The sequence below is a fragment of the Streptomyces bullii genome (assembly GCF_042657145.1).
GTDB lineage: Bacteria > Actinomycetota > Actinomycetes > Streptomycetales > Streptomycetaceae > Streptomyces > Streptomyces bullii.
Genome location: NZ_JBHSNY010000003.1, coordinates 615009 through 672108, shown reverse-complemented (window position 1 = coordinate 672108; position 57100 = coordinate 615009). Strand labels below are relative to the sequence as shown.

Below are 57100 nucleotides of genomic sequence, written 5' to 3'. Positions count from 1 at the left end.
GGTGCGGCTGCACTTGATGCGCTGGACGGAGCGGCTGGTGTGCGCGGTGCGCGATCCCAGCCACGACAGCCCCGTCGCCCGGGACTCCGACGACTTCTCGGCCGAGTCGGGACGGGGACTGTTCCTCGTCGACTCGTTCAGCGACAGCTGGGGCTGGCATCCGCTGGTGGGCGCGCTCAGCGGCAAGGTGGTCTGGGCGCTGTTCCGGCTGCCGCGCAGCGCCGACTGAACCGGCGCGGCGCTTCTTGCCGCCCTGGTTCTACGCGCGTCACAGCATGTCACGCGCGCTCACTTGCGGTGATGTGCGCCGGTTGGCGTCGGCGGACATCAGCCCGCGATGAGGTGGTCGAACTCACCGTCCTTGATGCCCAGCAGCATCGCCTCGATCTCCGCGCGCGTGTAGACCAGCGCGGGCCCGTCGGGGAAGCGGGAGTTGCGCACGGCCACCTCTCCGCCGGGCAGACGGGCGAACTCCACGCAGGAGCCCTGGGAGTTGCTGTGCCGGCTCTTCTGCCAGGCGACGCCGTGCAGCTTCGTGGCCGCCATGCCGTTGTAGTACACGTCGTGGTCCACAGGTCGCTCCCCGGTGGTGCACTGGCTGATGTGGCCATTGATGCAGTGGTCAACTGACCGGGATCATAGCTGTGTTCAAGTGCGGATGCATGAGCAGATGCACGTGCACGCGGGGTGGTCCTGCGGTTACAGCTCTGGCGACCGCCGTGCCAAACCCTCTGCCTGTTGGACGGTCGGGCCGGTGAAGTCGTTCCGGGTTTTCGCGTGGAGTGTTGGGGGGTGTCTCGGGGGTGCCGTGTGTTTCCGCCGGCGTCTCGGGGGCGCCGTGTGTGTCCAACAGCCGCCGCGGGCGGACACACACAGCACCCCCACTCGTCCCCGTCCGCAGGGGTCAGCGGCTGGAGTACGGCAGCAGGGCCATCTCGCGGGCGTTCTTGATCGCCTTGGCCAGCTGCCGCTGCTGCTGGGACGTCACGCGGGTGACGCGGCGGCTGCGGATCTTGCCGCGGTCGGAGATGAACTTCCGCAGCAGGTCGGTGTCCTTGTAGTCGATGTACGTGATGCCTGCCTGGTCCAGCGGATTGGGACGGCTCTTGGCGGGCTTGCGCTCGGACTTGCGGGGCATGGGTGTTCAGACCTCCAGGAGGGTGTCGAAGGCGTGCGGCATCCGCTGCCAGGCGTCGCGCCCGGCGGCGTACTCGGCGTCGGTCAGCAGGCAGGACTCCAGGAGCTGTTCGAGTCCGTCGCGGTCGAGGCCGGGGGACGTGAAGACGAGGTGCTGGCAGCGGTCGCCGTGCTCGGGGTGCCAGTCCAGCGCGGCGGCGGCGCGGCGCACCGGCGGGACCATCTCCCAGGCCGCGTCCGGCAGGGAGGCGAGCCACGGCCCCGCGCTCTCCACGCACAGGGCGCCGCCGGCCGCGTCCCAGTGGAACAGCGTGTCGGGCTTGTCGGCGAGCCAGAACCGGCCACGGCTGCGGGCCGCGGCGCAGGTCAGGTCCTCCAGGGCGGCGTAGAGCCGTTCCGGGTGGAAGGGGCGTCGGCGGTGCCACACGAGGGTGGAGACGCCGTGCGCGTCGGCCTCCGCGGGCAGCAGCGCGCAGGCCGGGTGCTGTGCGGCATCCGCGGCCTCCGTGTCGAAGCCGGCGAACGCCGCCCGCACCAGGGGGGACGGTGCGCCCGCCGGGTCACCGTGGCCGATCGGGACCTGGCGGGCCGTCGGGTGCAGTTGCCTGAGCAGCTCGCGGTCCTCGTCGTCGGCCTCCTCGGAGTCGGCGACGGCGAGGACGGGGGCGTACTCCAGCTGGCGCGCGAAGGTGTCGGCGACCGTGCGCTGGTCGGTTGCGGCCGCGGCGAGGCCGCCCTCGGCGAGGTCGTCGCCGTTGCCGAGGCAGGGCAGGACGAGCGCCGGGTCGACGGCGGTGATCACGCCGGTGACGGTGAGGCCGCCGGAGGTGACGACCTCGGCCATGGCCTTGGGCTCGACCGAGTCCCACAGTTCGACGATCGCGAGCCGGGTGCCGCCCCCGTCCCGGATCCGGACGAGTTCCGGCACCAGGTCCTCGCGCAGCGCGCAGCAGGCGCAGTCGTTGACGAGGGGCGCCTCGCCGGCGTCGACGACGCCGGTGGCGTCCCGGATCGTCCGTACGACCGTGCCCGCGGCGGCCGTCGCCAGGTCGTGGTGGAGGACGACGCTGCCGGGCACCTCGGTGAGCAGCCGTGCGACGGCCGCCCTGCGGGCGTCGGCGTGCAGACCGCCGACGATCACGACGGAGAGACCGGAGAACTCGGCCACGGCGCTAGCTCCGCTTCCCGTAGCGGCGCTCGAAGCGCTCCACGCGGCCCGCGGTGTCCAGGACCCGGGCCGTGCCGGTGTAGAAGGGGTGGCTGACGTCGGAGATCTCCACGTCGACGACCGGGTAGGTGTTGCCGTCCTCCCACTCGATCGTCTTGTCGCTCGTCATGGTGGAGCGGGTGAGGAAGGCGTAGTTCGCGGCGCGGTCGCGGAAGACGACGGGGCCGTAGTCCGGGTGGATTCCCTTGCGCACGGCGGTCAGCGCTCCTCTCGGAAGTCGACGTGGCGGCCGACGACCGGGTCGTACTTGCGCAGGGTCATGCGGTCCGGGTCGTTGCGGCGGTTCTTGCGGGTGACGTACGTGTAGCCGGTTCCGGCGGTGGACCGGAGTTTGATGACCGGGCGGAGTTCGTTGCGTGCCATGCCGCTATGCTACTGAAAATGAATTCCATTTACACAACTGATCGAGAGAGGTGCATCACCCCGTGTCCGCGCACTGCATGCTGACCGGCGCCCAGCCCGGCTTCGGCAACACGATCTCCCACTCCCACCGGCGGACCTCCCGCCGCTTCGACCCCAACATCCAGACCAAGCGGTACTGGCTGCCGAGCGAAGGCCGGTACGTGCGGCTGAAGCTGAGCGCGAAGGGGATCAAGACCGTCGACGTGATCGGCGTCGAGGCGGCCGTGGCCCGGATCCGCGCCCGGGGGGTGAAGGTCTGATGGCGAAGAAGAGCAAGATCGCGAAGAACGAGAAGCGGCAGGAGATCGTCGCCCGGTACGCCGCGCGCCGGGCCGAGCTGAAGGAGATCATCCGCCGGCCGTCCTCGACGGACGCCGAACGGCTCGCCGCGCAGGCGGAGCTCCGCAGGCAGCCCCGCGACGCGAGCGCCACACGCGTACGCAACCGGGACCAGGTGGACGGCCGGCCGCGCGGGTACTTCCGGGCGTTCGGCCTGTCCCGCGTGAGCCTGCGGAAGCAGGCGCACGCGGGATATCTGCCGGGGGTGCGCAAGTCGTCCTGGTAGGCGGGGGTTGCCCCGGCCTGCCGGGACAGGGGGCCGCTCGCCCTCCGGCGGACCGCGAGCCCGGTGGGTGCGCTGTTGCGGCCCGTGAGCCCGCCTGCCGGCAGGCAGTGGGAGTGCCAGAGGGGTCGGGCCGCGGTGCCAGTGGGTCGCTCAGGCAGCCCTGGTAGCTTGCTGCGGTCCTTTCGGTCTGTCGGGCCGGTCGGCCGGTTACAGCTTGGGGGCTGCAGTGACTTCGGTGTTGAGCTCGGGTCCCTTTGGTCCCTCGCGTGCCTGGTGTGCCGCCGCGGTCGCCGTGGTGGGTGTGTTCGCGCTGGGGGCGTGCAGTGGTGACGGCGGTTCCGGTCGCCAGTCGGCTGCTCCCGGTGCGTCCGCCACCGCCGGTGCGGACACCGGCGGCGGGCCGGGCCGGTCCGGCACGTCCGGCGCTCACTCCGGCGCGCTGGAGGGCAACTGGCTCACCACCAGCAAGGGCAAGGCCGTGGCGCTCGTCGTCACGGGGGAGAAGGCGGGGCTCTTCGCGACCGGCGGCACGATGTGCGGCGGGACCGTCCGTGCGGAAGGCGGGATGCGGAGGATCCGCCTGACCTGCACGGACGGCGGCAAGGAGCGGACGACCGGCATGGTCGACTCCGTGAACGGGACCTCCCTGAAGGTGACTTGGGAGGGCCCGCTCGGCACTGAGACGTACACCAGGGCCGAGGGCGGCACGCTGCCGTCCGGCCTGCCGACGGCGCACCTCGGGTCGTAGTCCGCGCCCTCGTGCGTGATGATGATCCGCATGCGCTCCCTTCCCATCGCCGTCACCGCCTCCGTCGCCGCCTGCCTCGCCGCGACGCTCATGCTCACCGCCTGCGCCGACGGCGGCGGCAGCGAGAGCAAGGGCACGGACAAGGCGGCCGATTCGGCCTGTTCGATCGACGAGATGGGGGTGCGGGTCGCTGCTGCCGCCGCCCCCGCCGCCGGGGACACCGGCACCGTCACCGTCACCCTCACCAACCGCGGCGACCGGTGCACCCTGAAGGGCTTCCCCGCGGCCGAACTCGTCGCCGGTACCTCGTCGGCCACCGTGCCCTCCGACCCGGCCGCCGAGGCGCCCCGGCTGACTCTCGCCGAGAACGCGGTCACCGCCTTCACGATCACCTACGTCCGGGGCGGGGCGGGCGACGGCAAGAGCCTGGCCGTGAAGACGGTGAGGCTGGCCCTGCCCGGCACCGACGGCACCCACGAGTTCGGGTGGTCGTACGGCGGTGTCGCGCTCAAGGGCGGCGCGGGCGAGCCGGACGCCTCGGTGAGCGCCTTCCAGACCGCGGGCGACTGACGACGCGCCGGTCGAGCGCCGTCAGTCCAGCGGCGGGCGTGCCCTGACCTGGGCGCGGTCCGCCGCAGCCGCGCCCTGCGTCCAGCCCGCCGCGTCGCGCACGCCGCGCAGCCGGGTCGAGGTGGTCTGCGGGAACATGCGGTCCAGGCGGTCGGTGACGGCGACCTCGCGGGAGGCGAGGACCGGGAGCAGTTCGTCGCTCACCTGGGTCTCGGCGGCGGCCTGGAGGCGGGTGCCGATGCGGTGGGCGTAGGCCGCGAGGAAGGACTGCCGGAAGGCCTTGGTGCGCTTGCGGCCCCCGGCGCGCTGGGCCGCCTCCGCCTTCGTCATCGCCGTCGTGGCCTGCACGAGCAGCGAGGTGTAGAGGAGTTCGACCACCTCCAGGTCGGGCGCGAAGCCGACGACCGTGGAGAAGCCGAGGGGTTCGTTCCACACCGCGCGGCAGTGGTTGGCGGTGGCGACCGCGTCCAGCAGGACCGCCTTGGCCTGCTCGTACGGCGGTTCCACTCCGATCCGGCAGGCGCCCGGGGTCTCCGGTGCCGGGGCCTGGGCGGCGAGCAGCGCCTCGTCGACGCTGTGCCGGGCCATCAGCTCCTGCGCCTTGGCGCTGAGCGCCTCCGCCTCCTCCGGGAACCCGGTCGCCTCCGCCTTGGCGAGCAGGGCGCGGATACGGGTCAGCGTGCGGGACTCCGGCCGGGGCCCCGCCGCCGGCTCGTCGAGGGGTTCGAGGGCGGGCAGGCGCAGCAGCAGGCGGTACAGCTCCAGTACGGCGGTGGCACGGGAGAAGCGGTCGGTGGGCGGCGGCGGTTCGGTGGTCAGTTCGTCGAGCTGGGCCTGCCAGCGGCGGCCCCGGGGACGGGCGGGGCCGCCGCGCCCCGCCTGCGCGCGGATCAGCGCGGACACCACGCGCACGTGCACCTCGTCCAGTTCCCGGCGCACGATCCGTACGATGTCCGCCGGCTGCCAGCCCCGCCGCCAGGCCGCCGCCAGGAACTCCTCGCCGCGCCGGTCCAGTTCGGCGTCCGCCGCCGGGTCGGAGGCGAGAAGGGACGCGCCGGTGTCGAGGGCGGTTTCGGTGGTGTCGTACAGGGCGGCTTCGAAGGCGCGGTCGACGGTGGTGGACGTACTCACGGGCCGATGGTGTCATGCCGCCACGCGCGCGTACGCGGCACTGTGCCGCCGCGCTCGGCGGGCGGCCTGCTCTCGGGCGGCGGACCCTCGTGCTCACGCGCGCGGACCGGTGGCTCGATCTCGTCCCAGGGACGGTGCTCACGGGGGCTCGTGGCTCGTCTGGTCGTGGCCTCCTGCGACGGACGGGAAGTGTCAACCATCGGTTGACACCTCGGGAGCGCAACCTCCGGTTGACACATGACGACGAACTCGACCATCACGTCATCCGTGCGGCTCGACGACCTCATCGCGGCGATCAAGAAGGTCCACGCCGAGCCCCTCGAACAGCTCCAGGACGCGGTGATCGCCGGGGGCACCTGGGCGAGGTGGCCGACCACCTGATCGGCCACTTCGTGGACCAGGCCCGGCGTTCGGGCGCGTCCTGGACGGACATCGGCAAGAGCATGGGCGTCACCCGGCAGGCGGCGCAGAAGCGGTTCGTCGCGAAGGAGGGCGTCCGCCTCGACCCGAGCCAGGGCTTCAGCCGCTACACACCCCGCGCCCGCCACGCGGTGATAACCGCGCACAACGAGGCCAAGGCCGCGCGCAACACCGAGGGCGTGCCCGAGCACCTGGTCCTCGGACTGCTGGGCGACCCCGACGGCTTCGCCGCGAAGGCGATCGTCGCGCAGGACGCCTCCCTCGACGCGGTGCGCGAGGCGGCGACCGCCGCGCTGCCGCCCGCCGCCGAGGAGGTGCCCGAGCTGGTGCCGTACGGCCCGGCCGCCAAGAAGGTCCTGGAGCTCACCTTCCGCGAAGCCCTGCGCCTCGGCCACCACCACATCGGCACCGAGCACCTCCTGCTCGCGCTGCTGGAGCACGAGAACGGCACGGGCCTCCTCAGCGGCCTGGGCATCGACAAGACCAGGACCGAGGAGTACGTCGCCGAGGTGCTGGCGAAGTTCATCGAGAACCAGGACCAGCCGGAGCAGCAGGAGGGCTGACCGGCCCGGGGCGGGTCGCGGTCGGCCGGTCCGCGGGCGCTGTCAGACCCCCCTGGCACACTCGCAGCATGACCGACCGGTGGGCGCTCGCTCCGGCCGAGGACGGTGGCGTGGACGTCGCCCCCCTCGGTCCCGGCGGACTGCCCGCCGGGCCGGTGCGGCGGGAGGCGGATCCCGCCGAGGCCGTGCGGAGCCGGCCGGACGTCACGCGGTGGGTGTGGCGGTCCACCGCCGAGGTCTATCCGCGTCTGCTCGCCGCGGGGGTGCGAGTGGAGCGGTGCTACGACATCGAGGACGCCGAGACGCTCCTGCTCGGCCACGAGGGCCGGCACGGGGAACCCCGCTCGGCCGCCGCCGCCCTGGCCCGGCTGCGCGGCGGCCCCGTGCCGCCCGATCCGCCGCAGCGGGCCGCCGAACCCGGTTCGCAGTCCCCGCTGTTCGAGCCGCGGGGCGTCCCCCTGCCACTCGACGACCTGCTCGCGGTCTACGCCGAGCAGCAGCGGCGGCACGACCGCGCCGAACACCCGGACCGCATGCGCCTGCTGACGGCCGCCGAGTCGGCGGGCATGCTGGTGGCCGCCGAGATGAACGCGGCCGGGCTGCCGTGGAGCGCCGACGTGCACCGCGCGGTGCTGCACGACCTGCTCGGCGAGCGGTACGCGGGCGGCGGCGAGCCGCGCCGCCTGGCCGAGCTCGCCGACGAGGTCTCCGCCGCGTTCGGGCGCCGGGTGCGGCCCGATCTGCCGGCGGATGTCGTCAAGGCGTTCGCGCAGGCCGGGATCAAGGTGAAGTCCACGCGCCGGTGGGAGATCGAGTTGGTCGACCACCCGGCCGTGAAACCCCTCATCGAGTACAAGAAGCTGTACCGGATCTGGGTGGCGCACGGATGGTCCTGGCTGCAGGACTGGGTGCGCGACGGGCGGTTCCGGCCCGAGTTCCTCGCGGGCGGAACCGTGACCGGACGGTGGGTGACCAACGGCGGCGGCGCGCTCCAGATCCCCAAGGTGATCCGCCGTGCCGTGGTCGCCGACCCGGGCTGGCGGCTCGTCGTCGCCGACGCCGACCAGATGGAGCCGCGTGTCCTGGCGGCGATCTCACGCGACCCCGGGCTGATGGAGGTGGCCGGCCGGGAGAGCGACCTCTACCAGTCGGTGTCCGACCGCGCCTTCTCCGGCGACCGCGCCCAGGCCAAACTCGCCGTGCTCGGCGCCGTCTACGGGCAGACCTCCGGCGACGGCCTGAAGAACCTCGCCGCGCTCCGCCGCCGCTTCCCCAAGGCGGTGGCGTACGTCGACGATGCGGCCCGCGCGGGGGAGGAGGGCCGGCTCGTACGGACCTACCTGGGCCGCACCTGCCCACCCGCGGCCCGGACGACGGACGACGCCACGGAAGAGGCGGGCATCCCCGTCACGCCGGCGGAGGACGAGCCCGACGGCCGGCAGTGGGTCCCCGGCTACGCCTCCACCAACGCCCGCGCCCGTGGCCGCTTCGCCCGCAACTTCGTCGTCCAGGGCAGTGCCGCCGACTGGGCCCTGCTGCTGCTCGCGGCGCTGCGGAGGTCCCTGGCGGACATGGCGGCCGAGCTGGTCTTCTTCCAGCACGACGAGGTGATCGTGCACTGCCCCGCGCAGGAGGCGGAGGCGGTCGTCGCGGCGATCCGCCGGGCGGCGGACCTGGCCGGACGGCTTACCTTCGGGGAGACGCCGGTGCGGTTTCCGTTCACGACGGCGGTGGTGGAGTGCTATGCGGACGCCAAGTGAGCGCCGTAGACCCGGGGTCGGTGTGCGCCCCGTGTACCGCGTGCACCGCGTCGGGGTGACCGAGCGCCTTGGCGGCCCCCGCTTCCGTGCACCGCCTGCATCGCAGGCGCGCGTGTACCGAGCGACCGGGCGACGGATCCCCGGCGTCCGCCAGTGGTCCGGCCGCCTCCGCATCCGTCAGCCGGACAGCAGCTCCCGCAGTTCCGCCACCACCGCCTGCTCGTCGGTGCCGTCCAGCGCGGTGAGGGCCGAGCGCCACGCCTCGTACGCCTCCGGGCCACGGCCCTGTTCCCGCAGCAGGAGCCCGTGCTGGTGGCGGGCGAGAGCCCCTGCGTAACGGTCGGCGCGGGCGTCGGCGCGCCCGAGCAGCTCGGCGCACTCGCGTGCGGCGTGTTCGGTACGGCCCAGCAGGCGCAGCGCACGGACCAGGCCGAGCCGGGTCTGGGACTCGCCGTGCCAGTCGCCGTGACCGCCGAGGATGCGCAGGCTCTCCTCGAAGTGCGGCAGGGCGGCGGCCGGTTCGCCGAGCCGGAGGTGGGCGTAGCCGATGTTGCAGTGCGCGGAGTGCTGCACGATGACCGCGCCGATCTCCTCCCCGATGGCGAGCGAACGCCGGTGCTGCTCGATGGCGGCCCGCGGGTCGGTGTGCTCGTACAGGTTGCCCAGGTGGCTGTGGGTGACGGCCTCGCCGTAGGGGTCGTTCAGCTGCCGCGAGTACGCCAGGCTCTGCCGCAGCGCCTCACCGGACTCGGCGTGGCGGCCGAGGCCCTCCAGCAGCAGGCCGCGGTTGTTGAGGCAGCGGCGGATCCAGGAGAGGTGGTCCAGCCGCCGCCAGATGGCCAGGGCCTGGTCGTTGAGGGCGAGGGCGTCGGTGTGGCGGCCGGTCAGGAAGTGCAGCCCGGCCAGGTCGCCCAGCGCGTACGCCTCGGCGGCCGCGTCCCCGAGCCGCCGCGCCACACGGAGAGCGGCTCGGCCGAGCACCGCCATCTCGGCGAGGCGGCCGCTGCGGTGCAGGTAGGGGAAGAGGAGGCGGACGAGGACGGAGACGTGGACGTCGGTGTCCCCGGCGGGCCGTTCCACCAGCGCCACGACGTTCTCCACTTCCGTGTCGCCCCAGGCGAAGGCCTCCTCGGAGGTGCCGAAGCGCGGGACGGTGGCGACGTGGGCCGTGTGCTCGGGCGGCTGGGAGGCGGTGGGGCGGCGGCGGTCGTCCTGGTCGAGGCCGGGTTCGACGATCGCGGTCAGGGTGCGTTCGGCTACGGCGGCGTACCAGCGCAGGGCGGTCTCGACGGCGTCCGCGGTCTCGGCGGCGTGCGCGCTGTGGCCGTCCGCGGTGTGGCCGTCCGCGGTGTGGCCGTCCGCGTCCGCGAGTTCGCGGGCGAAGTCGCGGACCAGGTCGTGCGGGGCGTAGCGGCCGTACGCGGTCTCCTCCAGCAGGGCCACGTCGACGAGGCGGTCCAGGGCGGCCTCGGTCCGGCGCTCGTCGGTGCCGGCCAGGCGGGCCAGCAGGGGCGCACCGTACGTCGGCACGTCGAGTGCGCCGATGCGGCGCAGGACGAGGGCGGCGTCCCGGTCGGCCTCGCGGTCGGAGGCGGCGAGCGCGTCGTGCGCGACGGCCAGGGAGCGGCGCACGCTCAGGTCGTCGTATTCCAGGTGGTGCAACCGTCGCTCGGTCGCGGCCAGTTGACCGGCGAGGACGTCCGGCGTGAGGGCGCGGCGCGCGGCGAGCCGGGCCGCGACGACGCGCAGGGCGAGCGGCAGGCGGCCGGTGAGTTCGACCAGGGGGTGGGCGGCATCGAGGCCGTCGCGGTCGTCACGTCCGGAGACGGCGCGGAGCAGCGCGGCGCTCTCCTCGTCGGACAGCGGCGCGAGCGGGAAACGCGCCACTCCGTCGAGGGCGGTGAGCGGCGACCGACTGGTGACGATCACCGCGCAGCCGGTACCTGCCGGCAGCAGGGGCCGTACCTGCGCGGCGTTCCCGGCGTCGTCGAGGACCAGGAGCGTGCGCGTGGGCGCGAGCAGGGAGCGCAGCAACGCGGCCTGCGCGTCCGGGTGTTCGGGGACACGGCACGGCTCGGTGCCGAGGTCGCGCAGCAGTGCGGTGAGCGCCTGGCCGGGGGTGAGGGGGGTCATCCCGGGGGTGGCGCCGTGCAGGTTGATGTAGAGCTGTCCGTCCGGGAAACGTTCCGCCAGCTGGTGCGCCACATGCAGCGCCAGCGCGCTCTTGCCCACGCCGGCCATGCCGCTGAGCACGGCGACCGCCGGCGGCGCCGGGTGCGGGCCGGGCGCCAGGGCCCGGCGGAGATCGTCCTGTACGGCGGTGCGGCCGGTGAAGTGGGCTGGAGGGGGCGGCAGTTGGGCTGGGCGGGGTGGCTTGCGGGTGGCCGTGGCGGTGATCTCCGAGAGGTCGGGGGTGGGTGGCGGGGTCGCGTTGTGCGGGGCCGGGGTGTGGGGCGTCGAGGCGGGTGGGGCCGGGGCGCCTGGGACCTGCGCATGGGGGACCTGCGCATGGGGGACCGGGACGTCCTGAGCGACGCCGTCACCCGCCTTTCCCGCGGCCGGGTCAGGCGGGGCGGGGACGCGGGACCGGGCACCGCCCTGGCCGTCAGCCGCGGGGCCGTCGTGTGCGGGGCCGTGCGCTGGGCCGTCAGGCGGCGGGGCCTCCCGCCCAGGCCCCTTCAGCCGGGCGGTCCGTCGCGTGTCCGGGTCGGCGACGCCCCGGAGGACCTCCATGTGGGCCTCCCGCACTGCCCGGCCCGGTTCGATGCCCAGGTCCTCGACGAGGCGCGTGCGCAGGTCCTGGTGGACGGCCAGGGCCTCGGCCTGACGGCCGGTGCGGTGCAGGGCGAGCATGAGCTGGCGGTGGAACGCCTCCCGCAGTGGGTGCTCGGCGGCCAGCGCCGCCAACTCCGGTACCAGCCCGCCGAGTCGGGCCCCGCCGAGGGCCAGCTCGGCGTCGTACCGCCACTCCAGGAGAAGCAGCCGCGCCTCCCGCAGACGCTGCCCGAAGGCGTATCCGCCGGTCTCGGGCGGCAGCCCGGCGAGCGGCGCGCCCCGCCACAGCGCGAGCGCCGCCGCGCACTCGTGCACCACCCGCGCCCAGTCATGCCCGGCGTGCGCGGCGCGCGCCACGGTGACATGGGTATCGAAGACATGGACGTCCAGCTCGCCCTCGGCGACGCGCAGCAGGTACCCGGTGGGCATGGTCCGCAGCCGTTCGGGGTCGTCGAGCAGCCGCCGCAGCCGGGCCACGTGGTTGTGCAGCGAGGCGTGTGCGGAGGCGGGCGGAGCGCCGCCCCACAGCGCGTCCTTGAGCGACTCGACGGAGACGACCCGGCCGGCGTCGAGCAGCAGCGCGGCCAGCAGGGCCCGCACCTTCGGGCTGCGGACGGTGCGGACCACGCAGTCGCCGTACGCATCCCGCGGGACGCCGTACGCACCCTGCCTCACATGCCCCGTCAGCTCCTGCGAGCCGTCCGGGTCCGGGCAGTCGTACAGGACGGGCGGCCCCAGCAGCCCGAACCGCAGTGCGCACCGCTCCGTGCTGTCGGCGTAACTTGAGCAGGGAGGTGCCCCCATCGCCGCCCACTGCCTTCCCCGCGCGCCGCGACCCGGGCCCGCTCCCTGGCGGGATCCGCCGAGCGCCGTCTCTGACGGAATCCGTCCCCTGTACGGCGGTTTCCCGCCACTGTGTTCCGGTGGTCTCCGCCGGACAGCCACTGCCGTTCGGCCGTGCCCGTCACGACCTGGCGACTTCACGCCAATCGGCCGACGACGAACCGGAGAACCGTTGGCCACATGTTAGCGATGTGTTGGTGCGGCCTGATGTGATCACTCCATCGGAGCCGGCTCGGCGACGCGCGCGTCGGACGCGCAACTCGGGGGAGTGTCGCGGCCGGGTCCGGGACGCGAGGGGACCGGTCGGCGGAGGTGACCGACCGGGACTCTCGTACCGTCCTCGGGTTCACCCCCCATGTACGTCCGCAGTGAGATCGCTCTCCGCTCCGTCAGATGACCGGCGGCCGGCCCAGCCGCGTGAGCCGCCACACCGTCCGCCAGCGCATGGGCCGCCGCTCCCCCGCCGGGTCCCGCACGCCTTCCACGAATCCACCAAACCACGCGCGCAGCCCGGCGGCCGACCGGTTCCGTACGAGGGTGAGCAGCACCCACACCGCCAGGTGGACGGGCACGAGCGGCAGGGGCAACCGGCGGCGGGCCAGCCAGACCCGGTTGCGGGCGTTGACCCGGTAGTAGATGGCGTGCCGGGCGGGCGAGGTCTTCGGGTGCTGGAGGAGCAGTTCGGGCGCGTACAGGATCCGCCAGTCGGCATCGGCCGCACGCCAGGCCAGGTCGGTCTCCTCGTGCGCGAAAAAGAACTCGGCGGGCCAGTCGCCTATCCCGTCGAGCATGGCCATGCGCAGCGCGTGCCCGCCGCCGAGGAACCCGGTGACGTACCCGCCGCGGAGCGGGTCGGAGGCACCGACGCGGGGCACGTGCCGCCGCTGCGTCTCACCGTGCTCGTCGGCGATGCGGAAGCCGACGATGCCGAGCCGGTCGTCGGCGGCGAACAGCTCCTGGACGCGGCGCAGCACGTCCGGGTCGACGAGCAGACCGTCGTCGTCCAGCTCGACCACGACGTCCACGTCACCGAAGTCCCGCAGCCGCGCGATCGCGGCGTTCCGGCCGCCCGGGCAGCCGAGGTTCTCGTCGAGCTCGACCGGAGTCACCTCGCCCGGCAGCGAGAGCCGCTCGGCGAACTCGGGCAACGGGCATCCGTTGCCGACGATCACGATCCGCTCGGGCGGGACGTCCTGCTTGGCCACGGACTCCAGCAGCGCGTCGACCTCGGCGGGCCGGTTCCCCATGGTCACCACGGCGACCGCGATCCTCGGTGCCCCCACGCCCTCACCTCGTCCCGGTCGGCAACTGACCCGCGATGCTAGCCGTTCACCCTGAGGACGTGCCACGTACGCCTGTCCGCCCGGCGCCCGGCCGGCCCGTCTAGTCGAGGTAGCCGAGGACCGTGTCGGGCCGGCACTGCGGGCAGGGCTTGACCCCGTCGGCGAGGGCGCGCAGCGCCTGGTCGCGCGCCACGCCCTTGCTCCGCCGCCCGGCGTTCCAGCATCCGCCGACGTGGACGTACACACCGCTCTGCCCCGACAAGCCACGTTCGATGAGCCACTCCGGCGCGGGCGGACGCATCGCCTCGCCGCGCCGGCCCTCCGCCTGGCGGCGTTCCTCTTCGGCGATCCACCTGCGGGTACGTGCCAGGTCGCGCTCCTGTACGCGCTCCAGGAAGCGGAGCAGCACCAGGCGCGACTCTGGATCGTTCATGCGTTCGATTCTATGGCCGGCACACCGAGCCGCCACACCTGGCCCCACCGTGACATCGTGGGGCCATGAGCATCGAGGTGCGCCCGGCGGCGGTCTTCGAGGACGTCCGTGCCGTGCTCGGCCCCAAGTCGCCCGCGGCGAACGTCTGCTGGTGCCTGAGCTACCGGCTCCCGTCCAGACTCAACAACGAGCTCCGCGGTCCGGCCCGCGGCGAGTACGTCGCGCAGCTGTGCCGCGCCGACCCCCCTCCGGGAGTGCTCGCCTACGACGGGGACGAGCCGGCCGGATGGGCCGCCGTGGCACCGCGCTCGGACACCTCCTTCGCCCGCAACCGCAAGATCCCGCACGTCGACGACCTGCCGGTCTGGTCGCTGTGGTGCATCCGGGTACGCCCCGGCCACCGGAAGAAGGGCGTCTCGCACGCCCTGATCGCGGGAGCGGTCGAGTTCGCCCGCGCCCACGGCGCGCCGGCCGTCGAGGCGTACCCCCTCGACAACGGCGACGCCAAGGTCGACCTGACGATGGCGTACGCCGGCCTCCGCAAGAACTTCGAACGCGCCGGCTTCACCCATGCCGCCGACACCACCTCGGTCCTGGCCGGCCACCCTCGCGTCCTGATGCGCCTCGATCTGCGCTGACGCGCTCCCGCTTCGCTCCACCGCACGAAAGGACCCAGGCCAGACGCCTCTGACCTGGGGTGGGGCGGCCGGGAGGATCAGGTTCTGCTGGGCCTGACCGGTTCCAGCTTGATGCTGAAGTGGCGGAGGATCGGTGACTGCTCGACGATCCGGTAGCCGTTCACCGAGCTGGGGTCCTTGGCGATGTCCGCCAGGGTCTGGGCGACATGGTCGTAGTGGCTGCGGGTGTAGACCCTGCGCGGCAGCGCCAGCCGTACGAGTTCGTAGGGGGCCGACTTCACGGGGTTGCCGTGTTCGTCCTCCTCGCCGAGGTAGAGCGAGCCCAGTTCCGCCGAGCGGATGCCCCCTCGCAGGTAGAGCTGGCAGGCCAGCGCGTGGCCGGGGTACTGGTGGGGCGGTATGTGGGGCAGGAGCCGCCCGGCGTTGAGGTAGAGGGCGTGCATGCCCGGGGGCTCGAGGATGTCGACGCCGGCTGCCCGGACGCGCTGGGCGAGGTTGGCAGCGATGTCGGCACGCTCAGCCAGGTAGAGGGGGTCGGTCACCTCGACGAGTCCTTGGGCCATCATGTCGAGGTCGCGTCCGGCCAGACCGCCGTAGGTGGCGAAGCCCTCCGTCGCGATCAGGAGCCGTTCGCACTTCTGGGCGAGCTCGGGATCAGTCAGGCCGATGAAGCCGCCTATGTGGACGATGCCGTCCTTCTTGGCGCTCATGACACACCCGTCGGCCAGACGGAATGCCTCCTCGGCGACCTGTCGGGGGGTGCGGTCCTGGTAGCCGGGCTCGTGACGGGTCACCAGCCAGGCGTTCTCGGCGAAGCGCGCGGCGTCGAGGATCATGGGCACGCCGTGGCGGCGGCACAGCTCGGCGGTGCGCCGCAGGTTCTCCATGGACACCGGCTGCCCGCCACCGCCGTTGTTGGTGATCGTCATCACCACCGCGGCCACGGGTGACGCGTCGGCGGCCGAGAGCGCCTGCTCAAGGGCTTTCAGGTCGATGTCGCCCTTGAAGGGGTGCGGGCTGTCGAGGTCCTTCGCCTCCGGGCAGGGAAGGTCGCGTGCCTGGCAACCGGCCAGCTGCACGTTGGCGCGGGTGGTGTCGAAATGGGTGTTGGACAGGACAGTGCTGCCCGGTGTCAGAAGCGTGGAGAAGAGGATGCGTTCGGCCGCCCGTCCCTGGTGGACGGGCAGGATGTGCGGGTAGCCGGTGAGCTCGCTGACGGTCTCGTGGAAACGGTAGAACGAGCGGGAGCCTGCATAGGACTCGTCGCCGTTCATGCCCGCGGACAGCTGCGCGGCCGAGATCGCGCCGGTTCCCGAGTCGCTCAGCAGGTCGATGGTGACCTCGTCGGCACGCAGGTCGAACAGGTTGTAGGAGACGCGCTCCAGGGCTTCTGCACGCTGCTGCCGGGTGGTCTGGGGAAGCGGTTCGACGACCTTGATCCGGTACGGCTCCACTGGGTCCTTCCTTTACGTTCCATGGGTCACTGCTGGTCGGCTGGTGCACGGCCGTCGCCGACCGGTCACCGGCCCGGCGGGTACGGCAGCGGGGGGCGGACCGCGTACGCCTCCGAGGAGACGTACGCGGTGATGCGCAGCGGCCGGCCGCGCTCGTACGCCAGGGCCAGGTAGGCGATCAGTCCGGCACCGTCGGACAGCTGCCGCGTGGTGAGCGCGGCCAGGGCACGGTCCAGTACGGACGGATCGGTCCCGAAGCGGGTCAGCAGCGCGCTCGCGCGGGCGAGGGCTTCGGCGTCGTCGCGGACGTAGTCGCGCACGGGGATGTGCAGCGTGAAGCCGCTCGGTCGGCCGGTCTCGTCCTCGGTGAAGGAGTGGCAGGCCAGCGCCGGCCGCCTGACCAGTCGGGCCTCGGGACCGTTCTCCGCCCCGGTTGTCGGGCGTTCCCCCGCGGCGATGTGGAAGAAGGCGGCGACATCCTCAGGGCCGGGGCCGGGCACCGTGCGGTTCAACGCACACGCCTCGCGCGCCGAGAGAGCGGGATGAGTGGTGTAGACCTTGACACGGGGGGTTTCCCACACGCCGATGTCCAGGGCGAGGAAGGGATATCCGGCGGCTTCGGGGAGCATGGCGAACGCCTTGTGGTGACCGAGCCTGCGCAGTGCCTCCCGTACGGTGGCGCCGGCCTGCTCCGGGCCGGACGCGGCGGGATTCAGGTAGACCTTGATCCCGGGGACGCCACCCGGGCGTAACTCCAGCGCGTACCACAGCGCCAGGGGCCCATGAGCGGACGGAGGCAGGAACAGGTCCGCCAGGCGGTCGAGCTGCGCGGTGGAGAAGTCCCAGCGGCGGGCCATCTCCCGGATGACGGTGAGCCCTTGGCGTCCGTTGCCCTCCATGTCAGCGGCGGCCCAGCCGGGTTCCGCCAGGACGCGCAGGACGGGTGCGGCGTCCGGCCGGAGGGCCAGGGAGAACTCGACCGGCGTGTGGTCATCCGATATGAAGCTGGGTGACAGGGGCGGCTGGGACAGCGGACGCCGTGCCCCCTGCCCGAGGGATTCGACCAGGATCTCGGCGTAGAGCGCCGCGTCGGCCTCTTTCAGGCCCACGGCGCTGCCCAGGCGCACCAGTTGACCGGCGACGTGGTCGCCGAGCGTGAGGCTGTCCACCTGGGCGGCAGGTATCTCACCCGCCGACGCCCGGCTCACCGGCTCTCCCGAAGCGCCGTGCGGTGGGCGGAGGGGGCGGACGAGCCCACGCGTGCGGCCGAGGCCAGGTGTGGCCGCGAGGCGGTCCGTGCCGACGAGGCAACTCGCGTCGGCAAGGCGGTCCGTGGCGGCAAGGCGGTCAGCGTCGGCAAGGCGGTCAGCGCCGACGAGGCCACCCGCGCCGGTGAGGCGGCCCCTGCCCGCGAGGCGGCCCCTGCGGGCACAAAAAGATACCCGCCTGCGAGGGCGGGTATCCGGCCGTGCGGCCTGTCTGTTTCGATACCTATAGGGAAAGTCTGCTCCGGGGAGAGCGGCCGGCGAAGCGACCAGGCGGCGGGGCGCCGAGCGAGAGCGGCAGCGGCAGCGGTATTCGACTCCACTGTCCCTCCTTCACCTTGTGACGACTCGCTTACTCTGCGCAGAGTTACCCAAGCGGTTGAACGCTCATGCAAGGGGCGGAGTCAGTCCCCTGTTACTTGTGTCACCTCCGGTGTTACGTGTGTCACCTCTGGCCGTGGCCAGTCTCAGGCTTTCCACCAGCTGAGGAAGGAGCTCCACAGCCCACCACGTTCCCTGGCCTGGGTGGCGGTGGCAGCGGGGCGCTGCTGTATCTGAGGCGTCTGCGGCGGCATCCCACGCCTGGGGTCGACGGGAGTGAAGCGGGCCGGGAGGTGCCCCAGGGCACGGTTGAACGGGCCGGGGCGCCAGGTCAGGCTCTCCTCGGGCACGGCGAGTTCGACGTCGGGCAGCTCGTTGAACAGGTACTCGATGGCCGCGAGGGTGATCAACCGCGCGGGCTCCTTGGAGGGGCACGCGTGCGGACCGGCGCTCCAGGCGAGGTGGGCCCGGTTGCTGCCCGCCGACGTGGCGTTGGCGGCCTGGAAACTCACCAGCAGCAGATCCCCGGCGCTCAGCTTCTGCCCCGCGAACTCCATGTCCCGGGCCGCGTAGTGGGGCGCGTAGTTGGACATGGGCGGGTTGCGCCACAGCGTGTCGTCGAGCGCCTCCTCCACCAGTCCGTTCTGCGCGTACCGGTCGTTGGTCAGCAGCAGGTGCAGGGTGTTGGCGATGAGGTTGCGCAGCGGTTCCGCCCCCGCGCCGAGCAGCAACACGAGCTGGTGGGCCATCTCCTGGTCGTCCAGCTGGGCCGGGTGCTGCATCAGCCACGAGGTGACGTCCTCGCCCGGCCTGGTCCGCTTCAGCGTGACCAGTTCGCTCACGGCCTGGAACAGCACCTGGTTGGCCTGCTCCGCGTTGACGCCGTCGAAGATGCCGGAGATGCCGAACATGACCCGGTCGCCGATCTCCGCCGGGCAGCCGAAGAGTTCGTTGAAGACGAACAACGGAAGCTGCTTGGCGTAGTCGTTCAGCAGGTCGGCCGAACCGCGGTTGCTGAACTGGGAGATGAGGTAGCGGGCGACCCGGTCGACGGACTCGCTCAGCCGGTGGCTGCTGACCCGTCCGAAGCTCTCGGTGACGGCCCGGCGCAGCCGCAGGTGTTCGGCGCCGTCGGAGAACATGCAGTTGGGCCGGTAGGCCAGCAGCGGAAGAACAGGGCTGTCCGGGCTGACCCTGCCCTCGTTGAGGTCACGCCACCGGCGGGCGTCCTTGCGGAAGTCACCGGAGTTCTGCAGCAGGTCCAGTGCCGCCCCGTAGTCCGTCACCAGGGTCGCCTCCACGCCGGGCGCGAGTTCGACCGGGGCCGTCGGGCCGTAGTGACGCATGTAGGCGTAGTAGGAGTGAGGATCGGCCGCGAAGTCCGGCGTGTACATGGGAATCCGCTCACCGCTGCCGTGGGCGGGGCAGCCGGGCGGCGGTACAGGGGTCGATTCGGTCATGCGTGCTCCAGGGCGGCGCGTTCGTGTAGGTAGCGAACGAGAGTGATCAGCGCGTTCGCCGACGATCTCTCGTCCCGTGCGTCGATGACGACGACCGGGGTGTCGGGCAGCAGGTCGAGCGCTTCCCGCAGCGCCGCTTCGGTGCGGGTCGGTGTGCCGTCGAAGCGGTTGACGGCGATGGCGTAGGACAGCCCGTACTGCTCGATGAGGTCGATGACGGCGAAGGAGTCGGCCAGCCGTTCGGGGTCCACCAGCACGAGGGCCCCCAGGGCGCCGCGAGCCATGTCCTCCCAGATCTGGATGAACCGCTGCTGACCGGGCGTGCCGAACAGGTAGAGCACGACCTGGTCACTGAGCGTCAGCCGGCCGAAGTCCATCGCGACGGTGGTCGTGGTCTTGCCCTGCACACCCTTGAGGTCGTCGATGTCCTCCGCCACCCGCGTCATGCTCTCCTCGGTGGACAGGGGCGGGATCTCGGAGATGGTGCCGATGAAGGTCGTCTTGCCGACGGCGAAGTGCCCTACGACCAGGATCTTCACCGCGGTCTGCTGCGCGCCGCCCCGGACGTAGGCGCCCTTATCCAAAACGGGCGTGGAGTCCATCCAGCACCTCCTGGAGAAGCTGTGCGTCGGCGAGATGCGCCCGCGGCACGGGCGCTCGGGTGATCAGGTAGCCGCCCTCCGCCAGGGAACTGAGCAGGATCTTCAGCACGCCCAGCGGGAGTTGGGTGTGGCCGGCGATCTCCGCGACCGAGAGGTAGCCCCCGGCGCACATGTCCAGGAGCTGCTGCTCCTCGGGAGAGAGCCGGTTGGGACGCTGCCGCTGGTCGCTGGCTGTCGTCACGAGGGTGATCAGCGAGAACTTGTCCTCGGAGGGCAGGTCACGTCCGCGCGTGATGACGTACGGGCGTACTAATTCCGCGGCCTCGTGCTCATCGGGGGTGTTGTCAGTCATGAGCGGTGACCGATGTCCTCACGGGGGGGCGTCGACAGTTCCTTGCCCAGCTGGCTGACCAACTGCTGCATGCGGAAGGTGATGTCGGCCATGTCGATGTCGGGTTCGGCGGAGACCGCGAGGTAGGCGCCTTCACCGGCGGAGATCAGAAAGACCCAGCCGCCGTCGAACTCCACCAGGGTCTGCCGCCACTGCATGTCCGCACCGTCGCAGAAGAACCCCAGGGACCGGCTGAGCGACTGCACACCGCTCATCGCGGCGGCGACCGTGTCGGCCGAGTCCCGTCCGAGGTCCTTCGTGCGGGCCATCAGCAGGCCGTCGGCCGACACCAGGACCGCGTGCAGGGCCCCGGGAATCTCCAGGGCGCTGTCCAACATCCATGAGAGGTCGTCTTTCACGAGGAGGTCTCCGGTCCCTTGCGTGCGTCGGTGTGGCTCGGTTCACGCTCAGCGTCCGGCCGCGCGGCACGGCCGGTCTGGGTCCCCCGTTGAAATGCACCCATGAGTGACGCCGTCTCCTCCATGGAGCGGGCAGGCGAGAGCTGTGTGCGTTCCGGCCTGCTCGGTACCACGGCCATGGGTCTCTGTTTGCGCCTCCGCTTGGGCAGCCCGTCGGCAGTCGTCGCCGGGGCGTCCGCATCGCCCGAACCTGCTCCTGGCTGGAGAGCCACCGTCGGCCTCCTCGACTCCGGCATGCTGGTCAAAAGCTCCTCCGGAAGGAGCACCACCGCACGCACGCCCCCATAGGGGGACGTGGAGTCCACGGTGACGGTGAATCCGTAGCGCTGACAGAGCGCACCGATCACGGCGAAGCCGAACTGCGGCGGGTTCCCGAGTCCGGAGACGCCCACGGCGCGCTCACCGGACAGCAGTTCCGCCGCCCGGGCCTTCTCCTCCTCGTTCATGCCGACACCGGCGTCGTCGACGACGATGCAGATTCCCTTGGGGACGGACCGCACGTTGATCTCCACCACCGTCTCCGGAGCGGAGTAGCTCGTGGCGTTGTCGAGCAGCTCGGCCACCGCCAGGGCGACCGGCTCGACGGCCCGGCTGGTGACGGCGAAGTCCACCTGCGAGAGGATCTCGACCCGCTGGTAGTGGCGGATCCGTCCCTGTGCGCTGCGGACCACGTCATAGACCGAGGCCGCCTGGCGCTGCCGACCGAGCCACCCCTGGCACAGCACGGCGATGGACTGGGCCCGCCGTCCGAACTGCGAGTTCATGTGGTCGATCTGCAGCAGATCCTGCAGGATCAGCGAATCTCCGTACTTCGCCTGGAGCTTGGAGATGACGAGCTGCTGCTCGGCCGCGAGACCCTGCAGCGTCCGCATGGCGGACTTCAGCACCGTCTTGGTTGCTTCTTCGGCCCGCTCCTCGGCCTGCCGGACGATCTCGTCGTAGCCGCTCTGCAGCTCGGCGTACGAGGAAGTGAGCTCGCCGCTCTCCTTGCGTAACGTCCTTATCGCCTTGCGCTGGCGATAAATGACCGCGGCCGCTGCGGGCGCGCCGACAACGAGCGCCCAGGCCGTCGGATCCAGCATGTATTGCGTCATATGACTCTCTTCAAGCGACTGAAGCCCAGTTGCTGAAAACCTGCCCGTTGGCGTCCTGGCAGGTGGGAGTACTCGGTGGGCTCGCCGCCAATGGGCCGCCCCGTGCCGCAAGACGTCGTCTCGGGGCTCGTGACCCCCTCGGCAAGTGCCCGGATCATATCACTGGACGTAATTGACTATTCGTCAAATGATGACATTTTCATGAAGCTCCGGGTCTCCAACGGTGAAGGGATTCACCCTCCGATCGCATATTCGTATGCCGTGGGCGCCGGGCCACGGCCGGCAGCCTAGCGGCCCGCCGCGGCCCGGCGCCGCACACCTCGAAAACCGCAGTGATCGCCGAGCGCCGGTGATACACCCGCAGCGCCGCCGTGACGCGGGCCGAAGAGCGGGCTCACGAGGAAACCCCAGGTCAGAGATTCTCTGATCTGGGGTTTCAGGAGAGCCGCTTTCGGGATTCGAACCCGAGACCTACGCATTACGAGTGCGTTGCTCTGGCCATCTGAGCTAAAGCGGCGCGCTGTCCACACCATGGTGCGATCAGCAACGACGGTAAGTCTACACAGTTTCTGGGAGTGCTTCGTACCGGCCCCGGAGCGGAGCCCCCGGGGCCGGTGCGGGCCCGCTAGGAGCAGCGCTTTCCGTCCGCGGGCGGCGTGCCCTTCAGGAGGTAGGCGTTGATCGTCGAGTCGACGCAGCGGCTGCCGCGGCCGTAGGCGGTGTGACCGTCGCCCTCGTAGGTGAGGAGCCGGGCGGAGGAGAGCTGGCGGGCCAGGGCCTGGGCCCAGCGGTACGGCGTCGCCGGGTCGCGGGTCGTGCCGACCACGACGATGGGGGCCGCGCCCCGGGCCTCGATGCGGTGCGGCTCGCCTGTGGCCCGCACCGGCCAGTACGCGCAGTTCAGGGAGGCCCAGGCAAGGCCCTCGCCGAAGACGGGCGAGGCCTTCCGGAAGGCGGGCAGGGCCCGGCGGACCTCCTCGGGACCGGCGAAGGCGGCCGGCAGGTCGAGGCAGTTCACCGCGGCGTTGGCGAACATCAGGTTCGAGTAGCTGCCGTCGGCGTCGCGCTGGTAGTAGCTGTCGGACAGGACGAGCAGGGCCGCGCCGTCGCCCTCCCGCATGGCCGAGGTGAGCGCCTCGCGCAGTTGCGGCCAGGAGCTCTCGTCGTACATCGCCGCGATCACCCCGGTGGTGGCGAGCGACTCGGTGAGCCTGCGGCCTCCCTCGTCGCCGGTGGGGAGCGGCCGCGCGTCGAGCCTGTCGTAGAAGGCCTTCAGGTTCCGGCCGACCTGCTCGGGCTGCGTGCCGGGGTCACCGAGGGGACAGTCCGGCTGCCGCACGCAGTCCTTCGCGAACGACCGGAACGCCGTCTCGAAGCCCGCCGTCTGCTCCAGGTTCAGCCGCCGGGCGGGCAGCGAGGGATCCAGCGCGCCGTCCAGCACCAGCCGGCCCGTCCGGCTCGGGAAGAGCCCCGCGTACGTCGCCCCGAGGAATGTGCCGTACGACGCGCCTACGAAGTTCAGCTTCTCGTCCCCGAGCGCCGCCCGGACGATGTCCATGTCGCGGGCCGCCTCAAGGGTGGACACGTGGCGCAGCAGCTTCGGCGCGTCCGCGCCGCAGCCCTCGGCGAACGTCCGGTAGGCCTCGACCAGCGCGTCGGTCTCCCTCTGGTCGTCCGGGGTGACGTCCGTCCGCGTGTACGTGTCCATCGCGGGCCCGTCCAGGCACTCGACGGGTTCGCTGCGGGCGACGCCGCGCGGGTCGACCGCCACGATGTCGTAGCGGGCGCGCACCTGGGCCGGGTAGCCGACGCCCGCGTACGACTGGAGGTAGGCGACCGCCGAGCCGCCGGGCCCGCCGGGGTTCACCAGCAGCGATCCGAGCCGCTTGCCCGGGCCGGTGGCCTTCTTGCGGGCCACGGCGAGACGGATGTCACCGTCGGACGGCCGGGCGTAGTCGAGCGGTGCCTTGAACATGGCGCACTGGAAGCCGGGGGCGCCGCACTCGCGCCAGCGGGGCTTTTGCCCGTAGTACGGCGTGAGAGCGGCCGGTGTGGAGCGCGGCAGCGGGGCCGGTGCCGCCGCCTGCGCCGCCGAGCTGGCGGTGGTCGTCGTGCTTGCGGACGAGCAGGCGGAGAGGAACAGCGCGGCGGTGGCGAGGAGGGTCGCCGCGCGGCGGGTCCTGCGGGGGGTGCGCCTTGTGTGCATCCAGCGAGCGTAACTGTGAGCGACCGGATGAGCACTATACGCGCACGCCGTGACTCGTACGAGTGACGACGCCGGCGTCCGCCGCCCCCTCACCTCACCGCGCGGGCTCAGCCCGCTCTGAGGGCCATGGTCATCGCCTCGACGGCGAGCAGCGGGGCCACGTTGCGGTCGAGCGCGTCGCGGCAGGCGGCGATCGCCTCGATGCGGCGCAGGGTGGCCCCCGGGGAACTGGCGCGGGCGAGGCGCTCCAGGGCGTCCTCGGCGTCCGCGGTGGCGATGGCGACGCGGGAGCCGAGCTGGAGGGCGAGCACATCGCGGTAGAACGCGGTGAGGTCGGTCAGGGCCAGGTCGAGGCTGTCACGCTGGGTCCGGGTTCTGCGGCGCTTCTGCTTGTCCTCGAGGTCCTTCATCACCCCCGCCGTGCCTCGGGGCAGACGGCCGCCCTGGGCCGCGCCGAGGGCGGCCTTGAGCTCCTCGGTCTCCTTGGCGTCGGTCTCCTCGGCGAGCTGCTTGGCGTCCTCGGCGGCCGCGTCGACGAGTTCCTGGGCGGCCTTGAGCGCTCCGCCGACATCCTCGACGCGCAGCGGCAGCTTCAGCACGGCGGCGCGGCGCTCCCGGGCGGACGGGTCGGTGGCCAGGCGGCGGGCCCGGTCGACATGCCCCTGGGTGGCGCGGGCCGCCGCGACCGCGACGTCCGGTTCGATGCCCTCGCGCCGTACGAGCATGTCGGCGACGGCGTCCACCGAGGGGGTGCGCAGATTGAGGTGGCGGCAGCGGGAACGGATGGTCGGCAGCACGTCCTCGATGGACGGCGCGCACAGCAGCCACACCGTGCGGGGGGCGGGCTCCTCGACGGCCTTCAGGACGGCGTTGGCGGACTTCTCGTTCAGCCGCTCGGCGTCCTCGACGAGGATGACCTGCCAGCGGCCGTTGGCCGGGGACGTGAACGACTTGCGGACGGTGTCGCGCATGTCGTCGGCGAGGATCTGCGTGCCTACAGCGGCGACCGTGGTGACGTCGGCGTGCGTGCCGACGAGTGCGGTGTGACACCCGTCGCAGAACCCGCAGCCGGGGGCTCCGCCCAGTGCCCGGTCTGGGCTGACGCACTGCAGAGCGGCGGCGAAGGCCCGCGCCGCCTGGTTCCGCCCCGCCCCGGGCGGCCCCGTGAACAGCCACGCGTGGGTCATCCTCGACGCCTCCGGCAGAGGCCGGCCGGCCGCGGCCGCGGTGACCAGTGCGTCGGCGTCCCGGGCAGCGGCGGCGAGCTGCTCACTCACCTTCTCCTGCCCGACGAGGTCGTCCCACACGGTCATGGGTCACGCCGCCCTTCCGTCACGTCACGTTCAGCTTGCGGGATCCATTGTGGGGGTGAGCACTGACAACGGGGGCGGGCCGGAGCCCGCGCACCGCCTCCGACTCCGCCTCCGCCGAGGGAGCGCTCCATGCCCGGCCCGTGCCGGAAACCCGCCTGCCGAAACCGAGCCGCAAGCCGCAAGCATCGTGCCACCAAGGGCGGCGGCACGGGTGGGCGCGGGCGGCGGCACGGGTGGGCGCGGGCGGCACCGTTCAGCGCCGCGTTGCGCAACGCACCCCGCGCCGACCACAACCGGTCCAGTCCGGGCAGTCGGCTCAGGCCGGGCAGTCGGCTCAGCACGGCCCTTCCGCAGCCGGGGGCGGAGCCGGGCCGGGCCCGCCGACCGGCCCGGGCGATCGACGTCAGCGCCGCCGGCCCCGCCCCCGGCCGCCCCCGTCCTCGTCGTACTCGTCCTCATGCGGCCCGAGCAGCTCGTCCGCCAGCGTCGGCAGATCGTCCAGCGGCGTCTCCTCGGCCCAGTCGGACCGCTGCCGCCGCCGAGGAGCGCCCTCCGCGTCGACCTGGGGCAGCTCGCGGGTACGGTCGTCCGTCCCGTCGGGCCGGGCGGCCTGCGGCTCGTCCCGGAAGAAGCCCGGCGGCACCCGGTCCGCGGGATCCTCCCCGGGCACCGGCGGCAGCACCGCCGTCTCCTCGGCGTCCCCCGGCCGCACCGGAGGCAGCACCTCCGTCTCGTCCCCGGCCCGGGGCGCCACCGGCGGCAGCACCGCCGTCTCGTCCGCCGCCCCGGGAGCCGGCGGCTTCGGCAGCTCGGCCGTCACCTCGGCGTCGGATCCAGCGGACGTCCGGGAAGCCCCCGCCCGGTCGGCGGACTGCGCGGACTGCTGCGAGCTCTCCGGCTTGTCCATCCGCACGCGCGGCAGCACGGCCGTCTCCTCCACCGGCCCGCCCGACGCGTTGGTGGGCGTGACCACCGGCGTCGGCACGGTCGCCGCGTCGGGCGCGGCGGCCGCCGTCGGCCCCGCGCCCCCGGCACCCGCAGGGCGCCCGGCCGCCGGACCCTTCGGCCCCGCCTCCGCCGCGGCCGCTGCCGCTTCCGCGAGCCGACGGGCCTCCTCGGCCCGCAGCAGCGCCTCCTCGGCCTTGCGCTGCTTGTCCAGGCGCCGCGCCTCGGCCTCGGCGCGGATGCGCGCCTCCTCCTCGGCCTGCTTGCGCCGCCGTTCCTCCTCCGCCTTACGGCGGGCCTCCTCATCCGCCCGGGCCTTCTCCTCGGCGAGCAGCCGGGCCCGCTCCTCCTCGGCCTTACGGTGCGCCTCCTCGGCACGTCGCCGGGCCTCCTCCGCCTGCCGTTCGGCCTCGCGCCGCTGCGCCTCCTCCAGCTCGCGCCGCTTGCGCTCCTCCTCCTCGGCACGCAGCCGCGCGAGCTGCTCCTGGCGCTCACGCTCCAGGCGCTCCTCCTCGGCCTTCCTCCGGGCCTCTTCCTCGGCCCTGCGGCGAGCCTCCTCCTCGGCCTGCTTGCGCGCCTCCTCCCGGGCCTTGATCTCGGCCTCGGACAGCGGCAGCACCTGGTCGAGCCGGTGCCGGATGACCGTGGTGACCGCCTCGGGCTCCTGCCCGGCGTCCACCACCAGGTAGCGGCCGGGATCGGCCGCCGCCAGCGTCAGGAAACCGGCCCGCACGCGCGCGTGGAACTCGGCGGGCTCCGACTCCAGCCGGTCCGGCGCCTCGGTGAACCGCTCGCGCGCGGTCTCCGGCGCGACGTCCAGCAGCACCGTCAGATGCGGAACGAGCCCGTCGGTCGCCCAGCGGTTGATGCGGGCGATCTCGACCGGCGACAGGTCGCGGCCCGCGCCCTGGTAGGCCACCGAGGAGTCGGTGTAACGGTCGGAGATCACCACCGCGCCGCGCTCCAGCGCGGGCCGGACCACCGTGTCCACGTGCTCGGCGCGGTCCGCCGCGTACAGCAGCGCCTCCGACCGGTGCGACAGGCCGGCGCTGGAGACGTCCAGCAGGATCGACCGCAGCCGCTTGCCGACCGGGGTCGCCCCCGGCTCACGGGTCAGGACGACCTCGTGCCCCTTGGAGCGGATCCACTCGGCGAGCGCCTCGGCCTGCGTGGACTTGCCGGCCCCGTCGCCGCCCTCCAGGGCGATGAAGAAGCCGGTGGCGGCGGGGGCCTGCTCGGGGTCGTCGCCGCCGAGCACCGCGTCGCGCAGGTCCTGTCGCAGCGGCACCCCGGAGCGGTCGTCGACCTTGGCCAGCACCAGCGCGGCCACCGGCAGCAGCAGTGCGCCCACCAGCATCAGCGTGAACGCGGCGCCGCCGTGCGCGAAGACGAACTTGCCGTTCTCCAGCCGGTGCGGCCCGATGCCCGCCGCCACCACGGGGGCGATCACCGCGCCGAGCGCCACGAAGACCCGGACGACCGCGTGCAGGTGCTCCGTCGTACGGGGCCGCCGGAAGTCCTCGATCTCCTGGTCGAGCAGCGTGTGCCCGCTGTTGGCGGCCATGCCCGCGCCGACGCCGGCCAGCGCGAGGATCAGCAGCACCGTGGTGACGTCCGGGACCAGCCCGGCGGCCAGCAGCGCGACGCCGGTGAGGGCGATCGTCAGCGCCAGCAGCCGCCGCCGCGACAGGGCGGGCAGCACGCCGGGCGCCGTACGGATGCCGACGACGACACCGCCGGTCAGCGCGCCCACCATCAGCCCGTACAGCACGGGGCCACCGCCCAGGTCCTTGGCGTGCAGCACCGCCACGGCGACCGCGGCCGACACCGCGGCGGCCACGGAGGCGCACGCGAGGACCAGCAGCGGCATCGCGCCGGTGCGGCCCTTGTCGGCGCCGGTGCCGGTCTTCGGGCGGCGCAGCCCCTCCAGCGGCGACCGCGCGCGCGGGGTGCGCGTGCCGGGCAGTTCCAGGAAGGTCAGCACGGACAAGGACGCGGTGAACAGCCCGGCCGCGACGTAGGAGCCGAGGGCCGCCTGGTGCTCGCCGAACCAGTCGATGCCGGCGCCGAGCAGGTTGTTGAGCAGCGCCGCGACGACGAGCGCGGCGGCCGCGAGCGGGATCGCCACGAAACCGGTCCGCAGCGACAGGCGGCGCAGCGCGTCCATGTGGTCCGGCAGCGGCCTGATCGACGCGCCCTCCGGCGGCGGGGCGGGCAGCAGCGCGGGCGCCGCGCTCTCCCGGCACACCGTCCAGAACCGCTCGGCGACCCCGGTCACGAAGGCGGTGACGAGCAGGATCGCCAGCGCGTCGGCGGGTGTCCAGTCGATCCACAGCGGCGCGACGATGAGCAACGCGGCCCGCAGCCCGTCCGCGCCGACCATCGTCCAGCGGCGGTCCAGCGGACCGTCCTGCGAGGTGAGCGAGGTGAGCGGGCCGAGGAGTACGGCGCCGAAGAGCAGCGTCGCCAGGATGCGCGCGCCGAAAACGGTCGCCACTGCGAACGCCACGCCCCGGTAGCCGCCGCCGAAGGCGCCCTCGGCGATGGCCGCCTGCAGGGCGAGGACGACCAGGACCAGCAGGGCGAGGGTGTCGCCCACACCGCCCACCAGCTGGGCGCTCCACAACCGCTTCAGCTGCGGCTGGCGCAGCAGGGCACGGACGGCACGCTCGCGGGAGTCCGCGACCAGGGCGTCGTCGGGGGCCGGCTGAGGGGCCGTTGGCTGCTCGGCTCGCGTCATGCTTTCAGCCTATCGGGAGCCACCGACACGCTGGAGAGCGCGCCCGGGCGTACGCACGCCCCGACACCGAAGTGGTGCCGGGGCGTTCGCATTCCGAACGCGCCATAGATCAGGGCCTTGCGGCCCGGGTCTTGAGCGGACCTCAGTCCTGCGCGGTCGCGGTCTTCGAGGCGGTCGCCTTCTTGGCGGCGGTCTTCTTCGCCGCCGTCTTGGCCGTCGTCGTCTTCTTCGCGGTCGTGGTCTTCTTCGCCGCGGTCTTCTTCGTGGCCGTCGCCTTCTTGGCCGGGGCCTTCTTGACGGCGGTCTTCTTCACCGTCTTCTTGGCGGGCCCCTTGGCGCGCTTCTCGGCGAGCAGCTCGAAGCCGCGCTCCGGGGTGATCGACTCGACGTTGTCGCCGGAGCGAAGGGTCGCGTTGGTCTCGCCGTCGGTGACGTACGGCCCGAAGCGGCCGTCCTTGACGACCACCGGCTTGCCGCTGACCGGGTCCTCGCCGAGCTCCTTCAGCGGCGGCTTGGCGGCCGCCCGGCCACGCTGCTTGGGCTGGGCGTAGATCGCCTGCGCCTCCTCCAGCGTGATCGTGAAGAGCTGCTCCTCGGACTGCAGGGACCGCGAGTCCGTGCCCTTCTTCAGGTACGGGCCGTAGCGGCCGTTCTGCGCGGTGATCTCCTGGCCGTCGGCGTCGGTGCCCACGACCCGCGGCAGCGACATCAGCCGCAGCGCGTCCTCGAGGGTCACCGTGTCCAGCGACATCGACTTGAAGAGGGAGGCCGTACGCGGCTTGACCGCGTTCTTGCCGGTCTTCGGGGTGCCCTCGGGAAGGATCTCCGTGACGTACGGGCCGTAGCGGCCGTCCTTGGCGACGATCGTGTGGCCGGTGGCCGGGTCGGTGCCCAGCTCGTAGTCGCCGCTCGGCTTGGCGAGCAGTTCCTCCGCGAGCTCGACGGTCAGCTCGTCCGGCGCCAGGTCGGCCGGGATGTCGGCGCGCTGGTGCTGCTCGGTGTCCTTCTCGCCGCGCTCGATGTACGGGCCGTAGCGCCCGACCCGCAGCACGATGCCGTTGCCCACCGGGAACGACGACACCTCACGCGCGTCGATCGCGCCCAGGTCGGTCACCAGCTCCTTGAGGCCGCCGAGGTGGTCCCCGTCGCCGTTGCCGGCGTCGGCGGCGCCGCCGATGCCGTTGGCCTCGCCGAAGTAGAACCGCTTCAGCCACGGCACGGCCTGCGCCTCGCCGCGCGCGATGCGGTCGAGGTCGTCCTCCATCTTGGCGGTGAAGTCGTAGTCGACGAGCCGCCCGAAGTGCTTCTCCAGCAGGTTGACCACGGCGAAGGACAGGAAGGACGGCACCAGGGCCGTGCCTTTCTTGAACACGTAGCCGCGGTCCAGGATGGTGCCGATGATGGACGCGTACGTCGACGGGCGGCCGATCTCGCGCTCTTCCAGCTCCTTGACCAGCGACGCCTCGGTGTAGCGGGCCGGGGGCTTGGTGGAGTGGCCGTCGGCGGTGATCTCCTCGGCGGTCAGGGGATCGCCCTCGGTGACCTGCGGCAGCCGGCGCTCGCGGTCGTCGAGCTCGGCGTTCGGGTCGTCGGCCCCCTCGACGTAGGCCTTCAGGAAGCCGTGGAAGGTGATCGTCTTGCCGGACGCGCTGAACTCGACGTCCCGTCCGTCGGACGCGGTGCCGCCGATCTTCACGGTGACGCTGTTGCCGGTGGCGTCCTTCATCTGGGAGGCGACGGTCCGCTTCCAGATCAGCTCGTAGAGCTTGAACTGGTCACCGGTCAGTCCCGTCTCGGCGGGCGTGCGAAAACGGTCACCCGAGGGCCGGATCGCCTCGTGCGCCTCCTGCGCGTTCTTGACCTTGGCGGCGTACGTCCTCGGCTGCGGCGGCAGGTAGTCGGCGCCGTACAGCTGCGTGACCTGGGCGCGGGCGGCGGCGACCGCCGTGTCGCTCAGCGTCGTGGAGTCCGTACGCATATAGGTGATGTAGCCGTTCTCGTACAGCTTCTGCGCGATCTGCATCGTCGCCTTCGCGCCGAAGCCGAGCTTGCGGCTGGCCTCCTGCTGCAGCGTCGTCGTACGGAACGGGGCGTACGGCGAGCGGCGGTACGGCTTGGACTCGACGGAGCGCACGGAGAACCGGGTGGTCTCCAGGGCGGCGGCCAGGGCGCGGGCGGTCGCCTCGTCGAGGTGGAGGGTGTTCGCGCTCTTGAGTTGTCCCAGGGAGTCGAAGTCGCGGCCCTGCGCGACGCGCCTGCCGTCGACGGTCTGCAGGCGGGCGACCAGCGACGACGGGTCCGACGAGTCTCCCGCGCGGCCGGTCGCGAAGGTGCCCGTCAGGTCCCAGTACTCAGCAGAACGGAAAGCCATGCGCTCGCGTTCCCGCTCCACGACCAGTCGCGTGGCGACGGACTGGACGCGCCCGGCGGACAGCCGCGGCATGACCTTCTTCCACAGGACCGGCGAGACCTCGTAGCCGTAGAGGCGGTCGAGGATGCGGCGGGTCTCCTGGGCGTCGACCAGCTTCTGGTTGAGCTGGCGCGGGTTGGCCACGGCCTCGCGGATCGCGTCCTTGGTGATCTCGTGGAACACCATGCGCTTGACCGGGATCTTCGGCTTGAGGACCTCCTGGAGGTGCCAGGCGATCGCCTCGCCCTCCCGGTCCTCGTCGGTGGCCAGGTAGAGCTCGTCGGAGTCCTTCAGCAGGTCCTTGAGCTTCTTGACCTGCGCCTTCTTGTCGGCGTTGACCACGTAGATCGGCTGGAAGTCGTGCTCGACGTCGACACCGAGGCGACGGACCTCGCCGGTGTACTTCTCGGGCACCTCCGCGGCGCCGTTGGGAAGGTCGCGAATGTGCCCGACGCTCGCCTCGACGGTGTAGCCAGGGCCGAGATAGCCCTTGATCGTCTTCGCCTTGGCAGGCGACTCGACGATGACGAGTCGGCGGCCGCCCTTCGCGGTCTCGCTGGTCGGGGACAACTTCGCTCTTCTCTCCGGTCGACGCTGTGGCCTCCCCAGGCCTGTGTTCCCGGGGTCGGGTCGTTCTTCTGGCTCACTCGCTGGTGCTGACGCTGCGGAGTGTGACGGTACATCCCGCCCCCGTGTCAAACGGGAAAAGCCCGCAACGGCCACTCGAACGGTAACCCGACTACCACTATTCCTGCCGCCCGGCGTGACAGGCACCCAGCGGGGTGCCTACGGAGCGCGTTCAGCCCCTTACAGAAGGGAGCCGCCCCTTCCCGCCGCTCACAGGCGGGTGAAGCACCATGCGCCCAGGGCGAGGGCCGCCACTGCGGCCAGGCCGGCGAGGGTCGCCGATGCGACGGGGCTCACACCCTGCGCGACGGGCCGGCGATGCCGTGCACGGGCCGCGGTCCACACCAGCAACCCGGCTCCGAACAGGGAGAACACCAGTCCCGCGAAGATCGCCGATTCGCTCTCCATGGCTTCCCGTGCCCCTGTTCTCCCGTCCGCGCGTGCCCGGTCACGGGAGGCTGACACGCGCGGACGGCTGCCAGGCGAACCCGGGGTGAACGCCGGGTCGACGAGCCCGTCGATCATGACCGGCCGGCCCCTGCCGACCGGTCGGGACGAGCTGTCCAAATCGGCTCGATTTTTCCGGGGGCTCGCCCCGAAGGCGCGCCCGCAGGCCCGGGCGCGGCCTCGGATGTCAGCCGGCGGGCTCCAGGAACCCCTGCTCCACCAGCAGCCGGATCTGCGCCGGGGTGCGGTCGCGCAGCAGCACCGGGTCCTCGCCGATCAGCTGGGCGATGGCGTCCAGGATCCGGCCCGCGCTCATCGTGCCGTCGCACACGCCCGCGAAGCCCGCGCCGACCGTGTCCACCTTGGTGGCCCGGCGCATGCCGCGGTTCTGCCGCAGCACCACGTGCTCGGGGTCCTCGGCGCCGGGCAGCCCGACCTGCTCCTGGACGACCTCGGCCGCGAGCCGGAAGTGCGCCTCCAGCAGAGCGGCGTCGTCGTGCGCCCGCAGGTAGTCGAGCCGGTCGAAGTGCGCGCGGACCGCGTCACCGAGCGGTTGCTCGACCGGATGCGGCCATTCCTCCGTGGTGATGGACGGCGCGGTGGAGTCCGTTCTGCGCAGCGTGATCCATCCGAAGCCGACGGCCTTCACCTTGCGCGCCTCGAACTCGTCGAGCCACGCGTCGTACCGTGCCTGGTACTCGGCCACGTCGCCGCGGTGGTCGCCGGCGTCCCGCAGCCACAGCTCGGCGTACTGGTTGATGTCCTGCACCTCGCGCTGCACGATCCAGGCGTCGCAGCCGCGCGGCACCCATGACCTGACCCTGTCCTGCCAGTCCTCCCCTTCCACGTGCTGCCAGTTGGCGAGGAACTGCGCGAACCCGCCCTCGCTCAGCCGTCCCCCCGCCCCCTGAACGAGCGAGCGGCACAGATCGTCCCCGCCCATGCCGCCGTCGCGGTAGGTGAGCCGGGCGCCGGGAGAGATCACGAACGGCGGGTTCGAGACGATCAGGTCGTACGTCTCGTCCTCCCCGAGCGGCTCGAACAGCGAGCCCTCGCGCAGGTCGGCGGCCGGGGCGCCGGACAGCGCCAGGGTGAGCGCCGTGATGTGCAGTGCGCGCGGGTTGACGTCGGTCGCCGTCACACGGGTGGCGTGCCGCGCGGCGTGCAGCGCCTGGATGCCGGATCCGGTGCCCAGGTCGAGGGCGGCGGCGACGGGCGTACGGACGGTGATCCCGGCCAGCGTCGTGGACGCGCCGCCGACCCCGAGGACGACCCGGTCGTCCCGCTTGCCGATCCCACCGGCGCCGCCGACCGCGCAGCCCAGGTCGGAGACGATGAACCAGTCCTCGCCGCCGGGTCCGCCGTACGGCCGGACGTCCACGGTGGAGGCGAGCTCGTCCGTGCCCACGCGCACCAGCCAGCCGCTCTCCAGGCACGCGTCCACGGGCAGGACGTCCGCCACGCGCGCGTGCGGCACCGGCTGTTGCAGCAGGAACAGCCGGACGAGCATCTCCAGCGGCGTGTCCCCGCGGGTCGCCCGGAGCGCGGGCACGGTCTCGCTCCGCGCGAGCGCCGCGTACGCCGGGGCGCCGAGCAGTTCGAGCAGTCCGTCGGCGGTGAAGGAGGCCCCGAGCAGCGCGTCCCGGAGCCGGGCGGCGACGTCGAGGCGGTCGGAGGAGGGCAGAGGAGACAGGCTGGCGTTACTCACGCTCCCATTCTCGCCGCACACGACGGCCAGGCCCCGGTACGCGCGCGTACCGGGGCCTTTTTCCGTTGCTGCCGGAGCGGTCCGTGCCGGCCTGCTCCCGGCGCGCCTCTCAGCTCCCGGTGGCCGGCGACGAGCCGGCGGCCGCCTGGCAGCTGGCCTGCTTCTGCATCGCCTGGCCGACGTCGCCCTCTTCCAGCGTCTTGAGGGCGTCGTTGCCGCTCTTGCTGAGCTTGTCCAGTTCGGCGGCGATGTTCTTGAGCCCGTCGGCGAACTTCGCCTGGTCCTTGGTGTTGAGCGCGTCGACCTGCTTCTGCAGGGACGCGTAGGACGAGGAGATGCCGTCGAGCTCCTTCACGGCGTCCTTCTGCTTCTTCTCGCCGTTCTCGACGTCGGGCGCACCGGCCTTCCGCACGGCGTCGCCGATCGCCTTGTAGGCGGCGGACATGTCCCCGAAGGCCTGCGAGTCGGTCTTCTGGACTTCTTCCGGCGTGCTGTTGTCCGAGGTCTCCTTCTGGATCGCGGCGTTGGCGGCCGCGATCTTCTTGGCCTGCGGCTGCACCGCGTCGCAGACCTGCTTCGCCCAGGAGTTCAGCTTCTCGTTGTCGTCGCCGCCGCATCCCGACAGCGCCAGTACCAGTACCGCACCGCCGGACAGTGCGGCCGCGAGCTTCTTGTTCACCGGTTTGGTCCCTTCCATGGCTCTCTCGGCCCCGGAACATACACGCCAGATGGGCGACAACCGCACGTCGATAGACTATTAAGACCTTTTTGTAACCATTTGCACCAAGAGAGAGAAGGCTCACGGAGAGGGCGCTCCCAGACGCGGTGCGGGCGGGCGGCGCACCAACGCGCGCCGCCCGCCCGCACCTTGAGCTGGAGCTTGTCCCGGGGCTCTACGAAACCACCGCGGCATCGGCCGACTTGGACTTCCGTTCGGCGTTGTCCTCGTCACCCACGGCGATGCCGCGCCGCTTGGAGACGTAGACGGCGCCGACGATCACGACGAACGCCAGCGCCGCGATCGTGATCCGTACGCCGATGCTCTTGTCGGCGCCGTAGGAGAACTTGATCACCGCGGGCGCGATGAGCAGCGACACCAGGTTCATGACCTTCAGCAGCGGGTTGATCGCCGGGCCGGCGGTGTCCTTGAAGGGGTCGCCGACCGTGTCGCCGATGACCGTGGCGGCGTGGGCCTCGCTGCCCTTGCCGCCGTGGTGGCCGTCCTCGACGAGCTTCTTGGCGTTGTCCCAGGCGCCGCCGGAGTTGGCGAGGAAGACCGCCATCAGCGTGCCCGCGCCGATCGCGCCCGCCAGATACGCGCCCAGCGGGCCGACACCGAGCGTGAACCCGATGAAGATCGGCGCCATGACGGCGAGCAGACCGGGTGTGGCCAGCTCCCGCAGGGCGTCCTTGGTGCAGATGTCGACAACCTTGCCGTACTCCGGTTTCTCGCTGTAGTCCATGATCCCGGGCTTCTCACGGAACTGCCGCCGCACCTCGAAGACCACCGAACCCGCCGACCGCGACACCGCGTTGATCGCCAGCCCCGAGAAGAGGAAGACGACCGCCGCGCCCGCGACGAGTCCGACGAGGTTGTTGGGCTGCGAGATGTCCATCATCAGGCTCATCGGGGCGCCCGGCCCGGACAGTTGTTCGCCCACTTCCCGCGCGCCGGTGATGATCGCGTCGCGGTACGAACCGAACAGCGCCGCCGCCGCGAGCACGGCGGTGGCGATGGCGATGCCCTTGGTGATGGCCTTGGTGGTGTTGCCTACGGCGTCCAGGTTCGTGAGCACCTGCGCGCCCGCGCCCTCGACGTCGCCGGACATCTCCGCGATGCCCTGCGCGTTGTCGGAGACCGGCCCGAAGGTGTCCATCGCGACGATCACGCCGACCGTGGTGAGCAGGCCGGTGCCGGCCAGGGCCACCGCGAACAGCGCCAGCATGATCGACGTACCGCCGAGCAGGAACGCCCCGTAGACGCCGAGGCCGATCAACAGGGCTGTGTAGACGGCCGATTCCAGACCGACGGAGATACCGGCGAGGACGACGGTGGCCGGGCCGGTGAGCGAGGTCTTGCCGATGTCCTTGACGGGCCGCCGGCTGGTCTCGGTGAAGTAGCCCGTCAGTTGCTGGATCAGCGCGGCGAGCACGATGCCGATGGCCACCGCGACGAGCGCGAAGATCCGCGGGTCTCCGTCCCTGCCCGTGATCGCCGCGTCGGTGACGCCGTCGAGTTCGGAGTACTTCCCAGGGAGGTAGACGAAGACGGCCACCGCCACCAGCACGAGCGAGATCACCGCGGAGATGAAGAACCCGCGGTTGATGGCGCTCATGCCGCTGCGGTCGGCGCGCCGCGGCGCCACCGCGAAGATGCCGATCATCGCGGTGATCACACCGATCGCCGGCACGAGCAGCGGGAAGCCGAGCCCGGCGTCACCGAAGGCCGCCGAACCCAGGATCAGGGCGGCGACCAGGGTCACGGCGTACGACTCGAACAGGTCGGCCGCCATCCCCGCGCAGTCGCCGACGTTGTCGCCCACGTTGTCGGCGATGGTCGCGGCATTGCGCGGATCGTCCTCCGGAATGCCCTGCTCGACCTTGCCGACCAGGTCGGCGCCGACGTCGGCGGCCTTGGTGAAGATGCCGCCGCCGACCCTCATGAACATCGCGATCAGCGCCGCGCCGAGGCCGAAACCCTCCAGCACCTTCGGCGCGTCGGCCGCGTACACCAGCACCACGCAGGAGGCGCCCAGCAGGCCGAGCCCCACCGTGAACATGCCGACGACGCCGCCCGTGCGAAATGCGATCTTCATCGCTTTGTGCGAGACGGTGGTGAGATCCTTTTCCGGCTCGCCCGCCGCCGGCGTCGCTTCGCGCGCCGCCGCGGCGACCCGCACATTGCTGCGCACGGCGAGCCACATGCCGATATAACCGGTGGCCGCCGAGAACGCCGCGCCGATCAAGAAGAACACCGACCGTCCGGCACGCTGATTCCAGTCGTCCGCGGGCAGCAGCATGAGCAGGAAGAACACCAGGACGGCGAATACGCCGAGCGTGCGCAGCTGACGGGCCAGATAGGCGTTGGCGCCCTCCTGGACCGCTGCCGCGATCTTCTTCATGCTGTCGGTGCCCTCGCCGGCCGCGAGTACCTGGCGCACCAGGATGCCCGCGACCACGAGCGCCGCCAGAGCCACGACCGCGATGACCGCCACGAGCACGCGGTTGTCATCGGTCAGCACGGCGGCCGCGAGGTCTGTGGAGTGGCCCGAGTGATCTGAGATGGAAAGCCCCGCCATTCGTCCTCCTTGACGCTTGGGCTGAGCTCAAGATGTGGACGGGATTGTAGGTACCGGAACCTGATCAAAACAGTGCGCGATAATTCGAATTGGCCGTCCCGGTAATGCCCCTGAAGCATTCCCGCACGGCTTGCTGATCGCTTATTGAGCACACGACTGATCGCGATGGGGCACACGATTGATCGTGAACGAATTCACGCAATGCAGCGCACAGGAACCACTGTAAACGCGGGTACTGACACCCGCACATGACGAAGGGCCCCACGGGTGGGGCCCTTCGTCAAAAGCAGTGCGTGCGGGTGGCCGGGTCAGACCAGAATCGTCGGCGGCGGCGTGGTCGGCCAGGTCATACGGATCTGTCCGCCGTTCTCCCCGGTGGTGACCTCGACGTCGTCCACCAGACCGCTGATCACCGCGAGGCCCATCTCGTCCTCGTCGACCTCCACGTCCCCGTCACCATGCCCGGAGGCCGGGTCACCGGGGACAGCGTGCGGCGCCTCGTCACCGACCTCGATGGAGAACTGTTTCTCCTCCTCGATCAGCAGCACCTTCACCGGCGCCGAGACGCCGCTGGTCTGGTGCAGCCCGACGGCCCGGGAGCAGGCCTCACCGACGGCCAGCCTGACCTCGTCGAGGACGGCCTCGTCCACTCCGGCCCTGCGCGCCACCGCTGCCGCCACCAGACGGGCGGTCCGGACGTGCTCGGGCAGCGCGCTGAAGCGGAGCTCAACGGTGGCCATGCATCCCCCTCGCAACTTCGGGCGTGCTGTCGGAAGGCCGGGCCGCCGAAAGCCCGGCCCCCCTCGTTCCTCACTGGTGCCGACGTCTCGCCGAGCTTCTCCTCGCCGCACTTCGGCAGCCCCGGGCCGCACGGGCCCGGGGCCGGTGGTCAGTCGGTCGCCGCCACCGCTTCCTCGACCGAGGTGTGGATCGGAAACACCTTGGTGAGGCCGGTGATGCGGAAGATCTTCAGAATGCGCTCCTGGTTGCAGACCAGGCGCAGGGAGCCCTCATGGGCACGCACGCGCTTCAGGCCGCCGACCAGCACGCCGAGGCCGGTGGAGTCGAGGAAGTCCACACCTTCCATGTCGACGACAAGGTGGAAACTGCCGTCGTTCACCAGCTCGACCAGCTGCTCGCGCAGCTTGGGCGCGGTATATACGTCGATTTCGCCACCGACCCTGACGATCGTGCGATCGCCCATGGTCTCGGTCGACAGGGACAGGTCCACGGATCCTCCAGCACCTTGCTATCGAGCGGTCGCCCTTGGGGCATCTCGGCTTCGGCCCCTGGACGGTTCGCCAGCCGCGATGGCATTCAATCACTTACCGGCAGGCGTGCACGACGCCTTGGCCCCATTGTCCGTCACGCCAGTGACACACTCGGTGCCGATGGCCAAGAATCACCGATCCGATCGACCCCCGACGGACCCCGCGTCCCGACCCGCGCCGGGCGCGGTCCTGGACCGGCTCGCCTCCGGGCCGAGCCGGGCTGCGCGCATTACTCATACGGAGCACTTGCCCCCGCGTGAGGGTCGCCATGCCGTCTGGCCGGACCGGATCCGCGCCGAGGTCATCGCCGCCGTGCGGGCCGCGGGTGTCGAGCACCCCTGGGCCCACCAGGCACGCGCGGCCGAACACGCCCTGAACGGCGAGTCGGTCGTCGTCGCGACCGGCACGGCCTCGGGCAAATCCCTGGCGTACCTGGTCCCGGTCCTGTCGACGCTGCTGGACGGCGCCGAGGCCCCGAACGGCCGCGGCGCGACCGCCCTGTACCTCGCTCCCACGAAGGCCCTTGCGGCGGACCAGTGCCGGTCCGTGAAGAGACTTTCACAGCCGTTGGGCCATTCGGTGCGTTCCGCGGTCTACGACGGCGACACTCCGTTCGAGGAACGCGAGTGGATCCGCCAGTACGCCACCTACGTCCTGACCAACCCGGACATGCTGCACCGCGGCATCCTGCCTTCCCACCCCCGCTGGTCCTCCTTCCTGAAGTCGCTGAAGTACGTCGTCATCGACGAGTGCCACACCTACCGGGGCGTCTTCGGCTCGCACGTCGCCCAGGTGCTGCGCCGGCTGCGCCGCCTGTGCGCCCGCTACGGCGCCTCGCCCGTGTTCCTGCTGGCCTCCGCGACCGCGGCGGAGCCCGCCGTGGCCGCCCGCCGCCTGACCGGCCTGCCGGTCGTGGAGGTCGCCGACGACGCCTCCCCACGCGGTGAACTGGTGTTCGCCCTCTGGGAACCGCCGCTGACCGAACTGGAGGGCGAGAAGGGCGCCCCCGTCCGCCGCACGGCCACCGCCGAAGCCGCCGACCTGCTGACCGACCTGACCGTGCAGGGGATGCGCTCGATCGCCTTCATCCGCTCCCGGCGCGGCGCCGAGCTGATCTCCGTCATCGCCCAGGAACGCCTCGCCGAGGTCGACCGATCCCTGGCCCGGCGCGTGGCGGCCTACCGGGGCGGCTACCTCCCGGAGGAGCGCCGCGCCCTGGAACGCGCCCTGCACTCCGGCGAACTGCTGGGCCTCGCCGCGACCAACGCTCTCGAACTCGGCATCGACATCTCCGGCCTCGACGCGGTCGTCATCGCGGGCTATCCGGGCACGCGCGCGTCCCTGTGGCAGCAGGCGGGCCGGGCCGGACGGGCCGGGCAGGGCGCTCTCGCCGTCCTGGTGGCCCGCGACGACCCGCTGGACACCTTCCTCGTCCACCACCCGGAGGCCCTGTTCGACCGGCCCGTGGAATCCACGGTCCTCGACCCCGACAACCCGTACGTGCTCGCCCCCCACCTGTGCGCGGCGGCCGCGGAGGTGCCGCTCACGGACGAGGACCTGGAACTGTTCGGCCCGGCCTGTGCCGAGCTGCTGCCGCAGCTGGAGGCCGCCAAGCTGCTGCGCCGCCGCGCGAAGGCCTGGCACTGGACCCGCCGGGAGCGGGCCGCCGACCTGACCGACATCCGCGGCGAGGGCGGCCGGCCGGTCCAGGTCGTGGAGGCCGGGACCGGTCGACTCCTGGGCACGGTCGACGCGGGCGCCGCGCACTCGACGGTGCACGAGGGCGCGGTGCACCTCCATCAGGGCCGTTCGTACCTCGTGCGGTCACTGGACCTGGAGGACTCCGTCGCCCTCGTGGAGGAGGCCAACCCGCCGTACTCCACCGTCGCCCGCGACACCACGTCGATCTCCGTCCTGGAGACGGACATCGAGGTCCCGTGGGGCGAGGGCCGCCTGTGCTACGGCTCCGTCGAGGTCACCAACCAGGTCGTCTCCTTCCTCCGCAGGCGGCTCATCACCGGTGAGGTGCTGGGCGAGACCAAGCTCGACCTCCCTCCTCGTACGCTGCGCACCCGCGCGGTGTGGTGGACGGTCACCGAGGACCAGCTGGACCGGGCCCGGATCAACCCGGAGATCCTCGGCGGCGCCCTGCACGCCGCCGAACACGCCTCGATCGGCATGCTGCCCCTGTTCGCGACCTGTGACCGGTGGGACATCGGCGGCGTGTCGATCCCGCTGCATCCCGACACGCTCCTGCCCACCGTCTTCGTGTACGACGGCCACCCGGGCGGCGCGGGCTTCGCGGAGCGCGCCTTCCACACCGCCCGCGCCTGGCTCGCGGCTACCCGCGAGGCCATCGCCTCCTGCGAGTGCGACGCCGGCTGCCCGTCGTGCATCCAGTCCCCCAAGTGCGGCAACGGCAACGATCCGCTGCACAAGAGGGGCGCCGTACGCCTGCTCACGGTGCTGCTGGAGGGAGCGCCGAAGGACGAGGCGACGGAGGAGCGGGCGACGGCTGTGCGGGGCCAGGGGAAGCCGTCGGCAGGGAACCCCCAGGGACAAGGGGAGCCGCCCGCTGAAAGCCCGCAGGGCCGGGGGAGGCCGCCGGTGGGTCGCCCTCTAGACCAGGGGACGCCGTCGGCAGGGGACCCTCAGGACCCGGCGGGGGAACCCGCTCCGTCGGGTCCGCGGGCCCCGCAGGACCCGCCCGGGCCCTGACCTGCGCGGCGAACGGCCCCCGTCCCCACGCCGCCGTCACGTCGGAGACGTCCCCGTCGAGCGCGCACCGTACGAGCCGTGCGCCCTGGGCCCGGGCCACCCGTTCGGCCCGGGCGCAGGCCTCCGTCTGGCCCCGCGCCCAGTGGTCCGCCGCCGCGAGTGCCGCGAGATCCGCGCCACCGGCCGCGCGGTGTCGGGTGACGACGGCCTGCCCCAGGGCGAGGACGACACCGAAGACGACGCACAGCACGGCGATGGCTCCTACGCTCCACACGGTGGCGGAGCCACGGTCGGACCGCGCTGCCGCCCACCGGGACCGCCGGGTGGGCGGCGCGGGGTCCGGACGCCGTCCGGCGGTCGCCGGCCCGCGGCCGGTACCCGCAACGCCGGACGGCCACCACCGCGCCAGACCGCCCTTCACGCCCCCTCCCCCGCCGTCTCCGCCGACTGGACCAACTGGGCCGCCTCGGCCGCCTCGACCGACGCCACAGCCTCCTCACGGACCTCGAAGGGCAGACCGTGCAGCACCGGCGGCTCGGCGACCACGACCACGCGGACGCGGTCCTCCTCCCGGCTGACCGTGACCTTCGCACCCGGCGGTGCCACCTGGCGGGTCACTTCGACGACCGCGTCGGCCGGGTCCTGTCGGGCCGCCGCACGGGCGCCCGTCCGCGCCGCGTCGACGCACTGGATCTGGGCGGCCACGACCAGCAGCCCCCACACCAGCGACGCGACGAACAGCACCAGCACGGGCAGCACCACGGCCGACTCCGCCGTCACGAACCCCCGATCCGCGCCTCGCTCACACCTGCGCATCGAGTGCCTGCTTCACGATGTTCTGCAGCTCGGCGCTGACCGTGCCGCTGGTGACCACCTTGTAGAGCACCACGGCGAACGCCACCGCCGCCACGATGCCCATCGCGTACTCGGAGGTCACCATTCCCGCGTCCCTCCGCGCCGCGCGCATCCCGCACACCAGGGCACGCATCCGTGCCCGTACCGCCTGATACATCCCAACCCCCGTATGGAAGAGTCCTTGGACTGCCTACATGTCGCTGACTGCGACGTGTCGCTGACTACTGCTTCCTGCTGACTGCTGCTGACTGCTCACCTGTCGCCCCGTCTCCCGCGCCCCCGTCATCCACCACCCCCTCCCAACGCCCCGCCCGCCAGTCCGATCACCACCGGCAGTACCCCGACCGCGATGAACGCGGGCAGGAAGCACAACCCCACTGGGGCGGTGACCAGGACGGAGGCTCGTCGGGCCCGTGCCGTGGCGGTACGGCCCCACTCGGCGCGGGCCTCGGCGGCGAGCCGTGCGACCGGTGTGGCGGCCGGCAGCCCGGACACGTCGGCCCTCTCCAGCAGCCGGGCCAGAGGTCCGGCGCCCGGTGTCCCGGCCAGCCGCCGCCAGGCCGCTCCGGGTTCGCCCCCGAGCCGTACTTCCGCCGCGCCCCGGGCCAGTGCGTTGCCGACGGGACCGCCCAGCGCCTCCCCGACGGCCTGTGCGGCGATCACCGGACCGGCCCCCGCCGCGATGCAGGCGGCGAGCAGGTCGGCAGCCAGGGGCAGTTGACGGGCCGCCTCGGCGTCGTCGCGGTTCCGTGCGTCCGCCCCGGTGGCCGCCCGCCGCAGTCGCCACCGCCACAGCGCGACCGCGACCACCAGCCCGACGGCGACTCCCGCGAGGCCGCCGGCCAGCACCCACCCGGCGCACGCCACACCCACCAGGGGCAGCCACCGCCGCGCGGCAGCGCGCACCGCACGACGCGGAACGGCAGCCCTCGTCATCTCCCGGGCCAGCACTTCGGCCAGTCGTCGCCGCGCTCGTCGCTCCCGCCGCGCCGCCGCCAGCCACCGTGCCGCCCATCCGAGCAGCAGCACCACCCCCAGGGCCGTCCCCAGCCTGTGGACAAGTTCCCCGCTCACGCCGCCGCCTCCGCTCCCCGCACGATGCGCAGCGCCCACCACAGCCCCACACCCTCCAGCACGCCGCCGACCAGCAGACAGCCCAGGCCTGCTCCGGTGTGCAGCAGCACGCGCAACGGGTCGACGCCGAGAGCGGCGCCGATGAGGAGGCCGAGGGCCGGCAGCCCGGCGAGCATGACGGCCGTGGCGCGAGCGCCCGCCAACTGGGCGCGCAGGTCGGCGCGTTGGTCACGCTCGGTGCGCAACGCCGCTTCGAGCCGGTCCAGCCCGGCGGCGAGCCCGGCGCCCTGGTCCACGGCCACCCGCCAGCACGCGGCGAGACCCCGCAGCCCATCGGCGCCCGGTTGCCGTGCCGCGGCCGCGAGCGCGCCCGGCACGTCCCCGCCGAACCGCGCCGCCGCCAGGACCGCCGCCTGCCCGTCACCGAGCCCGTCGGAGTCGCGCGCGGCACGCAGCAGTGCCTCGCCCGGCTGCCGTCCGGCCCGCACCTCCCCGGCGAGCGCCCCGCACAGCGTGATCACCGCGTCGCCCCGGCGCTCCCGGGCGCGCCGTGCCTGACGGGCGAGCCGGGCCCGGCGCAGCAGCGGCACCCCGGCCGCCCCCGCGACGACCGGCAGCACCGACGCGCCCAGCACCGCCAGCACCAGCCCGGCCGCCAGCGCCCACCACTCGGCCCGCAGCCGTCCACGGATCCGTCGCAGCCCGTCGGTCGCCTGCTGCCATGCGGGCGGCCCGCTGCCGACCGCACCACCGCCCGCGAGAAGCAACCGCGCCCGCCGGGCCCCGGACTGCTGCCCGCCCAGCAGGCAGACCGCAGCCCCCAGGCAGGCCACGAACGCCCCCATCGACACCTCAGCCGTTCCGTCCATCTCCCCGTCCCCCTTCACAGCCGTCCTCGCCAAGCAGCCCCCGCAGCCGCTCCCATCCCCGCTCGTACGCGAACGCCTCCGCGCCCCAGCGCAACGCAGGCACCGTCCTCACCAACCCCGACGGGTCCCGCTCCAGCACGTGCACCTCGGCGATCCGCCGCCGCCCGGCCCGGTCGCGCACCAGGTGCAGGACCACCGACAGCGCGGCCGCCATCTGGCTGTGCAGTGCGGCCCGGTCGAGCCCGGCGGCCGTTCCGAGGGCCTCCAGCCGGGCGGGGACGTCGGCGGCCGCGTTGGCGTGCACGGTGCCGCAACCGCCCTCGTGGCCGGTGTTCAACGCGGCCAGCAGATGGACCACCTCGGGGCCGCGCACCTCGCCCACGACCAGCCGGTCCGGCCGCATCCGCAGCGCCTGCCGTACGAGGTCCTGGAGGGTGACCAGTCCGGCGCCCTCCTGGTTGGCGGGTCTGGTCTCCAGGCGCACGACGTGCGGATGGTCCGGCCGCAGTTCGGCCGAGTCCTCGGCGAGGACGACGCGTTCGTCCGGGGCGACGAGCCCCAGCAGCGCGCTCAGCAGTGTCGTCTTGCCGCTGCCTGTCCCGCCGCTGATGAGGAACGACAGCCGGGCCCGCAGCAGCGCCCGCAGCACACGGTCCCCGCCCGGCGGCACCGTGCCCGCCGCCACCAGCTCACCGAGGGTGAAGGCGCGTGGCCGTACGACGCGCAACGACAGGCAGGTGCAGCCGACCGCGACCGGCGGCAGCACCGCGTGCAGCCTGGTGCCGTCGGGCAGCCGGGCGTCCACCCACGGCCGGGCGTCGTCGAGCCGGCGTCCGGCCACGGCGGCCAGCCGCTGTGCGAGGCGTCGTACGGCCGCCGCGTCCGGGAAGGACACGCCGGTCAGCTCCAGCCCGCGGCCCCGGTCCACCCAGACCCGGTCCGGGGCCGACACCAGCACGTCGGTCACCGAGGGATCGGCCAGCAGCGGCTCCAGTGGCCCGCTGCCGACCAGTTCGGAGCGCAGCTGCTCGGCGGCACCGAGCACCTCCGCGTCCCCGAGCACCCGCCCCTGCTCGCGCAGGGCCTGCGCCACGCGCGCGGGTGTCGGCTCGGCCCCGCTCTCGGCCAGCCACTGCCGCACCCCGTCGAGCAGCCCGGCACCATCTCCCAGTGCGTACCCGCTCATGCGCTGCCCGCCTCGACGAGCGCCCGCTCCCAGAACTCCTTGCAGAACCGCGCCAGCGGTCCCCGCGCCGCTCCGGGCGGCTGCCCGCCGCCGTTCGGGCGCAGCAGCCCGGCCTCGACGGGCACCTCGCCCGCCAGGGGCAGTCCGAGCAGCCGGGCCACCTCACGGTCGTCGAGGCCGGGCGCGTACGGCCCGCGGACCGCCACCCGCAGGTCGCGCAGGACCATGCCGGCTGCGGAGGCGACACGGCCCGCCGCCGCGACGGCGCGCAGTTCGGCGGGCACCACCAGCAGCCCCAGGTCCAGCTGGGTGAGGATCTCGGCGACCCCGTCGTCGATGCGGCGCGGCAGGTCGACGACGACCGTGCCGCCCCGGCGCCGGGCCGCCGCGAGCACGGCGCGCACGGCCTGCGGCGGTACGGCGACGCAGTCTCCGCGATCCCAGCTGAGCACCCGCAGCGAGTGCAGTTCGGGCAGCGACTCCTCCAGGGCGCCACCGCCGACCCGGCCGCGTGAGGCGGCGAACGCGGGCCAGCGCAGCCCCTCGGCCGTCTCACCACCGAGGAGTACGTCGAGTCCGCCGCCCAGCGGATCGGCGTCCACCAGGAGGGTGCGCAGTCCCTCACGCGCGGAGGTGACGGCGAGCGCGCACGCGAGCGTGGACGCTCCGGCCCCGCCGCGCCCGCCGATGACGCCGACGGTGAGGGCGGGCCTGCCGACGCCTTCGGCGACGTCGGCGATGCGGTCGACCAGCCACTGTTCGCCGTCGGGCAGCATCAGGACGTGGTCGGCGCCGATCTCGACCGCCCGCCGCCATACCCCGGAGTCGTCCTGGTCGCGTCCGACCAGCACCACTCCGCGCCGGCGTGCGGCCCCGCGCACGCGCCGGGCGGCGTCGTCGCCGACCAGGACGAGCGGCGCGGCCTCCCAGCGGCCTCTGGGCTCCGGCACCCCGTGGTGGACCTCGGGTGTGGCGCCGGCCGCCGCGCACAGGCGCAGCAGGTCGTCGAGGAGTTCGGCGTCCTCGGTGACGATCAGCGGTCCGCTCTGCCGCCCCGGGGCGGCGGGCGGCGGATCGTGAGTGACGGGTCCGGACACGGTCTGCGTCCCCCTTCGCTGCATCTCTCGCGCAGCCCCTGCGGCCCCGCGATTCCCAAACGTGTGAAGAACCGGCAAGCGGTCTCCATATGAGCGGCCGACGGAAACCGGCCATACGCGCACCGACAAACGGAACCGGTAAGGAACTCGCCGCGAGCGGGGCGCGCTGGTATCACGGTGCAGCGATCCCGGAAATCGTGTGGATCTTGGTGGATAACTGTGGACGGCCCGGCGGTTGTGAATATCGCCATCACCCATACCGGTGACGCCGCCGCTCCCCCTGTGCGACTTCCGCAGAGCAGTCCGACGGATACGCACAGTGACGGATCATGGGCAGCGCGAAGCGACGGACCGCAGCCGCCGCAGAGCGGCACGTCGCCCGTGCGATGAAGGAGAAAACCCACCCGGACATGCGACGACCCCCGCCGGGGGGGAGAGCGGGGGTCGTCCCCACGGCCGACTCGGGGGGGGAGGAGTCGGACCGGGTTAGCACGGTCGCGAACGATCCGTGACTTCCATGGTGTACCCGAGAGCCCTCTCAGGCAAACCCACGCGCCCCACCTTACGCCGAATGGGCTGCCCCTATGCTCAAGGACGTGGAAAACCACTCCTTGCCCCGCACAGCGGCCTTCTTTGATCTGGACAAGACGGTCATTGCGAAGTCGAGCACGCTCACGTTCAGCAAGTCGTTCTACCAAGGCGGCCTGATCAACCGCAGGGCCGTCCTGCGTACCGCATATGCCCAGTTCGTCTTCCTCGCCGGCGGCGCCGACCACGAGCAGATGGAGCGGATGCGCGCGTACCTGTCCGCGCTGTGCCGCGGCTGGAACGTCCGGCAGGTCAAGGAGATCGTCGCCGAGACCCTGCACGACCTGATCGACCCGATCATCTACGACGAGGCCGCCTCGCTCATCGAGGAGCACCACACCGCCGGCCGCGACGTCGTGATCGTGTCCACGTCCGGCGCCGAGGTCGTGGAGCCGATCGGTGAGCTGCTCGGCGCCGACCGCGTCGTGGCGACCCGCATGGTCGTGGGCGACGACGGCTGCTTCACCGGGGAGGTGGAGTACTACGCGTACGGCCCGACGAAGGCCGAGGCGATCAGGGAGCTGGCCGCCTCCGAGGGATACGACCTGTCCCGCTGCTACGCCTACAGCGACTCGGCGACCGACCTGCCGATGCTGGAGTCCGTAGGCCATCCCCACGCCGTGAACCCGGACCGCGCGCTGCGCAGGGAGGCACTCGCGCGTGGCTGGCCGATCCTGGACTTCCACCGGCCGGTCCGTCTCAAGCAGCGCTTCCCGGCGTTGTCCGTGCCACCGCGTCCGGTTCTCGTCGCCGCCGCCGCGATAGGCGCCGCGGCGGCCACGGCGGGCCTCGTCTGGTACGCCAACCGGCGCCGGGCGCCCGTCGCCTGACCTGGGGGTCCGTTGACCGCCCCTTTGAAGGCAAAAGTAAAGAAGCGCAGTCAGGGGTTCCGCTTGCTCCGGTTCCGGAGTACAAAGGACTCAACGGCCCGCGAGACCAAGGACATCCGAGAGGATCACCTTCAAAACGCAATTGGCCCACGGACCGAGCATGAACACCGGGCACCCACGCGACGTCGACCCGTCGATTACGGGCCAGCCGCACCAGGTGACGGGCAAAGTCCCCGACCTGATGGGCACATATCGAGGACGCTTGGTAACTCGGTGGACATGCCAGCGGCGGTACGAGTTCTCGTACCGCCGCATTTCTGCGCGGGCCCCCATGGGGGCCTTTGTCACGTGCCCGAGTGCGTCATGCCGCCCCGCGCTGCAGCGCCTCACACACCGCCGTGGACTCGCGTGCGCCCAGCTCGACCGCCCTGCCGCAGTGCGCGATCCAGGCGGCCATGCCTTCCGCAGTGCCGGAGACGTATCCGTCGAGAGCGCTCAGGTAGGCCTCGCGCCCCAGTTCGGCGTGGCCCACCTCGGCCGGGCAGACCGACTTCGGGTCGAGACCGCTGCCCACCAGGACGATGCGTTCGGCCGTACGCGCGACCAGGCCGTTGTGGGAGGCGAAGGGTCGCAGCGCCAGCAGTTCGCCGTGCACGACGGCGGCCGTCACCAGGGCGGGGGCCGAACCGCCCGCGATGATCAGCTCGGCGAGGCCGTCCAGCCGGCCGTGCATTTCCGCCGCGTCCGGCAGTGGCAGCCCGACCAACGGCTCGTCGACGGGCTCCCCCTCCCGCCGGGGCCGCCCGACGTGGTCGGCCTTGTCCGCCGCCGCCACCAGATGCAGTCGGGCCAGCACTCTGAGGGGTGACTGCCGCCAGATGGACAGCAGTTGGCCCGCTTCGGCCGTCAGCCTGAGGGCCGCGCCCATGACGCGCGCTTCGTCGTCGGCGCCGAAGTCGGTACGCCGACGCACCTCCTCCAGACCCCAGTCGGCGCCGGACAGCGCCGCCGAGCCGCGGGCGCCGCGCAGCGCCGCCTCGGAGGTGATCTCGTTGCTGCGGCGCCGCATGATCCGGTGCCCGTAGACCCGGTCCACGGCCTTGCGTACGGACTCCACGGACTCGGCCACGCCGGGCAGCGAGCCCAGGGCTGCGAGGGGGTCCCCCGAGCTCTTCCGAGAGCCTGGGGAAGGATCGGCGGTCGCGCCTGTCGTACTCATGAGTACGACCCTACGCACCCGGAGCCCCCGCCCCACGAAGGAGTGGTCTTCTTCACGCACGCGTGCCACGTACAGCCATCACCCCGCTACGCTTGGTGAACATGAAAATTGCTTTCGTGGGGAAGGGCGGCAGCGGAAAGACGACCCTGTCCTCCCTGTTCGTCCGCCATCTCGCGGCCGTCGGCGCACCGGTCGTCGCGATCGACGCCGACATCAACCAGCACCTGGCAACCGCGCTGGGCCTCGACGAGGCGGAAGCGGCCGCGCTGCCCGCGATGGGCGGCCAGCTGCCGCTGATCAAGAACTACCTGCGCGGCACCAACCCCCGCGTCCCGTCGGCCGAGAGCATGATCAAGACGACACCGCCCGGCGAGGGCTCGCGACTGCTGCGGGTGCGCGAGGACAACCCGGTCTACGACGCCTGCGCCCGGCCGGTGGAACTCGACGGCGGGGCCGTCCGTTTGATGGTCACCGGCCCCTTCACGGACGCCGACCTGGGGGTCGCCTGCTACCACTCCAAGACGGGAGCGGTGGAGCTGTGCCTGAACCACCTGGTGGACGGGCGCGACGAGTACGTCGTGGTCGACATGACGGCGGGCTCGGACTCCTTCGCCTCCGGCTTGTTCACCCGCTTCGACATGACGTTCCTCGTCGCCGAGCCGACCCGGAGGGGGGTGTCCGTCTACCGCCAGTACAAGGAGTACGCCAGGGACTACGGGGTCCTGCTGAAGGTCGTCGGCAACAAGGTGCACGGCCAGGACGACCTCGACTTCCTCCGCGCCGAGGTCGGTGACGACCTGCTGGTGACGGTCGGGCACTCGGACTGGGTACGTGCCATGGAGAAGGGCCGGCCGCCCCGCTTCCACCTCCTGGAGGAGCCCAACCGCCACGCCCTCCAGGTGCTGCGGACGGCCGTCGACGCGACGTACGAGCTGCGCGACTGGGAGCGCTACACGCGCCAGATGGTGCACTTCCACCTGAAGAACGCCCATTCCTGGGGCAACGAGCGCACCGGGACCGACCTGGCGGCCCAGATCGACCCCGGCTTCGTCCTCAGCGAGGCGGTCGCGGCGACAGCCTGACAGACGCCTCGGTGACGTTGCCGTGGCGACCGCCTGACGCTCACCGCTTGGCCGCCGGTGCCCCGGGTGCCCCCTTCGGGGCCGGGGCGGGGCGGGCCGTCAGGAAGGACGCCCAGCCCTGCTTCGGGGCCTCGCCGACCTTCAGGGTGCGCAGCCTCTGCAGCGCGTTCGGGTCCTGGGCGTCCAGCCAGTCCGCGAGTTGCCGGAAGGAGACACAGCGCACCTCGGGCCTGGTGCACACCTGCTCGATGACCTCCTCGACGGCACGCATGTACGTGCCGCCGTTCCAGGACTCGAAGTGGTTGCCGATGATCAGGGGGGCGCGGTTGCCGTCGTAGGCGCGGCGGAAGCCCAGGAGCAGACCGTCCCGCATCTGGTCGCCCCAGAGGTCGTGCTTGGCGGGGTTGCCCTGCGTGGTGGTGCCCGACTGGTTGACCATGAAGTTGTAGTCCATGGTCAGCTGCTCGAAGGAGTGGCCGGGGAACGGCACGAGCTGCATCGACAGGTCCCACAGGCCGTGCTCCTTCTTCGGCCAGACCTGGTTGTTGACGCCGCTGGTGTCGTAGCGGAAGCCCATCTCCCGGGCCGCCTTCATGAAGTTCTGCCGGCCCTCCAGGCAGGGGGTGCGCGCGCCGATGAGCTCCTTGTCGTAGTCGAAGGGCAGGGGGGCCGCCTGCCGCAGGCCCGCGTTGGTCTTCCAGGTCTTCACGAACTGCTTGGCCTGGGTGATCTCGTTCTTCCACTCCTCCACCGACCACTCGCCGACCCCACCGCCCCTGCCGCAGAAGTGGCCGTTGAAGTGGGTGCCGATCTCGTTGCCCTCCAGCCATGCCAGGCGCAGTTGCGTGGCGGTGGCGGCGATGCCCTCGCGGTCGTTGAAGCCGATGTCGGAGCGCCCCGGGGAGTGCTGGGGCGGCCGGTACAGGTCGCGCTTGTCCTCCGGGAGCATGTACACGCCGCTGAGGAAGTACGTCATGGTCGCGTTGTTGGCCTTGGCGACCTGGCGGAAGTGGGAGAAGAGCCGCTGGCCGTCCTCGCCCGCGCCGTCCCAGGAGAACACCACGAACTGCGGCGGCCTCTGGCCGGGTTTGAGGCGCTCGGGTCTCGGCAGATGCGGCTGTGCTCCGGTGTAGGCGGTGGAGCCGTCGCCGATCAGTCGGAACGCGCTCTTCGGCGCCGGGGCCGGTTTCGCCGCCTTGTCCGCGACTTGCCCCCGCTGCCGGGAACCGTCGGAGCCGGACGCACAGCCGGCGAGCGATGCGGCGCAGACCGCGGCGAGCGCGGTTCCCGCGGCGATCCTGTGGGTGGCTGCCATGTTCCGCCCACCTTCTTCCTTCTCTCGGGTGCCGACAGCGCCGCCAAGGTCGCATGGAAGGAAGAAGGAATTACTACGACAAGCCGATTACTTCTCTCCTTCACTCCGGAGGGGGACTTAATAGGCCATTTGCCCGGATTTTCTATGCTCGCCCTTTACTCTGCATTACGATCCGTTTACGGAGAGTTGATGCATCCCGCCGCTGTTACGCCGTGACCCACGGCCGCGACCGAACCCCGCCCGCGAAGCGGGGACCACCAGATCCGCGACCGCGCAGCCCCGGAGGAGACGGGAAACATGTCAGCCTGCATCCCTGCCCCCGACACCGACTCACGTCGGACGGAGCACAGCCACCAGTCCCACAGTCCGCCGCCGACCGGGCCCCGCCGCTTCCGCGTCGCGGGTGCCGACCTGTCGGCCTCGATCGCGGTCTTCCTGATCGCTCTTCCCCTGTCCCTGGGCATCGCCCTGGCCACCGGCGCGCCGCTCCAGGCGGGCCTCGTCGCCGCCGCCGTCGGCGGGCTCGTCGCCGGACGGCTCGGCGGCTCCCCCCTCCAGGTCAGCGGCCCGGCCGCCGGTCTCACCGTGGTCACCGCCGACCTCATCCAGCGCTACGGGTGGCGGACCACGTGCGCCATCACCGTCCTGGCCGGCCTCGCCCAACTGGGGCTGGGCTGCCTGCGGGTGGCGCGTACCGCGCTCGCCGTCAGCCCCGCCATCGTGCACGGCATGCTCGCCGGCATCGGCGTCACCATCGCCGTCGCCCAGTTGCACATCGTCCTCGGCGGCACACCGCAGAGCTCCGTGCCCGACAACCTGCGCGCGCTGCCCGCCCAGTTGGCCGACCTGCATCCGGCGGCCGTGTCGGTGAGCGCCCTGACTCTGGCGCTGCTGCTGCTCTGGCCGCGGCTCCCCGGCCGGGTCGGCAGCGTCCTGCGCACGGTCCCGGCCGCGCTCGTAGCCGTCGCCGGGTCCACCGCGGCCGCCGCGCTGGCCGGCCTGCGCCTGCCCAAGGTCGACCTGCCGTCCTGGAGCAACCACGCGCTGGCCGGGCTGCCCGAGGGCCCCGTGCTCGGTCTCCTCGCGGCGGTGCTCACCACGACACTGGTGTGCAGCGTGCAGTCGCTGCTCGGCGCGGTCGCCGTGGACAAGATGGCGGCCGCACGCCCCGGCCCGCACGTGGCCCGCTCCGACCTGGACCGTGAACTGCTCGGGCAGGGCGCCGCCAACATCGTCTCCGGCACGCTCGGCGGACTGCCCGTCGCCGGCGTGGCCGTACGCAGCACCGCGAATGTCCACGCGGGTGCCGTGAGCCGGAACTCCACCATGCTGCACGGCGTTTTCGTAGTAGCCGCCACGCTGCTGATGGTCCCGCTCCTGGAGCTCATCCCGCTCGCCTCGCTCGCCGCCCTGGTGATGGCCGTCGGCATTCAGATGGTGTCCCTGCACCACATCCGCACGGTGACCCGCCACCGTGAGGTGCTGGTGTACGCGGTCACCACACTCGGTGTGGTGTCCCTCGGCGTCCTGGAGGGCGTCGCCCTCGGCATCGCCGTCGCCGTCGCCGTCGCCCTGCACCGCCTCACCCGCACCCGTATCACGCACGAAGAGAAGGAAGGAGTCCATCACGTACAGGTCAGAGGCCAGTTGACGTTCCTCGCGGTGCCCCGGCTCAGCCGGGCCCTGCATCTCGTACCCCAAGGGACGGACGCCGTCGTGGAGTTGGACGGCTCGTTCATGGACCACGCCGCGTACGAGACACTGCAGGACTGGCAGAACACGCACACCGCGCGGGGCGGCACCGTGGAGATCACCGGCCGGCGTGCGGCGGTGCGGATCGCCGAACCCGCGGCCCTCCACAGCGACGCCCCGCAGGACGGAGCCGACGAGGCCGCCCACTCCGCCGGCTGCCGCTGCCGTCCCTGGACGCCCTGGCGCAACCACCAGTGCGAACGCCCGCAGGCCGCGCCGTCCCTCGAGCGGCATCACGAGGGAGGCGCCCGGTCCGAGACCTCCGCAGCCGGGACCAGCGGGCACGAACTGGCGCGTGGCATCAGCGCGTTCCAGCGCAACACCGCACCCCTGGTGCGTGGCGAGCTGGCCCGGCTGGCGCGTGAGGGACAGCGGCCGTCCCAGCTGTTCCTGACCTGCGCCGACTCACGGCTCGTCACCTCGATGATCACCTCCAGTGGTCCGGGTGACCTGTTCGTCGTGCGCAATGTGGGAAACCTCGTGCCGCTGCCCGGCGAGGAGAGCGGTGACGACTCGGTGGCCGCGGCCATCGAGTACGCGGTGGACGTCCTGCGCGTGCGGTCCATCACGGTGTGCGGGCACTCCGGGTGCGGCGCCATGCAGGCGCTGCTCAGCTCCGACCCGGGGGGCGCGCGGACGCCTCTGAAGCGGTGGCTGCGGCACGGGCTGCCGAGCCTGGAGCGCATGGCCGACGGAAGCCTGCCGTGGGCGCGGCTGGCCGGGCGGGCCCCCGCCGATGCGGTCGAGCAGCTGTGCTTGACCAACGTGGTCCAGCAGTTGGAGCACCTGCGCGCCCACGACTCGGTGGCCCGCGCCCTGCGGGAGGGTGCCCTGGACCTGCACGGGATGTACTTCCACGTGGGCGAGGCCCAGGCGTACCTGCTCACCGAGGCGGACGGGGACCGGGTCTTCGACCGGGTGCGGGCGGGCCTGTCCGCCTGACGCGGGAACGCCTCCGGCGGGTGCGGCCCCGGCCAGGGCGGGACCGCACCGCCGCCTCTCCCGGAGGCCGGGGTGTGAAAGGCGTTACACAGGCTGAACTTCGCCTGGTCGGCGTCCGTGGGTACGGATGACCCGGCCATCAAAGGCACGACCGAGAGGTCTACACCAATGGTCCGACGACCCTTGTCATCGGACCCCCGGTCTGATGAGCTGTGGCCTGGGACACAACGGACACCCTGGGAAAGGCAGATGCCGTGAGCAACGAAAGCCTGGCCAACCTGCTGAGGGAGGAGATGGGACTGTGAGCGAGAATCCCTCCCTCTCCAACCTGCTCAAGGAAGAGCGCAGGTTCGCACCCCCCGCCGACCTGGCCGCGCACGCCAATGTCACAGCGGAGGCGTATGACCAGGCCAAGGCTGACAGGCTCGGCTTCTGGGCCGAGCAGGCCCGTCGGCTGACCTGGGCCAAGGAGCCCACCGAGACCCTCGACTGGTCGAACCCGCCGTTCGCCAAGTGGTTCAAGGACGGCGAGCTCAACGTCGCGTACAACTGCGTGGACCGGCACGTGGAGGCCGGGCACGGCGACCGGGTCGCCATCCACTTCGAAGGGGAGCCCGGCGACAGCCGCGCGATCACCTACGCCCAGCTCAAGGACGAGGTCTCCAAGGCCGCCAACGCCCTGCTGGAGCTGGGGGTTCAGAAGGGCGACCGGGTCGCGGTCTACATGCCGATGATCCCCGAGACCGCGATCGCGATGCTGGCCTGCGCCCGGATCGGCGCCGCCCACTCGGTCGTCTTCGGCGGTTTCTCGGCGGACGCGCTCGCCACCCGCATCCAGGACGCGGACGCCAAGGTCGTCATCACCTCCGACGGCGGCTACCGGCGCGGCAAGCCGTCCGCGCTGAAGCCGGCCGTGGACGAGGCGATCGAGAAGGCGGGCACCATCGAGCACGTGCTCGTGGTCCGCCGCACCGGCCAGGAGGTCGCCTGGACCGAGGGCCGGGACGTGTGGTGGCACGACCTCGTCGAGCGCCAGTCCGCCGAGCACATGCCGGAGGCGTTCGAGGCGGAGCAGCCGCTGTTCATCCTCTACACCTCGGGAACGACGGGGAAGCCGAAGGGCATCCTGCACACCTCCGGCGGCTACCTCACCCAGGCCGCGTACACCCACTGGGCCGTCTTCGACCTCAAGCCGGAGACCGACGTCTACTGGTGCACCGCCGACGTCGGCTGGGTCACCGGGCACTCGTACATCGTCTACGGGCCGCTGGCCAACGGCGCGACGCAGGTCATGTACGAGGGCACGCCGGACACCCCGCACCAGGGCCGCTTCTGGGAGATCGTCCAGAAGTACGGCGTGACCATCCTGTACACCGCGCCCACCGCGATCCGTACGTTCATGAAGTGGGGCGACGACATCCCCGCGAAGTTCGACCTGTCCAGCCTGCGGGTCTTGGGGTCCGTCGGTGAGCCGATCAACCCCGAGGCGTGGATCTGGTACCGCAAGAACATCGGCGGCGACCGCACCCCGATCGTGGACACCTGGTGGCAGACCGAGACCGGCGCGATGATGATCTCGCCGCTGCCGGGCGTGACCGAGGCCAAGCCCGGCTCCGCCCAGCGGCCGCTGCCCGGCATCTCCGCGACCGTCGTCGACGACGAGGCCAACGAGGTGCCCCACGGCGGTGGCGGCTACCTCGTCCTCACCGAGCCGTGGCCGTCGATGCTGCGCACCATCTGGGGCGACGACCAGCGGTTCATCGACACCTACTGGTCGCGTTTCGAGGGCAGGTACTTCGCCGGTGACGGCGCGAAGAAGGACGACGACGGCGACATCTGGCTGCTCGGCCGGGTGGACGACGTGATGCTGGTCTCCGGCCACAACATCTCCACCACCGAGGTGGAGTCCGCGCTGGTCTCCCACCCGTCCGTCGCCGAGGCGGCCGTGGTCGGCGCGGCCGACGAGACGACCGGGCAGGCGATCGTCGCCTTCGTGATCCTGCGCGGTACGGCCGCGGAGACCGAGGACCTGGTCGCCGAGCTGCGCAACCACGTCGGCAACACCCTCGGCCCGATCGCCAAGCCCAAGCGGATCCTGCCGGTGGCCGAGCTGCCCAAGACCCGCTCCGGCAAGATCATGCGGCGCCTGCTGCGGGACGTCGCCGAGAACCGCCAGCTGGGTGACGTCACCACGCTGACGGACTCCACGGTGATGGATCTGATCCAGGCCAAGCTGCCCAAGGCGCCCAGCGAGGACTGATCACCGTAGGGACGGGCACCCGGCACAGGACGCGCCGGGTGCCCGTCCTGGTCGTCCGCGCAGAGCGTCTGCACGGAGAGCGCCCATGCGGGGAGCGCCGGGGGAAGATGCTCCACGTCAAGATCGCCGGGCCCCTGCGCGGCACGTTAGGTAAGCTAAAGAACACATCACCAAGATCGAGGTGCGCCGGGAAGTCTGGTCGGCAAGCGTTTCGTCCTGCCCACCGACCGGAGGTCCGTCTTGCCCATGCCCCGCACCACCACCCCCCGCAAGGTCTTCGGGCGTCTGTCCCTCCCGGAGCGGACCTTCGTCGCGGACGCGCTGCGCACCGAGACCGTCGGCGGTGTGCTGCTGCTCCTCGCCGCTGTCACCGCGCTGATCTGGGCGAACATACCCGCGCTGCACGACAGCTACGAGAGCGTCGCCCACTACCACCTGGGCCCCGCCTCCCTCGGACTCGATTTGTCGCTCGCGCACTGGGCCGCCGACGGGCTGCTCGCGATCTTCTTCTTCGTCGCCGGCATCGAGCTCAAGCGCGAGCTCGTCGCGGGTGACCTGCGCGACCCCAAGGCCGCCGCGCTGCCGGTGGTCGCGGCGCTGTGCGGAATGGCCGCGCCGGCCCTGGTCTACGTCCTCACCAGCGCCGCCGGCGGTGGCTCCCTGGCCGGCTGGGCCGTGCCCACCGCCACCGACATCGCCTTCGCGCTCGCCGTGCTCGCCGTGATCGGCACCTCCCTGCCGAGCGCGCTGCGCGCCTTCCTGCTCACGCTCGCGGTCGTCGACGACCTCTTCGCGATCCTGATCATCGCGGTGTTCTTCACCAGCGACCTGAACTTCGCCGCGCT

General features: G+C 72.1%; 47 protein-coding genes, 1 tRNA gene and 2 pseudogenes (2 of these 50 only partly in view). 14 read left to right on the top strand and 36 right to left on the bottom strand.

The window, feature by feature from the left end; translation table 11 throughout:
- Nucleotides 1-229, top strand: partial view of an ATP-binding protein gene (locus ACFPZJ_RS11020; protein WP_381019990.1) — the end only. The gene continues 272 nt to the left of window position 1, outside the view; the window shows 229 of its 501 coding nt (coding positions 273-501); its start codon lies off the left edge, out of view; its stop codon occupies nucleotides 227-229.
- A 98-nt stretch (nucleotides 230-327) separates the two neighbouring features.
- On the opposite strand, the gene ACFPZJ_RS11015 is transcribed toward ACFPZJ_RS11020, so the two are convergent.
- The 5 genes from ACFPZJ_RS11015 to rpmG all read right to left on the bottom strand — a co-directional run bounded on the left by ACFPZJ_RS11015 (nucleotide 328) and on the right by rpmG (nucleotide 2728).
- Nucleotides 328-573 carry a DUF397 domain-containing protein gene (locus ACFPZJ_RS11015; protein ID WP_381019988.1) on the bottom strand — a complete coding sequence of 82 codons (246 nt, stop codon included), beginning with the start codon at nucleotides 571-573 and terminating at the stop codon, nucleotides 328-330.
- A gap of 331 nt (nucleotides 574-904) precedes the next feature.
- The gene (rpsR, locus tag ACFPZJ_RS11010) at nucleotides 905-1138 is read right to left on the bottom strand and encodes a 30S ribosomal protein S18 (protein ID WP_381019986.1); all 234 of its coding nucleotides are present in this window, start codon (nucleotides 1136-1138) and stop codon (nucleotides 905-907) included.
- Between the two features lie 6 nt (nucleotides 1139-1144).
- Nucleotides 1145-2305: a CobW family GTP-binding protein gene (locus tag ACFPZJ_RS11005; RefSeq protein WP_381019984.1), complete on the bottom strand. Its 1161-nt coding sequence runs from the start codon at nucleotides 2303-2305 to the stop codon at nucleotides 1145-1147.
- Nucleotides 2306-2309: 4 nt separating this feature from the next.
- Nucleotides 2310-2558 carry a type B 50S ribosomal protein L31 gene (locus ACFPZJ_RS11000; protein WP_381019983.1) on the bottom strand — a complete coding sequence of 83 codons (249 nt, stop codon included), beginning with the start codon at nucleotides 2556-2558 and terminating at the stop codon, nucleotides 2310-2312.
- A 5-nt stretch (nucleotides 2559-2563) separates the two neighbouring features.
- A complete protein-coding gene (rpmG, locus tag ACFPZJ_RS10995; protein WP_003999141.1) occupies nucleotides 2564-2728 on the bottom strand; it encodes a 50S ribosomal protein L33 in 165 nt (54 codons plus the stop codon).
- 62 nt (nucleotides 2729-2790) lie between these two features.
- Between rpmG and rpmB the strand changes: the two genes are divergently transcribed.
- The 4 genes from rpmB (at nucleotide 2791) to ACFPZJ_RS10975 (ending at nucleotide 4650) form a co-directional block, all read left to right on the top strand.
- Nucleotides 2791-3027 (top strand): 50S ribosomal protein L28, encoded by a 237-nt coding sequence (gene rpmB, locus ACFPZJ_RS10990; protein ID WP_381019981.1) that lies wholly within the window; start codon nucleotides 2791-2793, stop codon nucleotides 3025-3027.
- On the top strand, nucleotides 3027-3332 hold the full coding sequence (gene rpsN, locus ACFPZJ_RS10985) for a 30S ribosomal protein S14 (protein WP_381019980.1): 306 nt from the start codon (nucleotides 3027-3029) through the stop codon (nucleotides 3330-3332). Before rpmB ends, rpsN begins: the two co-directional genes overlap by 1 nt.
- 295 nt (nucleotides 3333-3627) lie before the next feature.
- Nucleotides 3628-4080, top strand: a complete 453-nt coding sequence (locus ACFPZJ_RS10980) for a hypothetical protein (protein ID WP_381019978.1) — start codon at nucleotides 3628-3630, stop codon at nucleotides 4078-4080.
- 30 nt (nucleotides 4081-4110) lie between these two features.
- On the top strand, nucleotides 4111-4650 hold the full coding sequence (locus tag ACFPZJ_RS10975) for a DUF4232 domain-containing protein (RefSeq protein WP_381019976.1): 540 nt from the start codon (nucleotides 4111-4113) through the stop codon (nucleotides 4648-4650).
- Nucleotides 4651-4671: 21 nt separating this feature from the next.
- Here the strand turns inward: ACFPZJ_RS10975 and ACFPZJ_RS10970 are convergent, their stop codons facing one another.
- The gene (locus tag ACFPZJ_RS10970; RefSeq protein WP_381019974.1) at nucleotides 4672-5781 is read right to left on the bottom strand and encodes a DUF2786 domain-containing protein; all 1110 of its coding nucleotides are present in this window, start codon (nucleotides 5779-5781) and stop codon (nucleotides 4672-4674) included.
- A gap of 237 nt (nucleotides 5782-6018) precedes the next feature.
- On the opposite strand from ACFPZJ_RS10970, the pseudogene ACFPZJ_RS10965 reads away from it, so the two are divergent.
- Together ACFPZJ_RS10965 and ACFPZJ_RS10960 are read left to right on the top strand one after the other, a co-directional pair.
- Nucleotides 6019-6764, top strand: a pseudogene (locus ACFPZJ_RS10965) (Clp protease N-terminal domain-containing protein).
- Nucleotides 6765-6832: 68 nt separating this feature from the next.
- Nucleotides 6833-8524, top strand: a complete 1692-nt coding sequence (locus ACFPZJ_RS10960; RefSeq protein ID WP_381019972.1) for a bifunctional 3'-5' exonuclease/DNA polymerase — start codon at nucleotides 6833-6835, stop codon at nucleotides 8522-8524.
- 177 nt (nucleotides 8525-8701) lie between these two features.
- Here the strand turns inward: ACFPZJ_RS10960 and ACFPZJ_RS10955 are convergent, their stop codons facing one another.
- From ACFPZJ_RS10955 to ACFPZJ_RS10945, 3 genes are all read right to left on the bottom strand, one after another.
- Nucleotides 8702-12103 carry an AfsR/SARP family transcriptional regulator gene (locus ACFPZJ_RS10955; RefSeq protein WP_381019970.1) on the bottom strand — a complete coding sequence of 1134 codons (3402 nt, stop codon included), beginning with the start codon at nucleotides 12101-12103 and terminating at the stop codon, nucleotides 8702-8704.
- 428 nt (nucleotides 12104-12531) lie between these two features.
- A complete protein-coding gene (locus ACFPZJ_RS10950; protein ID WP_381019969.1) occupies nucleotides 12532-13425 on the bottom strand; it encodes a glycosyltransferase family 2 protein in 894 nt (297 codons plus the stop codon).
- 100 nt (nucleotides 13426-13525) lie between these two features.
- On the bottom strand, nucleotides 13526-13858 hold the full coding sequence (locus ACFPZJ_RS10945; protein WP_381019967.1) for a DUF6233 domain-containing protein: 333 nt from the start codon (nucleotides 13856-13858) through the stop codon (nucleotides 13526-13528).
- Between the two features lie 65 nt (nucleotides 13859-13923).
- On the opposite strand from ACFPZJ_RS10945, the gene ACFPZJ_RS10940 reads away from it, so the two are divergent.
- A complete protein-coding gene (locus tag ACFPZJ_RS10940; RefSeq protein ID WP_381019966.1) occupies nucleotides 13924-14496 on the top strand; it encodes a GNAT family N-acetyltransferase in 573 nt (190 codons plus the stop codon).
- 77 nt (nucleotides 14497-14573) lie between these two features.
- Here ACFPZJ_RS10940 and ACFPZJ_RS10935 read toward each other — a convergent pair whose 3' ends face one another.
- The 18 genes from ACFPZJ_RS10935 to bldG all read right to left on the bottom strand — a co-directional run bounded on the left by ACFPZJ_RS10935 (nucleotide 14574) and on the right by bldG (nucleotide 38428).
- Nucleotides 14574-15950 carry a tryptophanase gene (locus ACFPZJ_RS10935; RefSeq protein WP_381019964.1) on the bottom strand — a complete coding sequence of 459 codons (1377 nt, stop codon included), beginning with the start codon at nucleotides 15948-15950 and terminating at the stop codon, nucleotides 14574-14576.
- Nucleotides 15951-16015: 65 nt separating this feature from the next.
- Nucleotides 16016-17158, bottom strand: coding sequence for a tryptophan dimethylallyltransferase family protein (locus ACFPZJ_RS10930; protein WP_381019962.1), 1143 nt, complete (start codon nucleotides 17156-17158; stop codon nucleotides 16016-16018).
- 524 nt (nucleotides 17159-17682) lie between these two features.
- Nucleotides 17683-18996 carry a cytochrome P450 gene (locus ACFPZJ_RS10925; protein ID WP_381019960.1) on the bottom strand — a complete coding sequence of 438 codons (1314 nt, stop codon included), beginning with the start codon at nucleotides 18994-18996 and terminating at the stop codon, nucleotides 17683-17685.
- On the bottom strand, nucleotides 18993-19598 hold the full coding sequence (locus ACFPZJ_RS10920; protein ID WP_381019959.1) for a GTP-binding protein: 606 nt from the start codon (nucleotides 19596-19598) through the stop codon (nucleotides 18993-18995). The genes ACFPZJ_RS10925 and ACFPZJ_RS10920 overlap by 4 nt, the downstream gene beginning before the upstream one ends.
- Nucleotides 19573-19950, bottom strand: coding sequence for a DUF742 domain-containing protein (locus ACFPZJ_RS10915; protein WP_381019957.1), 378 nt, complete (start codon nucleotides 19948-19950; stop codon nucleotides 19573-19575). The genes ACFPZJ_RS10920 and ACFPZJ_RS10915 overlap by 26 nt, the downstream gene beginning before the upstream one ends.
- Nucleotides 19947-20348, bottom strand: a complete 402-nt coding sequence (locus tag ACFPZJ_RS10910; RefSeq protein WP_381019955.1) for a roadblock/LC7 domain-containing protein — start codon at nucleotides 20346-20348, stop codon at nucleotides 19947-19949. Before ACFPZJ_RS10910 ends, ACFPZJ_RS10915 begins: the two co-directional genes overlap by 4 nt.
- A complete protein-coding gene (locus ACFPZJ_RS10905) occupies nucleotides 20345-21502 on the bottom strand; it encodes a sensor histidine kinase (RefSeq protein ID WP_381019953.1) in 1158 nt (385 codons plus the stop codon). Before ACFPZJ_RS10905 ends, ACFPZJ_RS10910 begins: the two co-directional genes overlap by 4 nt.
- A 443-nt stretch (nucleotides 21503-21945) precedes the next feature.
- Nucleotides 21946-22019 (bottom strand) — tRNA-Thr (locus ACFPZJ_RS10900).
- Nucleotides 22020-22127: 108 nt separating this feature from the next.
- A complete protein-coding gene (locus ACFPZJ_RS10895) occupies nucleotides 22128-23708 on the bottom strand; it encodes an alpha/beta hydrolase (protein WP_381019951.1) in 1581 nt (526 codons plus the stop codon).
- A 107-nt stretch (nucleotides 23709-23815) separates the two neighbouring features.
- The gene (locus ACFPZJ_RS10890) at nucleotides 23816-25021 is read right to left on the bottom strand and encodes a DNA polymerase III subunit delta' (protein ID WP_381019949.1); all 1206 of its coding nucleotides are present in this window, start codon (nucleotides 25019-25021) and stop codon (nucleotides 23816-23818) included.
- Between the two features lie 403 nt (nucleotides 25022-25424).
- The gene (gene tmk / locus ACFPZJ_RS10885) at nucleotides 25425-28706 is read right to left on the bottom strand and encodes a dTMP kinase (protein WP_381019948.1); all 3282 of its coding nucleotides are present in this window, start codon (nucleotides 28704-28706) and stop codon (nucleotides 25425-25427) included.
- Nucleotides 28707-28848: 142 nt separating this feature from the next.
- Nucleotides 28849-31686 carry a type I DNA topoisomerase gene (gene topA, locus ACFPZJ_RS10880; RefSeq protein ID WP_381019946.1) on the bottom strand — a complete coding sequence of 946 codons (2838 nt, stop codon included), beginning with the start codon at nucleotides 31684-31686 and terminating at the stop codon, nucleotides 28849-28851.
- Nucleotides 31687-31953: 267 nt separating this feature from the next.
- The gene (locus ACFPZJ_RS10875) at nucleotides 31954-32151 is read right to left on the bottom strand and encodes a hypothetical protein (protein ID WP_381019944.1); all 198 of its coding nucleotides are present in this window, start codon (nucleotides 32149-32151) and stop codon (nucleotides 31954-31956) included.
- Between the two features lie 226 nt (nucleotides 32152-32377).
- Complete coding sequence (locus ACFPZJ_RS10870; RefSeq protein WP_381019942.1) at nucleotides 32378-33898, bottom strand: DUF7059 domain-containing protein; 1521 nt, start codon at nucleotides 33896-33898, stop codon at nucleotides 32378-32380.
- A gap of 109 nt (nucleotides 33899-34007) precedes the next feature.
- A complete protein-coding gene (locus ACFPZJ_RS10865) occupies nucleotides 34008-34595 on the bottom strand; it encodes a small secreted protein (protein WP_381019940.1) in 588 nt (195 codons plus the stop codon).
- Nucleotides 34596-34791: 196 nt separating this feature from the next.
- Nucleotides 34792-37197 (bottom strand): sodium-translocating pyrophosphatase, encoded by a 2406-nt coding sequence (locus ACFPZJ_RS10860; RefSeq protein ID WP_381019938.1) that lies wholly within the window; start codon nucleotides 37195-37197, stop codon nucleotides 34792-34794.
- Nucleotides 37198-37505: 308 nt separating this feature from the next.
- Nucleotides 37506-37937: an ATP-binding protein gene (locus ACFPZJ_RS10855; RefSeq protein WP_381019936.1), complete on the bottom strand. Its 432-nt coding sequence runs from the start codon at nucleotides 37935-37937 to the stop codon at nucleotides 37506-37508.
- A gap of 149 nt (nucleotides 37938-38086) precedes the next feature.
- Complete coding sequence (gene bldG / locus ACFPZJ_RS10850) at nucleotides 38087-38428, bottom strand: anti-sigma factor antagonist BldG (protein ID WP_003991900.1); 342 nt, start codon at nucleotides 38426-38428, stop codon at nucleotides 38087-38089.
- A 79-nt stretch (nucleotides 38429-38507) separates the two neighbouring features.
- On the opposite strand from bldG, the gene ACFPZJ_RS10845 reads away from it, so the two are divergent.
- The gene (locus tag ACFPZJ_RS10845; RefSeq protein WP_381019934.1) at nucleotides 38508-41186 is read left to right on the top strand and encodes a DEAD/DEAH box helicase; all 2679 of its coding nucleotides are present in this window, start codon (nucleotides 38508-38510) and stop codon (nucleotides 41184-41186) included.
- Here ACFPZJ_RS10845 and ACFPZJ_RS10840 read toward each other — a convergent pair.
- The 7 genes and pseudogenes from ACFPZJ_RS10840 to ssd all read right to left on the bottom strand — a co-directional run.
- Nucleotides 41122-41460: pseudogene (locus tag ACFPZJ_RS10840) on the bottom strand (Rv3654c family TadE-like protein); the annotation flags it as partial. The gene ACFPZJ_RS10845 and the pseudogene ACFPZJ_RS10840 sit on opposite strands and share 65 nt — an antisense overlap.
- Before the next feature lie 143 nt (nucleotides 41461-41603).
- Nucleotides 41604-42002, bottom strand: coding sequence for a TadE family type IV pilus minor pilin (locus ACFPZJ_RS10835; RefSeq protein ID WP_381019932.1), 399 nt, complete (start codon nucleotides 42000-42002; stop codon nucleotides 41604-41606).
- A complete protein-coding gene (locus tag ACFPZJ_RS10830) occupies nucleotides 41989-42198 on the bottom strand; it encodes a DUF4244 domain-containing protein (protein ID WP_381019930.1) in 210 nt (69 codons plus the stop codon). The genes ACFPZJ_RS10835 and ACFPZJ_RS10830 overlap by 14 nt, the downstream gene beginning before the upstream one ends.
- Before the next feature lie 125 nt (nucleotides 42199-42323).
- Complete coding sequence (locus ACFPZJ_RS10825; protein ID WP_381019928.1) at nucleotides 42324-43115, bottom strand: type II secretion system F family protein; 792 nt, start codon at nucleotides 43113-43115, stop codon at nucleotides 42324-42326.
- Nucleotides 43112-43984, bottom strand: coding sequence for a type II secretion system F family protein (locus tag ACFPZJ_RS10820; protein WP_381019927.1), 873 nt, complete (start codon nucleotides 43982-43984; stop codon nucleotides 43112-43114). The genes ACFPZJ_RS10825 and ACFPZJ_RS10820 overlap by 4 nt, the downstream gene beginning before the upstream one ends.
- Nucleotides 43968-45170, bottom strand: a complete 1203-nt coding sequence (locus ACFPZJ_RS10815; protein WP_381019925.1) for a TadA family conjugal transfer-associated ATPase — start codon at nucleotides 45168-45170, stop codon at nucleotides 43968-43970. Before ACFPZJ_RS10815 ends, ACFPZJ_RS10820 begins: the two co-directional genes overlap by 17 nt.
- Nucleotides 45167-46291 carry a septum site-determining protein Ssd gene (gene ssd / locus ACFPZJ_RS10810; protein WP_381019924.1) on the bottom strand — a complete coding sequence of 375 codons (1125 nt, stop codon included), beginning with the start codon at nucleotides 46289-46291 and terminating at the stop codon, nucleotides 45167-45169. The genes ACFPZJ_RS10815 and ssd overlap by 4 nt, the downstream gene beginning before the upstream one ends.
- Before the next feature lie 560 nt (nucleotides 46292-46851).
- Here ssd and ACFPZJ_RS10805 point away from each other — a divergent pair.
- Nucleotides 46852-47685 carry an HAD family hydrolase gene (locus ACFPZJ_RS10805; protein ID WP_381019923.1) on the top strand — a complete coding sequence of 278 codons (834 nt, stop codon included), beginning with the start codon at nucleotides 46852-46854 and terminating at the stop codon, nucleotides 47683-47685.
- 361 nt (nucleotides 47686-48046) lie between these two features.
- On the opposite strand, the gene ACFPZJ_RS10800 is transcribed toward ACFPZJ_RS10805, so the two are convergent.
- Complete coding sequence (locus tag ACFPZJ_RS10800) at nucleotides 48047-48904, bottom strand: Fic family protein (protein ID WP_381019921.1); 858 nt, start codon at nucleotides 48902-48904, stop codon at nucleotides 48047-48049.
- 101 nt (nucleotides 48905-49005) lie between these two features.
- Here ACFPZJ_RS10800 and ACFPZJ_RS10795 point away from each other — a divergent pair, with 101 nt between their 5' ends.
- Nucleotides 49006-49986, top strand: coding sequence for an ATP-binding protein (locus ACFPZJ_RS10795; protein WP_381019919.1), 981 nt, complete (start codon nucleotides 49006-49008; stop codon nucleotides 49984-49986).
- Nucleotides 49987-50026: 40 nt separating this feature from the next.
- On the opposite strand, the gene ACFPZJ_RS10790 is transcribed toward ACFPZJ_RS10795, so the two are convergent.
- Nucleotides 50027-51301 carry a polysaccharide deacetylase family protein gene (locus tag ACFPZJ_RS10790; protein ID WP_381019918.1) on the bottom strand — a complete coding sequence of 425 codons (1275 nt, stop codon included), beginning with the start codon at nucleotides 51299-51301 and terminating at the stop codon, nucleotides 50027-50029.
- Between the two features lie 297 nt (nucleotides 51302-51598).
- Between ACFPZJ_RS10790 and ACFPZJ_RS10785 the strand changes: the two genes are divergently transcribed.
- The 3 genes from ACFPZJ_RS10785 to nhaA form a co-directional block, all read left to right on the top strand.
- On the top strand, nucleotides 51599-53995 hold the full coding sequence (locus ACFPZJ_RS10785; protein WP_381019917.1) for a bifunctional SulP family inorganic anion transporter/carbonic anhydrase: 2397 nt from the start codon (nucleotides 51599-51601) through the stop codon (nucleotides 53993-53995).
- 301 nt (nucleotides 53996-54296) lie between these two features.
- A complete protein-coding gene (gene acs, locus ACFPZJ_RS10780) occupies nucleotides 54297-56255 on the top strand; it encodes an acetate--CoA ligase (RefSeq protein WP_381019916.1) in 1959 nt (652 codons plus the stop codon).
- Nucleotides 56256-56501: 246 nt separating this feature from the next.
- Nucleotides 56502-57100, top strand: partial view of a Na+/H+ antiporter NhaA gene (gene nhaA, locus ACFPZJ_RS10775; RefSeq protein WP_381019915.1) — the 5' end (the start) only. 832 nt of this gene lie beyond the right edge of the window; the window shows 599 of its 1431 coding nt (coding positions 1-599); the start codon lies at nucleotides 56502-56504; its stop codon lies off the right edge, out of view.

Bases quoted from the DNA above. Each gene is read 5' to 3' on its own strand.
- ACFPZJ_RS10890 (WP_381019949.1), bottom strand. From the start codon at position 25,021: ATGACCGTGTGGGACGACCTCGTCGGGCAGGAGAAGGTGAGTGAGCAG.
- rpsN (WP_381019980.1), top strand. From the start codon at position 3,027: ATGGCGAAGAAGAGCAAGATCGCGAAGAACGAGAAGCGGCAGGAGATC.
- ACFPZJ_RS10835 (WP_381019932.1), bottom strand. From the start codon at position 42,002: ATGCGCAGGTGTGAGCGAGGCGCGGATCGGGGGTTCGTGACGGCGGAG.
- ACFPZJ_RS10805 (WP_381019923.1), top strand. From the start codon at position 46,852: ATGCTCAAGGACGTGGAAAACCACTCCTTGCCCCGCACAGCGGCCTTC.
- ACFPZJ_RS10875 (WP_381019944.1), bottom strand. From the start codon at position 32,151: ATGGAGAGCGAATCGGCGATCTTCGCGGGACTGGTGTTCTCCCTGTTC.
- ACFPZJ_RS10925 (WP_381019960.1), bottom strand. From the start codon at position 18,996: ATGACCGAATCGACCCCTGTACCGCCGCCCGGCTGCCCCGCCCACGGC.
- ACFPZJ_RS10790 (WP_381019918.1), bottom strand. From the start codon at position 51,301: ATGGCAGCCACCCACAGGATCGCCGCGGGAACCGCGCTCGCCGCGGTC.
- ACFPZJ_RS10915 (WP_381019957.1), bottom strand. From the start codon at position 19,950: ATGACTGACAACACCCCCGATGAGCACGAGGCCGCGGAATTAGTACGC.
- tmk (WP_381019948.1), bottom strand. From the start codon at position 28,706: ATGACGCGAGCCGAGCAGCCAACGGCCCCTCAGCCGGCCCCCGACGAC.
- ACFPZJ_RS10940 (WP_381019966.1), top strand. From the start codon at position 13,924: ATGAGCATCGAGGTGCGCCCGGCGGCGGTCTTCGAGGACGTCCGTGCC.
- ACFPZJ_RS10975 (WP_381019976.1), top strand. From the start codon at position 4,111: ATGCGCTCCCTTCCCATCGCCGTCACCGCCTCCGTCGCCGCCTGCCTC.
- ACFPZJ_RS10895 (WP_381019951.1), bottom strand. From the start codon at position 23,708: ATGCACACAAGGCGCACCCCCCGCAGGACCCGCCGCGCGGCGACCCTC.
- ACFPZJ_RS10845 (WP_381019934.1), top strand. From the start codon at position 38,508: ATGGCATTCAATCACTTACCGGCAGGCGTGCACGACGCCTTGGCCCCA.
- ACFPZJ_RS10830 (WP_381019930.1), bottom strand. From the start codon at position 42,198: ATGTATCAGGCGGTACGGGCACGGATGCGTGCCCTGGTGTGCGGGATG.
- ACFPZJ_RS10960 (WP_381019972.1), top strand. From the start codon at position 6,833: ATGACCGACCGGTGGGCGCTCGCTCCGGCCGAGGACGGTGGCGTGGAC.
- ACFPZJ_RS10820 (WP_381019927.1), bottom strand. From the start codon at position 43,984: ATGGACGGAACGGCTGAGGTGTCGATGGGGGCGTTCGTGGCCTGCCTG.
- rpsR (WP_381019986.1), bottom strand. From the start codon at position 1,138: ATGCCCCGCAAGTCCGAGCGCAAGCCCGCCAAGAGCCGTCCCAATCCG.
- ACFPZJ_RS10855 (WP_381019936.1), bottom strand. From the start codon at position 37,937: ATGGCCACCGTTGAGCTCCGCTTCAGCGCGCTGCCCGAGCACGTCCGG.
- rpmG (WP_003999141.1), bottom strand. From the start codon at position 2,728: ATGGCACGCAACGAACTCCGCCCGGTCATCAAACTCCGGTCCACCGCC.
- ACFPZJ_RS10865 (WP_381019940.1), bottom strand. From the start codon at position 34,595: ATGGAAGGGACCAAACCGGTGAACAAGAAGCTCGCGGCCGCACTGTCC.
- ACFPZJ_RS10785 (WP_381019917.1), top strand. From the start codon at position 51,599: ATGTCAGCCTGCATCCCTGCCCCCGACACCGACTCACGTCGGACGGAG.
- ACFPZJ_RS10955 (WP_381019970.1), bottom strand. From the start codon at position 12,103: ATGGGGGCACCTCCCTGCTCAAGTTACGCCGACAGCACGGAGCGGTGC.
- ACFPZJ_RS10945 (WP_381019967.1), bottom strand. From the start codon at position 13,858: ATGAACGATCCAGAGTCGCGCCTGGTGCTGCTCCGCTTCCTGGAGCGC.
- ACFPZJ_RS10795 (WP_381019919.1), top strand. From the start codon at position 49,006: ATGAAAATTGCTTTCGTGGGGAAGGGCGGCAGCGGAAAGACGACCCTG.
- ACFPZJ_RS10815 (WP_381019925.1), bottom strand. From the start codon at position 45,170: ATGAGCGGGTACGCACTGGGAGATGGTGCCGGGCTGCTCGACGGGGTG.
- ACFPZJ_RS10920 (WP_381019959.1), bottom strand. From the start codon at position 19,598: ATGGACTCCACGCCCGTTTTGGATAAGGGCGCCTACGTCCGGGGCGGC.
- ACFPZJ_RS10905 (WP_381019953.1), bottom strand. From the start codon at position 21,502: ATGACGCAATACATGCTGGATCCGACGGCCTGGGCGCTCGTTGTCGGC.
- ACFPZJ_RS10800 (WP_381019921.1), bottom strand. From the start codon at position 48,904: ATGAGTACGACAGGCGCGACCGCCGATCCTTCCCCAGGCTCTCGGAAG.
- ACFPZJ_RS10860 (WP_381019938.1), bottom strand. From the start codon at position 37,197: ATGGCGGGGCTTTCCATCTCAGATCACTCGGGCCACTCCACAGACCTC.
- ssd (WP_381019924.1), bottom strand. From the start codon at position 46,291: ATGCAGCGAAGGGGGACGCAGACCGTGTCCGGACCCGTCACTCACGAT.